Source organism: Bradyrhizobium sp. MOS002, assembly GCF_003020115.1.
GTDB lineage: Bacteria > Pseudomonadota > Alphaproteobacteria > Rhizobiales > Xanthobacteraceae > Bradyrhizobium.
This window is the reverse complement of record NZ_PYFX01000009.1, coordinates 1-55,163: the sequence shown is the minus strand read 5'-3', so window position 1 is coordinate 55,163 and position 55,163 is coordinate 1. Positions and strand designations below refer to the sequence as shown.

Below are 55,163 nucleotides of genomic sequence, written 5' to 3'. Positions count from 1 at the left end.
ACCTCGGCCGAGATCTTCTTGTTGAGCTTCACATAGCTCTCGAAGTCGGACACGACCGAGCGCGCCATCGCCTCGGCCTCGACCGACTTCGCATCGGTGTCGGCGAGCGCAATCGCGGTCGCTTCGTAGTAGTCGGCGCGATCGGTGTGCTTCTGCACGCGCGCCCGCTCGAGCCCTTCGACCAGCACCTTCACGGTGCCGTCGGGAAGCTTCAAGAGCTGGAGCACGCTGGCAAGCGTACCGGTCTCGTAAATGGAATCGGGTGCCGGATCATCGTCAGACGCGTTCTTCTGCGTCGCGAGCATGATCAGCGCGTCGTTCTTCATCACCTCTTCGAGCGCGCGGATCGACTTCTCGCGACCGACGAAGAGCGGAACGATCATGTGCGGGAAGACGACGATGTCGCGCAGGGGCAGCACGGGATAGGCGTGTGTCTCGCCATGGACGATGGTTGGCCTGGGTTTTGGATTGGTCATGGCCTTTTCCTTTTGCTTTGCCCCCTTGCACGCAGCCCGCCATGCTCATGCGCAACCGCCACAAGGTGCCGAGGTGATCCGCAAAACCGGCCGGTCCTTTTGAGGTTGGACCGGTTTGCCGAATCGGAACTGAGGCGAATCTTGAAGAGAATTTTTGCTCGCCGCCGACATTAGGTGGCTATCGACCCGGGGGGTGTCAAGTCATTGAAAGACGCGCGCCATCAGGCGCTTACGCACGCAAATAAGCGACGCAACACCGGCTGCGGAGATATTCTCCGCAGCCCTTACTTGAGGAGACGATTGGAGCGTTCCAGCGCCGCAGATCAGGCGCTGGCGTTCTCGACGGCGCGATCGGACCGATCGGCGTAGATGTAGAGCGGACGGGCCGTTCCTTCCACGACTTCGCGGGAAATCACGACTTCTTCCACACCTTCGAGGCCCGGCAGGTCGAACATGGTCTCGAGCAGGATTGCCTCGAGGATCGAACGCAGTCCGCGCGCACCGGTCTTGCGCTCGATGGCCCTGCGGGCAACCGCGCCAAGCGCCTCGTCGGCGAAGGTCAGCTCGATGTTCTCCATCTCGAACAGCCGCTGGTACTGCTTCACCAGCGCGTTCTTCGGCTCGACCAGGATCTTCTTGAGCGAAGCCTCGTCCAGATCCTCCAGCGTCGCCACGACGGGCAGACGGCCGACGAATTCCGGGATCAGGCCATACTTCAGGAGATCCTCCGGCTCGACGTGACGGAAGATTTCGCCGGTACGGCGGTCTTCCGGCGCGAGCACCTGGGCGGCGAAACCGATCGAGGTCGACCGTCCGCGTGCCGAGATGATCTTTTCGAGGCCCGAGAACGCACCACCGCAGATGAACAGGATGTTGGTGGTGTCCACCTGCAGGAATTCCTGCTGCGGATGCTTGCGGCCGCCCTGCGGCGGGACCGAAGCCACCGTGCCTTCCATGATCTTGAGCAGCGCCTGCTGCACGCCCTCACCCGACACGTCGCGCGTGATCGAGGGATTGTCGGACTTTCGGCTGATCTTGTCGATTTCGTCGATATAGACGATGCCGCGCTGGGCACGCTCGACATTGTAGTCGGCAGCCTGGAGCAGCTTCAGGATGATATTCTCGACGTCCTCGCCGACATAGCCGGCTTCGGTCAGCGTCGTCGCATCCGCCATCGTAAACGGCACGTCCAGGATGCGGGCGAGCGTCTGCGCGAGCAGCGTCTTGCCCGAGCCGGTCGGACCGATCAGCAGGATGTTCGACTTCGCAAGCTCGACGTCGTTGTGCTTGGTCTGGTGGTTGAGGCGCTTGTAGTGATTGTGCACCGCGACCGAGAGGACCTTCTTCGCATGGTTCTGGCCGATCACGTAATCGTCCAGCACCTTGCAGATTTCCTTCGGTGTCGGAATCCCGTCGCGCGACTTCACCAGCGAGGATTTGTTCTCCTCGCGAATGATGTCCATGCAGAGCTCGACGCATTCGTCGCAAATGAAGACCGTGGGACCCGCGATCAGTTTGCGAACTTCGTGCTGGCTCTTGCCGCAGAACGAGCAATACAGCGTGTTCTTGGAGTCGCTCGTGCCGACCTTACTCATTCATGTCTCCGTCCGCGGTTCGATCCCGTCCGCTCGATCGCCCTATTCCGGCACGACAGCCGGTACAGTCTTTCAAATAGAGCAAATTCCGTACCAAAAAAGACCCTACGCGTTACATGCCGTGCGAATCACGGTCACTCGATTCTCCGCGATCATAGCCGATCAGTCGTAGCGAACCATGCTGTCACCCGACTATCAAGAATTCGCTAATCGGGGGGCGCCGGCTACCCGTGACAATACCGTGATTTCCGGTCTTGGCACGGGCGAAGTGGTCGAAATCACCCCGGCGTTGCTGGATTGCCACGAAAAACAAGCACGAAAGCGGAACTTTCTGCCTGTCGCAGGGCGCAAAACTGCGTTTTGCGACGCGCGCACGTGTTCTTAACGTGAACGCTCCCTGATAGTGCCGGCGATCCCAGAGGGATTGCCGCCACAGTAGTGCTACGGGGTCTTCGCCGACGCGGCCTCTTCGGCACGCTTGTCGATGACCTTGTCGACCAGGCCGAACTCCTTGGCGTCGCTCGCGGTCAGGAACTTGTCGCGTTCCAGCGCGTCCTCGATCGCCTTGTAGGTCTGGCCGGTGTGCTTCACGTAGATCTCGTTGAGCCGCTTCTTCAGGTTCAGGATTTCCTGGGCGTGCAGCATGATGTCGGTGGCCTGGCCCTGGAAGCCGCCGGAGGGCTGATGCACCATGATGCGCGCGTTCGGCAGCGAGAAGCGCATGTCCTTCTCGCCGGCGCAGAGCAGCAGCGAACCCATCGAGGCGGCCTGGCCCGTGCACAGCGTCGAGACCGGCGGGCGAATGAACTGCATGGTGTCGTAGATCGCGAGGCCCGACGTCACCACGCCGCCGGGCGAGTTGATGTACATCGAGATCTCCTTCTTCGGATTTTCCGCCTCAAGGAACAACAGCTGTGCGACGATCAGCGTCGACATGCCGTCCTCGACCGGCCCGGTCAGGAAGATGATGCGTTCTTTCAGAAGGCGCGAGAAAATGTCGTAGGCGCGCTCGCCACGGTTGGTCTGCTCGACCACCATGGGCACGAGGTTCATGTAGGTTTCAACCGGATCGCGCATGAGTCACCTAGGGTTTTGAAGAGGCGGACATCGCCAGTCCCGGCTGCCAGTCGGGGCTGGATCTGCCGGAAGGCCGATGGACGTCCCGTGATGCAGGAACTTGGCAGAAGGACTTGATGGAAGCAGAAGGCGTAGCGACAGATATAGCCCAATTCGCGCCTGACAAGTGCGGAGCGAATTAAGGCTTAATCCGTAGGGCAGTTGAAGCTGATTCGTACAAAGAGGCCCAGCCGGCCACCTGGCTAGCTCGACCTCTTCGCTGATCATCCTTAATGCAAGGCTGTCCTAAAGGCCCTCCTGGGGCCCTCAGGCGGCGGTCTTTTCCGCCTCGTCGTCCTTGTAGAGATCGTCGCGCGAGACCTTCTTCTCGGTCACGTTGGCGAGCTCGAGGATGAAGTCGACGACCTTGTCCTCATAGATCGGTGCACGAAGCTGGGCCAACGCTTGGGCGTTGCTGCGGTAATAGTCCCAGACCTCCTTCTCGCGGCCCGGCATCGAGCGCGCCCGCTCGATCACGGCACGGCCGACCTCGTCGTCGGTGACGCTGATCTTGTTCTTCTCGCCGATCTCGGAGAGCACGAGGCCGAGCCGCACGCGGCGGTCGGCGATCTTGCGGTACTCTTCCTTGGCGACGTCTTCAGTGGTGTCTTCGTCGGCGAAGGTCTTGCCGGCGGAATCCATCTCGGCCTTCACCGAGTTCCACATCAGATTGAACTCCTCGTCGACCAGCGAGGGCGGAGCCTCGAAGCGATGAGCCTCGTCGAGGCGGTCGAGCAGCGCGCGCTTGACGCGCTGGCGCGTCGCGGTCGCGAACTCGGCAACCAGCCGCTCGCGCGCCGCTTCCTTGAGCTTGTCCAGCGATTCGAGGCCGAGCGTCTTGGCGAACTCGTCGTCGATCGCGATATCCTGCGGCGCCTCGATCAGCGTCGCGGTGGTCTCGAACTCGGCCGGCTGGCCGGCGAGCTTGTCGTTCATGTAGTTCTTGGGGAACGCCACCTTCAGCGTGCGGGTCTCGTTGGTGGCGATGCCGGTGAGCTGCTCTTCGAAGCCGGGGATGAAGGTGTTGGATCCGATCACGACCTGGATGCCCTCGCCGGCGCCGCCCTCGAAGGGTTCGCCGTTGATGGTACCCTTGAAGGCGACGGTGACGCGATCACCCGACTCGGCCTTGGCGCCCTCGCCCTTCGCGGCATAGCCGCGGTTCGAATCGGCGATGCGCTTGATCGCCTCGTCGACGTCGGCGTCAGTGACTTCGGCGACGGGCTTCTCGACCTCGAAGGTCTTGAAGTCGGCGAGCGCGATCGACGGCACCACTTCGATCGCAACCGTGTAGGTCAGATCGGATTTGCCGTTGAGCAGCTCCTCGACCTCGGCCTGCTCGGTCGGCATGGTGATCTTCGGTTCGGTCGCAAGGCGGAAGCCGCGCTCGGAGAACAGCTGCGTGTTGGTGTCGCGGATGGTCTGGTCGATGGTCTCGGCCATCACCGAGCGGCCATAGACCTTCTTGAGGTGCGTGACGGGCACCTTGCCGGGACGGAAGCCGTTGATGCGGACCTTGTCCTTGAGGTCGACGAGCTTGGCACCGGCCTTGGCGTCGAGATCAGACGCGGGAACGCTGATCTTGAACTCGCGCTTCAAACCTTCCGAGAGGGTTTCTGTGACCTGCATGGTGTCCAATCTTCTTCTCGTTCGGTCCCGGCGCGCATGCGTCGGGACGCTGTCATTAATCGATCCGGCGCGAGGCGAACGCCTCAACGCCGGTGGTTCATCGGACCGGCTTCCGGCGGACAAACATCCGCGCGGGAGCAGATCGCGTAATCCGTGCAAACGCTGAAAGCGCTTGGTGCGGGCGGAGGGACTCGAACCCCCACAACTTTCGTCACTGGAACCTAAATCCAGCGCGTCTACCAGTTCCGCCACGCCCGCGTAAATTTGCATCAAGACCGGCCGCGATGCCGCGGGCGGCGGGCTTATAGCATGTGCCCGCCTGTTCGCAGCAAAAAAATGGCCCGATAGAGGCAGGCTTCAACTAGGCACGACGGCTGGACTTATCCAGCACGGCGTGGTCCGGATCGGCCATGAAAACGATGATCTCCGACCCGACGAGGCGCGAGGTTTTGGCCGGACTCGGAGCCTCGGCAGCCGGGCTGATGGGGGGCGGCGCGGTCCCGCTCGTGACCGCCCAGCTCGCGCTTCAGGCGAGGCCAGCAGCGCTGGCTCTGAGGCCGGATCAGCCGCCTACACCCGTCTGGGAGCTGGCCGCCGTCAGCCATCTGGGGGATGTCCGTCTCAAGCGTGGCGACCGCTGTGAGGTGGTGTTCCGCAACGGCCTGCCTGTCCCGCTTGCACCAGTCTGGTACGGCCTTGGCGGCCCGGCCGCGGCCGACCCGCTTCGGGGACGCGCCCCGACTGCACCGGATGCGACGGAAACATCAATCATTTCAGTGCCAAACGCGGGAACCCTGCTCGCCGACTTCCGGCTCTTCGAGGACGGCCTGAAGCAGCCTGCGCGCCCGCTTCCGCTCATAGCCGCCGAGACCAACCCGGTCGCCGCCGATCGCGACGTGGTCATCTTGATCGAGGAATGGCGGCTGCGGCCGGATGGGACCGCGCTTGCCCCGGGCCGGGACCCGAAGGACACCTCCCCCCTCTATACAATCAACGGCAGGACTTCATTCGAACTCTCAGCCGCGGCCAATGAGCGGCTCCGGCTGCGCTTTATCAATGGCTCGCAACGTTCTGTTCTGGCGATCAAATTGGAAAGTCACGAGGTCCAGGTGATGGCCCTGGACGGACAGCCGGCCGAGCCGTTCCCGGCCCGCAACGGCGCGCTGGTGCTGGCCCCCGGCGGACGTGCCGACACGCTTGTGGATACGGCCACATCGGCCGCATTCCTGCTGCATGACGGCAAGGAGGCGCGCCAGGTCGGCCGCCTGACGGTCTCCGGCAAGCTTGAGCGGCGTGCGCCGCTGTTGCCACCACAGCCGCTCCCTTCGAATGACCTACCCGACCGCCTCGATCTGAGAGGCGCCCTGCGGTTCGATGTCGCGCTCGGGGCAGCCGACGCCGGGTGGATACGGCCCGCAAACTTCTCGACGTCCTCCGCCCCCGCCTTTCGCACCAAGGCCGGCCGCACGGTCGTGCTGGCGCTCAAGAACCCCGCACCCGTCGCCACCGCCTTCCACCTCCACGGCCACCATTTCCGCCTGCTCGACAAGCTCGACGACGGCTGGAAGCCCTATTGGCTCGACACACTCGCGGTTGAACCCGGCCAGACCCAGCGCATCGCATTCGCTGCGGCCTCTCCCGGACGATGGCTGATCGAATCCGTCGTAACCGATTGGGCCGCACCGCGGCTGGTGCGCTGGTACGCGGTGGAGTGAGGGCTCAGTAATCCACTCCGAGCGCATGATAGATCCGCCGGTGCACGGCTGGCAGCGTCTCGGTGAGATCCTCCGCGATGAGGCCCGGCCCCGCCTCGCTCCCCGCTTCGCCATGCATCCACACGGCGATGCTGGCGGCTTCGAATGCCGGCACACCTTGCGCCAGCAGCCCTGCGACGATGCCGGCCAGCACGTCGCCGGCGCCCGCGGTGGCGAGCCAGGGCGGTGCGTTGGCGGCGATGGTGGCGCGGCCGTCGGGCGCGGCGATCGTGGTGTCCGGGCCCTTCAGCAGCACGACGGCGCCGGAACGTTCGGCGGCGGCACGCACGCGTTCGATCTTCGAGCGTCCCGGATATTTATTGCTGAGGTCGGAGAACAGCCGTGGGAACTCGCCCTCGTGCGGCGTCAGCACCACCGCCTTGTCCTGCGACGTCTTGATCGATTCGAACAGGCGCTCGGGATTCGCGGCAAAGCTCGTCAGCGCATCCGCGTCGAGCACCAGATGCCGCTGCGCGTTGAGCGCCGTGTGGACGAGATCGCAGGTGCGCTCGCCGACGCCGGCGCCGGGGCCGATGATGCAGGTGTTGTAACGCTTGTCGCCGAGCAGCTCGCCGAACTCGATCGCGGTATCGACGGGGCGAACCATCACCGCGGTAAGCGCAGCCGCATTGATCGCGAGCGCATCACGCGGCGTGGCCAAAGTCACCAGGCCCGCGCCGGCGCGTAGTGCCCCGCGCGCGGCGAGCCGCGCCGCACCGGTCGCCGCCACATCGCCCGAGACCGCCAGCACATGGCCTCGCGCGTATTTGTGGCCGTCGATGTGCGGCACCGGAAAGGCCGCGCCCCAGAAGTCCGGATCGTTCTCAAAAATCCGCGGCGCGATCTCGTCCAGCACCTGCGCGTCGATGCCGATGTCGGCGACACGGACGTGGCCGCAATGCATGCGCCCCGGCAGCAGCAGATGCGCCGGCTTCTTGCGGAAGAAGGTGACGGTCTCGGTGGCGTTCACCGCCAAGCCCAGCACGGCCGCGCTGGTGCCGTTGATGCCGCTCGGCAGGTCGACCGCGAGTACTTGCGCACCGTTGGCGTTGATCGCCTCGATCATCTCACGCGCCTCGCCATCGACGGGACGGCTGAGGCCCGCGCCGAACAGCGCATCGATGATCAGCGCCGGCCGCCCGATCGCCTGCGGGTTGAAGGGAAGCAGCGGGTGCTTCCAGCCCCGCGCGGCCGAGGCCGCATCGCCCTGGAGCTGGTCGCGCTCGCACATCAGGATCACCGAGACCTCGCGGCCCTGGGCGGCGAGCTCGGCGGCTGCGACAAAACCGTCACCGCCATTGTTGCCCGGGCCGGCCACGATCAGGATCGGCCCCTCCTCCACCAGCGCGTTGGCGGCCTCCGCGACCGCCTGGCCGGCGCTGAGCATCAGCTTGAAGCCGGGGGTGCCTGCCGCAATGCTGAGCTGGTCGGCGCGCTGCATTTCGGCGTTGGTCAGAACTTCCATGCCACTTCCCTGTCCAAAAGCCTTTTCAAGAGGCACGTTCCGCACCGGGCCATCCGACGGAACAGTGATTTGCACAGATATTGAACCGTTTGCCTATTTCGTAGTCTGCGGTATTTTAGGCGGGTCGGCGCCACCTATCAGAGCTGCACGTTAAAAGGCTGATAACGCTCCAATAATCAGGGCATTTGCAACTTGGCATAGACCCTGCTTTCGCGGAAGCCGCTTCGGTTCGTCGTGCTCACTGGCATTTATCAGGGTGTGGCCGGCCGTTGTTGCCGGACAGGTCAGGGATCCCGGCATAGCGAAGACAAGATCGTGCGTTAAGAAAAGCGCATCCTGACGAAGACGTTGCTATTTGTTCGAAAGGCCGGGAGGCGCGCAGTGAAGAAAATCGAAGCCATCATCAAGCCATTCAAGCTCGACGAGGTGAAGGAAGCGCTTCAGGAAGTCGGCCTTCAGGGCATCACCGTCACCGAAGCCAAGGGCTTTGGCCGCCAGAAGGGTCACGCCGAGCTGTACCGCGGCGCAGAATACATCGTCGACTTCCTGCCCAAGGTGAAGATCGAGATCGTCATCGGCGACGATCTGGTCGAGCGCGCCATCGACGCAATCCGCCGCGCCGCGCAAACCGGGCGCATCGGCGACGGCAAGATCTTCGTCTCCAACATCGAAGAGGCGATCCGCATCCGAACCGGCGAATCCGGGCTGGACGCTATCTGAGCCGGGTGCTATCCCGCATTTTGCGACATTCTGACAAGAAATAGGCTGCTTCGGCGGCCTCATTTTGTTTGTGCCTCGCGCGCCTCAAGAAGCGTGAACACGGTCGCTTGAAGCTTGGAAACCGACCCGCAGAGCCAAAAGGGGTATGCATGAAGACCGCCAAAGACGTCCTGAAATCGATCAAGGACAACGACGTCAAATACGTCGACCTGCGCTTCACCGATCCGCGCGGCAAGTGGCAGCACGTCACCTTCGACATCAGCATGATCGATGAAGATATTTTCGCCGAAGGAACGATGTTCGACGGCTCCTCGATCGCCGGCTGGAAGGCGATCAACGAGTCCGACATGTGTCTGATGCCCGATCCGGTGACCGCGACGATCGATCCGTTCTTCGCCGAGACCACCATGGTCATCACCTGCGACGTGCTCGAGCCGACCACCGGCGAGCCCTACAACCGCGATCCCCGCGGCATCGCCAAGAAGGCCGAGGCGATGGTGAAGTCGATGGGCGTTGGCGACACCGTGTACGTCGGTCCCGAAGCCGAGTTCTTCGTGTTCGACGACGTGCGCTTCTCCGCCAACCCCTACAGCACCGGCTTCCGTCTCGACTCCTCGGAGCTACCGACCAACTCCGACACCGAATACGAAGGCGGCAATCTCGGCCATCGTGTCCGTACCAAGGGCGGCTACTTCCCGGTGCCGCCGCAGGACTCCGTGCAGGACATGCGCTCGGAGATGCTCGGCGCCATGGCCAAGATGGGCGTCAAGGTCGAGAAGCACCATCACGAAGTCGCCTCCGCCCAGCACGAGCTCGGCATGAAGTTCGACACGCTGACGCTGATGGCCGACCACATGCAGATCTACAAATACTGCATCCACCAGGTCGCCCACATCTACGGCAAGACCGCCACCTTCATGCCGAAGCCGGTGTTCGGCGACAACGGCTCGGGCATGCACGTGCACCAGTCGATCTGGAAGGACGGCAAGCCGGTGTTCGCCGGCAACAAATACGCCGACCTGTCGGAGACCTGCCTCCACTACATCGGCGGCATCATCAAGCACGCCAAGGCGATCAACGCCTTCACCAACCCGTCGACCAACTCCTACAAGCGTCTGGTCCCGGGCTATGAGGCGCCCGTGCTGCTCGCCTATTCCGCGCGCAACCGCTCGGCCTCCTGCCGCATCCCCTACACCGCTTCGCCGAAGGCCAAGCGTGTCGAGGTGCGCTTCCCCGATCCGCTCGCCAATCCCTATCTCGGCTTCGCCGCGATGCTGATGGCGGGCCTCGACGGCATCAAGAACAAGATCGATCCGGGTCCGGCGATGGACAAGGACCTCTACGATCTGCCGAAGGAAGAGCTGAAGCAGATTCCGACGGTGTGCGGCAGCTTGCGCGAGGCGCTGGAAAACCTCGACAAGGACCGCGGCTTCCTCAAGAACGGCGGCGTGTTCGACGACGACTTCATCGACGCTTATATCGAGCTGAAGATGACCGAAGTCGCCCGCTTCGAGATGACCCCGCACCCCGTCGAGTTCGAAATGTACTATTCGGGCTAAGCAGGCTCGAACTTAATGCGACAAGCAAAAGGCGCTTCCGAAAGGAGGCGCCTTTTCGTATTAGCAGGTCGTTCGATGCATCGGTTTTTCCGCGAACCCGCCCCCGCAGGCTAAGCGGCTTTCAGACGATACGGCTTGACCAGCAATTCGGCAGGCACTTTCCACGCCTCGCTGATCCGAAAGATCATTTCGACCGTCAGCGCGCGTCTTCTGTTCAAAATCTCGGAAGCACGCGAGCGCGATCCCAATAGCTCCGCGAGTTCTGCTTGAGTGTGTCCGCCCTCGTCGATCAGATAGTTCAGCATATCGATCGGGTCGAGACGCGACACATCGATCGGCCAATGTGAGGTCTCGTACTTCTCGACGAGCGTTGCAAGAATATCGAGCTTGTCGCCATCATCAGTCCCGGGCTCCGCCCCCCAGAGCCGTTCGATTTCAGCGACAGCAGCATCGTAGTCCGCCTCTGTCCGAATGGGATGGATCTCCATGGTTCTTCCCTCAGTACATCGCAACCGTCAACGCATCGATCTTGTCGTATTCTGCATGCGTACCGATGAATTTGATGAACGCAATCTGGTGCTTGAACGCGAAGGCCACGATCAGGCGAAAATTGCCGCCTGCGATTTCAAAACGCGCCCGCTCGCCGTTCAGAACGACCACACCTGGTACTGTCGTCTGGATCTCATTCATCGAAGCCCATCCGGCGGCCCTGACGAGCTTGACCCATCGGACGATCGCGGGCTTCGCTTTGGGGTTTGCCGCGGCGAATTTAGCCAGCGTGGATTGTTTGATGATCCTCACGAAATGATATTCCCATATTGGGAACATCGCGTCAAGACCGCGCCCGCGGCCGATGACGCGGCTAGCAAGACGAAGTCTATGCAGCTTTAAGACCCGCATGGACTTCGCCTCACCCTCTCGACTACGCCTTTGACGTCGCGATCCGCACCCCATCCGTCCCGATCGCGCCGAACGTGCCGGCTATGATCTCCGGCGTCGGCTGCATGCCGCCGAGCGACCAATGCGAGGGCTCCTGCTCCTCGATCCTGACCCAGACGTTGCGGCGGAATTCCGGGTTGCCCTGCCCTTCGACCTCGACCAGGAGGTCGGTGACGCGCTCGAGCAGTGCTTTTTTCTGCGCGACATCCAGGATGCCGCGAACGGTGGAAATGGTGACGTAAGGCATGTCTCTCTCCAATCAGGTCGTGTGACGACGGTTGAGAGATTGAACCGGACCTGCCGGAGACGGCAGTGGCGGATAAGACAGAGATCGGGCAATTTCCGCCATGGCGCCCGCGCGCCGATCGGCTAGGATCGCCGTGTCCTGTCTGGAGGTCCCATGAAGCTCGCAATATTGGCGATGGAAGGCTGCATGCATTCGGCGATCTCGGGCGTCGCCGACATCCTGTCGCTCGCCAACCACGTGATGCAGCAGAGCGGCGCCAAACCCGGCTTCGCCTGGCATACGCTTTCGCTCGATGGCAACGCCGTGCGCGCCGGCGGCGGCCAGATGGTCGCGGTCGACGGCGCCATTGGCAAACGCGGTCGCTTTGACGCGATCCTCGTCCCGGGCAATCTCGTCTATCACGTCACGGCCGAGCGTCTGCAGCCGCAATATGCCCGGGCCGGCGCCTGGCTGCGGCAGCAGCACGCGAACGGACGGCTGATCGGCGCGTTCTGCAGCGGCGTGTTCCTGCTGGCCGGCGCCGGCCTGCTCGACAACCGCCGCGCCACCATCACCTGGTGGCTGCAAAGCGAGCTGCGGCAGCGTCATCCCGCCATCGACCTCGCTGCCGACGCTGTCATCACCACCGCGGACCGCATCGTCTGCGCGGCCGGACCGATGTCGTGGGTCGACCTCCTGCTCAGGCTGATCGAGATGGTCGACGGCAAGGAGATCGCAAAACTATGCGCGGACTACGTCGTCATCGACACCGCGCAGCGCACCCAATCGATCTTCATGCCCGTCGGCTATCTGCTCTCGCAGGACCCGCTGCTGACCCAGGCGGACCTGCTGGTGCGACGCACCGGAAAGCGTCCGATGACGGTCAAGCGCCTCGCCGACGCGCTCGGCCTCAGCGAGCGCACGCTGAACCGGAAGTTTCAGGAGCTCACCCGCGAGCCGCCTCAGGCCTTCATCATGCGTCGCCGCGTCGAGCACGCCCGCACGCTGCTGGAGACGACGATGCAGCCGGTCAAGACCATTGCGCGCGCGGCCGGCTACGAGGACGAGAGCAGCTTTCGCAAGGCGTTCCGCAAGCTCACCCTGATGTCGCCGCAGGCCTATCGCGCGCGACGGATGGAGCGGGCGGCATAACGGGCTGGAACGCCGCTCTCGCCATTCCCCGCGGCTTCACTTGTCCGGAAAGTTCACCCCGATCTCCGTCACCACCGGCGCCCATTTCACCAGCGTCGCGTTGTCGGATGCCGCCTTCACGCCGTCACCCATCAGCGATTTGGGCGCACCGGCATTCTTGCCGAAGCGGATCGTGACGGTGCAGCCGCCTTGCAGTGGACGGCCGAGTGCGCCGCCCTTCCAGTCGGTGACGAAGCCGCCATAGTCCCATTCGAAGCCGCTGACCAGGAACGGCTTGCCATTGGCCTTCTGCACGTCGGCGAGGCTCGATCCGATCGTGACGCCATTGACGCTCCAGAGACTGGTCTTGCCGGCGTCGCGCAAAGTCAAACCGGAGGCGCGCATGGCCTTGTCGTCGGTGAAGGCGACCTCGATGCGGCGGTCCTTCGCCTTCGGGAACAGCACGAGGCCCCGGTATTTTTCGCCTTCGGCGCCCGGCAGGTCCTGCACCACGGCATCCTTGCCGAAGCGCTGTTTCAGGCTTCGCTCGGTATCATCAGGCGCAATCGGCGAAGCGCAGGTGATCGGGCCTTCCTGCGGCGGGGAAGATTGGGCGAATGCGGGGGACGCGAGCAGGATGAGGGTCGTGGTGGCGACGGTGCGTATCATCGGGATGCAGTTTCCAATTTCGAAAGCGAACTGGACGGTGCGGCGAGGGCGCGCCCTACGTCCTCTCACCTGCGCGGCCGCCTATGCCGCCGCCTTCTGCCGCGCGACCATCGCTTCACCAAAGGCCTCGAACAGTTTCCGGTTGATCGGATTGTGCTGCGGGTCGTATTCGGCGTGCCATTGCACCCCGAGCGCAAAGGCCTTGGCGTCGGCGATGCGGATCGCCTCGATGGTGCCGTCCTCGGCAATGCCCTCGATCAGCACGCGCTTGCCGGGATCGAGGATGCCCTGGCCGTGCAGCGAATTGACCCTGATCTTGTCACAGCCGAGCAATTCGGCGAACGCGCCGCCCGGCGTCAGATCGACGTCGTGACGATCGGCGAACACCACTGTCGGATCGGGATGGATCTCACCGTTCTCGAGCCTCGGCATGCGATGGTTCATGCGGCCCGGGATTTCGCGGATCTCGGGATGCAGCGAGCCGCCGAAGGCGACGTTCATCTCCTGGAGGCCCCGGCAGATGCCGAACAGCGGGATACCGCGGGCAACGCAGGCGACCGAGAGCGCCAGCGCGACCTCGTCGCGGTGGATGTCGTAGGGCTCGTGCCTTTCGCAGGGATCGACGTTGAAGCGAGTCGGATGCACGTTGGCGCGGGCGCCGGTGAGCACGATGCCGTCGACGGTATCGAGCAGCGCGCCGATATCGGTGATGTCGGGCGAGCCCGCGAACATCACCGGCAGGCCGCCGGAAACCTCGGCCACGGCGCGCAGATTACGTTCGCCGACCATCTGGACCTGAAATCGATTTTCAACGCGATGGGCGTTCCCGATCACGCCGACGACCGGCTTTCTCATCTCCCGTTCAGACCTCTCGCCGAAGAAGATTCTCCGAACATGCCCCTGGGATGGAACAAATTCAACAGAAGGGTACGCGGGACGGCAATGCTATTTTCGCGCAAATGCCTCCCGGGCCTCGATCGCGCCGCCGAGGGGCAGGCCGGCGGCCTTCAGCGCGGTCGCCGCCGCGTCGCCCGGCGCGGCCAGCCAGGGCAGTTTCGTCTCGATTCCGCGCGTCACGGACTCCCCGAGCACGCCACCGAAATCAATCGGCCAGAGCCCGTTGGGCACCATTTCGGCGGTAAGGCCACGGAGTGCATAGCCGTCGCCCAGGACCGCCTCCGCATGGTCGCCGGCGACAAGGCGCGCGGTCGCAGGGTCGCGGGCATCGCCAAAGCTCACGAGCACGGGCACTAGGTCCCCCTGCACCGCGACGACGCCGGTCTGCCGATTGAGCTCGTTGAACGAGACGCGGTTGCCGCGCGCGGCGCCATAAGCGCGGAGCGCGACATAGTTGATGTCGTCGAGATCGAGCTTCGCGCCCTGCTGATGCGCGAGCAATGCCACCACATTCTTTCCCCGGCCGAGGTCGACGAACACAGCCTCGCCGCGCATCGTGGTGCGGCCGCCCCGGCTGTAGCCGCGATCGGGCACGACGGACAGAATGCCCGACCTGGTCCTGATCCCGTCAGGCGTCGTCACCTCGACCGCGAGGCGATATTTGTGACCGGGCCGGTTGATCCGGATCTGGTCGCCTATCACGAGCACGGCCAGAAGGCCGAGCAGACCGGCCCACTTGCTGATGAAACTCAAGCGCCCACACCTTTCTTTCCTCATCGCTCTGCACCGTTCACGCGGCAGCGTCAAACCATCGCCTTGACGCGGTCTTGATCCGGATCGCGTTTGTCGAAAGAGTACGGCGCACCGCGCTGAAAAGGACCCGATGTGACCATTCCCGCAGATGAACGGCCCCGGACCCGCACCGATCTGGCCTGGGCGATCTCGGTCGGGGGCATTGGAATCGTGCTGTTCACGGCAATGCTGGTCTTCACCTGGTATTTTGCCGCCACCCTGCTCCTGATCTTCACCGGAATGCTGCTCGGCGTCGGTCTCAACGCGCTGACCAACGCGCTCGGCCGCCGCGTGCACCTGCCCCACGCGGTCCGGCTCGCGATCGTCTGTGCCGCGCTGGCCGTGATGCTTGCGGGCGTTGCCTATCTCGGCGGCGCCACCATTGCCGAGCAGGCCTCGCTGCTGAGCAAGACGATCAAATCGCAGATCACCAACGTCCGGTCCTTCCTCGAAAGCCATGGGATCGACACCAGCTTCTTCGATCTCGGCAACGCCGCACCCGCAGCCTCCACCGATGCGACGCCGGCGCCGGCGCCGAACTCGGGCTCGCACGGCGGATTGCCGGGCGCGGGCGCGTTGGCCTCGAGCGGCGGGGCGATCGTGAGCCAGACCTTCAAGCTGCTGCTAGGCACCATCAGCGCGGTCGGCAACATCTTCATCGTGCTGTTCCTGGGGCTCGCCTTCGCCGCCCAGCCCGCCGTCTATCATGACGGCCTGTTGTTTCTCGCGCCGGCCAGGCATCGCGCCCGCATCACCCTCATCATCGACGGCATCGGCGAGACGCTGGAGCGCTGGCTGATCGCGCAGATCGTCGTGATGCTTGCGGTCGGCGTGGTGACCTGGATCGGGCTCGTCGTGATCGGCATCCCCGGCTCGTTCATCCTGGGGATCCAGGCAGGCCTGCTCGCCTTCATCCCGACCGTCGGCGCCATCATCGCCGGCGTCGTGGTCGTGCTGGCGAGCCTCGCCTCGGGATGGATTCCGGCGCTGTCGGCCTTTCTCCTCTTCATGGGCGTGCACGCCATGGAGAGCTATGTGCTGACGCCGATCCTTCAGCGGCAGGCACTGGACATTCCGCCGGCCACGCTGTTCGCGTTCCAGATCCTGCTCGGCGTCGTGTTCGGAATCTGGGGCCTGGCGCTGGCGCTGCCGCTTGTCGCCATCGCCAAGGTCGTGATCGACCATTTCAAGACGTATGAAGCGCCGCCTCTGGCAGAGGCAGCCTGAGCCGCCTCAGGTGGTGAGCACGGTTTCGGTGTGCTCTACCTCGGGGGGTGCCGCAAAATACTGGCCGACGAGGCCGCGCCATTCGGTGAAATTCTCGGAGCCGCGGAAATCGACGGTATGGCTCTCGAGCGTCTCCCACTTCACCATCAGACGATAGCGCTGCGGCTTCTCGATCGACTTGTGCAGCTCGAAACCATGAAAGCCCTTGGAGCGGCCGAAAGCGGCCCTGGCCTTGGTGACGGCGGCCTCAAAGTCCTTCTCGCTGCCCGGCTTGACGTCGATTTGCGCGATCTCGGTGATCATCTGTTTCCACCCATTTTTGTTCGATCGGCGTGTCTACCGCAGCCCGCGACAAAGAAAAAGGCGCCGAAACGGCGCCCTGCCCGGTCCAAAAATGCAGATCACTCAGGCGAGCAGCAAAACGGTGCCCGCCACCATGAGCGCACAACCGGCGAATAGAGCGAGCGACCAGTAATTGCGGCCTTGCGTGTAGCGCCCCTGGGCACGGCGTTCGGTAATCAGCGCGCTCTCGTATTCGTCCGCGGTCGAGAACAGGCACGCGAAGCCGCCGCGTGCCGAAGTCGCCGCGGCTTCGAGCGACATCAAGGCGGTCTGCGGGTTCTGTCGACGGATCGATTCCATGCCCGCAATGGTAGGGATCGAATGGTAAACAGGGGATTACCGCGAGGCCTCCTTTGCCTAGGCGGTCGCCGTCTGCGCCTTGGACTGCGTGTTGGACCCGCCGATCCGCGCGGCGCTCTGGCGGCGCCAGTTCTCCAGCGACAGCGGCAGCTCCTCCGCCGCCTCGACGCGGTTACGGCCGCCGCGCTTGGCCTGGTAAAGCGCGGTGTCGGCCGAGGCGAGCAACACTTCGAGCTCGGTGCCGGCCGGACCGCCCGCGACGCCGATGCTGACGGTGGTGTCGACGGGCCCCTCATCGACGACGACGCCGGAGGTCTCGAAGGCCTCGCGCACGCGCTCGGCGACCAGCACGCCCTCCTCGAGCGAACACGGCAGGAGGGCCGCGAACTCCTCGCCGCCGATGCGACCCGACATGTCGCTGATGCGCAGATTGCTGACCACGACGGTCGAGAACAATTTCAGCATCTCGTCGCCGGCGGGATGGCCGAAGCGGTCGTTGATCGACTTGAAATGATCGATGTCGAAGATCATCACCGTCACGGGACGGCCGGCCTTGGCCTCGCGCTCGATCACGCGTCCGCAGGCTTCCGAGAAGCCGCGGCGGTTGAGCATGCCGGTCAGCGGATCGGTGGACGCGGCGGTCCGGTGCGCGGTGACGGTGCGCTCGGACACCAGCATGAAGATCACGAACACGGTGCCGACGGCATAAAGCACGAGCTCGACCGCGAACACGGTGACCCAGATGCTGGTGGAGAAGCCGGCATCGTTCGGGCGCAGGAAGCTGCCGAGCAGGATCGGCAGCATCAAGACGCAGCCGTGCATCACCGGGACAACGAAGGCCGGCCAGCGCCGTTGCAGGCTCTTGCGCCGCTCGACCCAGAGCTCGCTCGCGGTCAGCGCCGCATAGACCGAGACGATGCCGGCGCCGACGATCATGCGCAGCATGGACGCGGTGGGATCGAGCAGCGTCGCTGCAGCGGCCCAGGCGAGCGCGCCGACCAGGAGGCCCGGCCAGTTCGGCTTGCGGCCGTGGAAGACGCGCGCCGCATTCCACACCATGCCGCAGGCGACGAAGCCGACCGCGTTCAGCGCAAGGTAAAGATGCGGGCCCAGTCTGTCGCCGGCCGCCGTCCAGAGCGCCACCGACGCGGCGCCGAGCAGATAGGCGGTGCCCCACCATTTCAGCGCAGGGCTGTTCTCCTGCCTTCCGAAAAACACCATCATGGCGCCGAGCAGTGCGGCGACCATGGTGGCGACCAAATAGAGCGTGATGCTATCGAGCGACATCATGTCGGCCCCCTTCTAGACATAGCAGTTACGCGACCGGCTCAGCCGATTTGCGCGCCCTTCCAAATGCGACGCTATGTCTCGCGGGTTCCATTCAGGTTTTCATGCGGGCCCAAGTTTTCAGGAAACACGCCATCAATTTGCATACAAACGAACAGCAAAAAGGGCGCTGAAATCAGCGCCCTTTTGCATCTCATTGAAGCCGCTTTCGCGGCGAATGCGACCGAAGCGATTAACGCTTCGAGAACTGGAAGGACCGGCGGGCCTTGGCCTTGCCGTACTTCTTACGCTCGACCACGCGGGAGTCGCGGGTGAGGAAGCCACCCTTCTTGAGCACGGTGCGCAGCTCCGGCTCGAAATAGGTCAGCGCCTTGGAGATGCCGTGACGGACGGCACCGGCCTGGCCGGACAGACCGCCGCCGGCGACGGTGCAGATCACGTCATACTGGCCGGACCGCGCGGCCACGGAGAACGGCTGCTCGATCATCATGCGCAGCACGGGACGAGCGAAATAGACCTCGACCTCGCGCGCGTTGACCGTGACCTTGCCGGCGCCCGGCTTGATCCAGACGCGGGCGACCGCGTCCTTGCGCTTGCCGGTGGCGTAGGCGCGGTTGAACTTGTCGACCTTCTTCTCGTGCTTGGGCGCGTCGGGCGCGGCCGCCGTCTTGAGCTGCGAGAGCTGGTCGAGCGACTGGATGGATTCGGCCATGTTATGCGGCCCTCGTGTTCTTGCGGTTCAACTTGGCGATGTCGATCTTCTCGGGCGTCTGGGCCTCGTGCGGATGATCGGCGCCGCCGTAGACGCGGAGATTGCCCATCTGGACGCGACCGAGCGGACCACGCGGGATCATGCGCTCGACGGCCTTCTCGAGCACGCGCTCGGGATGCTTGCCCTCGAGAATCTGGCGCGCGGTGCGCTCCTTGATGTGGCCGACGTAACCGGTGTGCTTGTAATAGGTCTTCTGCTCGCGCTTGCGGCCGGTGAGAACCGCATACTGCGCGTTGATGATGATGATGTTGTCGCCGCAATCAACGTGCGGGGTGTAGGTCGGGAGGTGCTTGCCGCGCAGGCGCATGGCGACGATGGTGGCGAGACGGCCGACGACCAGACCCTTGGCGTCGATCAATACCCACTTCTTCGTCACCTCAGCCGGCTTTGCCGAAAAGGTTTTCATGTCAGAGTTTCCGTGGACGGGGAGCATCGGCGCGAACACCGCACCGGACTGGGCGGATTTCTAGAGAACAGGGGCGCCGCGGTCAATGCCCCAAGGCGCAATTTACATGTGCAATATCAATCGCTTACAAATATGGTATTAAAGTACCTGCAAAAAGCTCAAACGTTTGGAATGGAATAGGTCGAGGTGACATGCGCAATGGGATCGGGCGAGGTACCGGACAACAGTTTCACCTCACCGACCGCGAGGCGCTTGCCGAGCTTGAGCAGCCGCGCCTCCGCCAGCACGTCCTGCCCGGGCTGCCCCTTGCGCAGGAAGTTGATGTTGAGATTGGTGGTCACGGCGAGCCCGATCGGCCCGATCGCGGACAACAGCACCACGTACATCGCGAAATCGGCGAGCGCCATCAGCGTCGGGCCGGACACGGTTCCGCCCGGCCGCAGCATCTTTTCGCTATAGCGCTGACGCAAAAGGCAGGCCTGACCGTCGGCGCTCTCGATTGTGATGTCGTCGCCGCTGAAGGCCTGGGGAAACTCGTTGCGGAGGAACTGCTCGAGCTCCGCCACGCTCATTTTCGCTAACGCCATGCTACCCCTCACCCTCGCTTCACGTCCCCTGTTACATTAAGTTATCTGCGTCATCCAATCGCAATAATCCAACCGGAAACGCTTTGATGTCCGTCCAGGCCGCCCGCGCCCCCGCCCCGCAACCACCGATTCTGCTGCGCGAGACCGTGGGCCCCATCGCGGTCCTGACCCTCAACCGCCCGGCCGCACGCAACAGCCTGTCGGCGACGATGATCGCAAGCCTGCATGCTGAGCTCAACGAGATCCGCGACGACAAAGCTGTCCGCGGGGTCGTGATCGCGGCCAACGGTCCCGCCTTCTCCGCCGGCCACGATATGAAGGAGCTGACTGCGCGCCGCACTGACCCGGATCGCGGCCGGGCCTTCTTCGCCGAGATGATGACCGCCTGCAGCGCGATGATGCAGGCGATCGTGCACCTCCCCAAGCCCGTGGTCGCATCGGTCCAGGGCATCGCGACCGCCGCCGGCTGCCAGCTCGTGGCAAGCTGCGATCTCGCGATCGCCTCGGAAGCAGCACACTTCGCCACTCCCGGCGTCGACATCGGCCTGTTCTGCTCGACGCCGATGGTGGCGCTGTCGCGCAACGTGCCGCGCAAGCAGGCGATGGAGATGCTGCTGACGGGCGAGCCGATCCCGGCCGCACGCGCCCGCGAGATTGGGCTCGTCAATCGTGTCGTCGCCGCCGGCACCGAGCGGGATGCCGCGATCGCGCTCGCCGAACAGGTCGCGCTGAAATCCGCCTATACCGTCAAGCTCGGCAAGGAGGCGTTCTACCGCCAGGCCGAGATGAGCCTTGCAGAGGCCTATCGCTATGCGGCAGAGGTGATGACCGAGAACATGATGGCGCGAGACGCCGAGGAAGGCATCGGCGCCTTCATTGAGAAGCGCACGCCGACATGGCGGGACGAGTGATTCGTCATTGCGAGCGAAGCGAAGCAATCCAGAGATCTCTTCTCGGAGACAGACTGGATTGCTTCGTCGCTTCGCTCCTCGCAATGACAGCAAAAAGATGAGCCAATGAACCACGACGCCTATCCCGACAATTACATCCGGGGCATCCTCAACAACGTGAAGTCGATCGCGATGGTCGGCGCCTCGCCTGCCAACGTGCGGCCGAGCTATTTCGCGTTCAAATATCTGGCCCAGCGCGGCTACGACATGATTCCGGTCAATCCCGGCCATGTCGGCAAGGAGCTGCTCGGAAAACCCTTCGTCGCCTCGCTGTCCGACATCGGCCGTCCCGTCGACATGATCGACATTTTCCGCAACTCCAGCCACATCATGCCGGTGGTCGAGGAAGCCCTCACGCTCGATCCGCTGCCGATGGTGATCTGGATGCAGTTGGGTGCGCGCGACGATGCGGAGGCGCTGAAGGCGGAATCGGTCGGTATCAAGGTGGTGATGAACCGCTGCCCCAAGATCGAATATGGGCGTTTGTCGTCGGAGATCTCCTGGATGGGCGTCAATTCGCGCACGCTGAGCTCCAAGCGCGCCCCGGTGCCGACGCAGGGCATGCGGCTGTGCCTCAATCGGATGAGTGTCGGCGGCGGCGAAACCGCGGCATCGGACCGCGCCGCCAAGAACAAGACCGAGCAAAGCTGACGCAATTGCGAAGGTTTCATTTCGCGAACGCGACAATGCGTAGCACGATCGTTCCGATGTGAAGCCGCGCCTTGACGGCAGCCGCGGCGCCGATCAGCATGCCGCGCGATTTCAGACCACGAGAACAGGACGCCCTCAATGAGCGATCGCCTTCCGGGATTTTCGACCCTCGCCGTGCATGCCGGTGCACAGCCCGATCCCACCACCGGTGCGCGCGCGACTCCGATTTATCAAACGACGTCGTTCGTCTTCAACGACGCCGACCACGCCGCCTCTCTGTTCGGCCTGCAGGCGTTCGGCAACATCTATACCCGCATCGGCAATCCCACCAACGCCGTGCTGGAAGAGCGCGTCGCGGCACTCGAAGGCGGCACGGCCGCGCTTGCGGTGGCCTCGGGCCATGCCGCGCAGGTCGTGGTGCTGCAGCAATTGCTCCAGCCGGGCGACGAGTTCATCGCGGCGCGAAAGCTCTATGGCGGCTCGATCAACCAGTTCACGCATGCGTTCAAGAGCTTCGGCTGGAACGTAGTGTGGGCCGATCCCGACGACATCGCGAGCTTCGAACGTGCGGTCACGCCGCGCACGAAAGCGATCTTCATCGAGTCCATCGCCAATCCCGCCGGCAGCATCACCGACATCGAGGCGATCTCGACGGTGGCGCGCAAGGCGGGCGTACCGCTGATCGTCGACAACACGCTGGCCTCGCCCTATCTGATCCGTCCGATCGATCACGGCGCCGACATCGTCGTGCACTCGCTGACGAAGTTTCTCGGCGGCCACGGCAATTCGATCGGCGGCATCATCGTCGATGCCGGCACCTTCGACTGGTCGACCGGCGGCAAATATCCGATGCTCTCCGAGCCCCGGCCCGAATATCATGGCATCCGGCTCCAGGAGACGTTCGGCAATTTCGCCTTCGCGATCGCCTGCCGCGTGCTCGGCCTGCGCGACCTCGGACCGGCGCTGTCGCCGTTCAACGCCTTCATGATCCTCACCGGCATCGAGACATTGCCGCTGCGCATGCAGAAGCACTGCGACAATGCGAAAGCGGTCGCCGAATTCCTCGCCGGCCATCCGGCGGTGGCCGCGGTGAACTACGCAGGCCTTGCAAGCGACCCGTACCACCGGCTCGCACGCAAATACGCGCCGAAGGGTGCCGGCGCCGTGTTCACCTTCAGCCTGAAGGGCGGCTACGACGCCGGCGTCAGCCTGGTCTCGAAGTTGCAGCTGTTCTCGCATCTGGCCAATGTCGGCGACACCCGCTCGCTGGTCATCCATCCGGCCTCGACCACGCACAGCCAGCTCGACGACGCAGCCAAGGTCAAGTCCGGCGCCGGCCCCGACGTGGTGCGGCTCTCGATCGGCATCGAGGACAAGGAAGATCTGATCGCCGATCTGGAACAGGCGCTGAGCGCGTAGCATCAACTTCATTCCGGGGTGCGCGACAGCGCGAACCCGGAATATCGACATTGCATCATAAGCTCTAGATTCCGGGTTCGGTGCTTCGCACCGCCCCGGAACGACGGCAGCCGTTTTGGCCGCCGCCAGTTAACAGTCGTTAACCATATCTGCCGCATACATCGTCACTGGATCGCCCCTTTTGATTCGGAGCCGACGATGCTGCGCTGGATGGTGCCTGCCCTTGCGGCGATGCTGACGGTCTCAGCTGCGATTGCCGCCGATTTGCCGGCCACGCCGCGGCGGCGGGCCGCCGCTCCGCCACAGGAGCCGCCGCAGGTCTATGTCGAGACCGATCCTGATGCGCTGATCTCGCCGGCCTACGGCATCGGCAGCTACATCCGCAATTTGCCGGGTACGCCACTGCTGCCGGGCTCGCACACGCTGCCGGGCTATTACGGCCGCCCATGGGACTACGATTACCAGGGCTCGTATTACGGCGGGAAGCAGGTCGATTATTTCTGGCGCCTGCCCTACTCGTGCGGCATCTACGGCTATTGCTGATCAGCCGGGCTGATAGTGATCAGCCGGCCTGACCGACAGGAACCGCGCGCGGCTGCGCTTGGGTTGAGCTGCGCGTCGCGAGCCGCTCCGTCTGCATCACCGCAAGCGTCAGCACCACGATCGCGACCGCCTGATGCGCGAGCGCGAGATCAATCGGCACCTGGTTGAGCAGCGTTAGGATGCCGAGCAATGCTTGCAGGCTTATCGCCCCCAACAGCAAAAGCGCCCCGCTTGCCGCAGATCCCGCGCGTGAACGCACCGCATCGAACGCGTGCAACGCAGCCAGCGCGAACAGCGCATAGGCCGTCATGCGGTGCTCGAACTGCACCGTCAGCACGTTGTCGAACATGTTGCGCCACCACGGCGTCTCGAACCACAGGCGCTCCGCTGAGGGAATGAACGCGCCGTCGATTTGCGGCCAGGTGTTGTAGGCGCGGCCGGCGCGCAGGCCCGCGACCAGCGCACCGAAATAGATCTGGATAAAGGTCACGACGAGGAGCAAGGCGCTGGTGAAGCGCAGCCGTGACGAGGCTGCGATCTGCGGACGCTCGGCGAGCCGCCGCACCGTCCAGACGATGCCGGCGAAGATCACGAGCGCGAGGACGAGATGCGTCGCCAGCCGATATTGCGACACCTCGACGCGTTCAGACAGCCCCGAGGCCACCATCCACCAGCCGACCGCGCCCTGGAGCCCGCCGAGCGCGAACAGCAGCCACAGCCGCCGCTTCAACTCACCGGGCAGGCCACCGCGCCAGAGGAAGAACAGGAACGGCAAGAGATAGGCGACGCCGATGAAACGGCCGAGCAGCCGGTGGCTCCATTCCCACCAGAAGATCTCCTTGAACTCGGACAGGCTCATGCCGGCGTTGAGCTCGCGATATTGCGGGATCTTCTTGTAGGCCTCGAAGGCTGCCGTCCACTGCGCTTCCGAGAGTGGCGGCACGCTGCCCGTGACCGGCTTCCATTCGACGATCGAGAGCCCGGATTCCGTCAGCCGCGTCGCGCCGCCGACCAGCACCATCAGAGCGATCAGCGCCGCCACTGAGATCAGCCACCAGCGCACGGCGCGATACGGCTCGGACGGGGCGGAAATCGTCGTCATTCGAGGCAAAAACCAGAGCTTGAACCGGACTGCGTGCCCCTTATAGTCCCCCGCTCCCGCAGCGCAAGTTTACGCGAAAGCCGCGATATTCCGTCATGACGATCCGCACCCGCAAGTTCCTCGGCACCATCCTGCTCCTGGTGCTCGCCACCGTCTGGGCCCTGCTCGGCATGGCGCTGGCGCAGATGCCCTGGATCGCCGAGTCCGGCTGGCGGCAGGCCATCTATTACGTGGTGGTCGGCATGGGATGGGTGCTGCCGGCGATGCCGATCGTGAGCTGGATGCAGCGGCCCGACCGGGCCAAATCCAGTTCGTAGCGCTTCTAGGTCGCAGCGGTGCCGGTCGGCTTCACCGGCGCAAAAGAAACCCCCGACACCAGCACCCGCATGATGCGCAGCGAGCGCACCCGGCCATCCCAGGAAATGCGCGGCAGCGCGCGCAGATTGGTGCGTCCCTCCGCGTCCACGACGCCCGGGATCGTCGTCACCGCGCTGGCAAAGCCGGCCTCCTCCGCCATGATGACATGGCTGCGCCGGAACGAGGCGCGATCGCCGAACGGAAAGGCGAGATGCCGGATATCGCGATTGAAGGCCGCTTCCGCCACCGCCTTGCCCATCGTCATCTCGCGCAGCGCGGCCGTATCCTTCATGTTGGCGAGAACGGGATAGTTCACGGTCGCACTGCCGATCGTCACCATGGGATCGGCCGCGAGCCTCGCCAGATCCTCCCAATTCATCGATGCCTCGCGCGAGAGCGCGGCAAGGTCGATCCGGTAGCGCGTGCAGAGGTCTGCAATCGCAGCCGACACATCCGCCGGCGGCAGCGAGCGCAGCCAGGCCTCGAGGAACGAAAACAGCGCCTGCTTCTCGGCGTTGTCAGTCACCGTGAAGCGCTGCTCCTTCTCGCCCATCATCAGGCTGACGCGGCTCTCGCGCGCGATGACCTGTTCGAGTCCGAGCCACCAGGCCTCTCCGACGCCGTCGGGAAACGCCGTGGGCACATAGATCGTGAAGGGCACGGCGTGGCGCGCCAGCACAGGGTAGGCAAAGTCGATCAGATCCTTGCCGGCGCCGTCGAAAGTGAGGGCCACGAAGCGCCCGTGTTCGGACAGCGTCACCGCGCGCCGGCAGACCTCGTCCATGCCGAGAAAATCATACTTCCACCGCTTCAGCGCGCGAATGGCGCGATCGAGGAAATGCGGCGTGATCTCGTTCTCGCGCAGCGGCTGAAACCCGCCGCGCCGCCGCGGCCGCACATGCGCAAAGCGCAGGATGGCGCCGGCACCACGACTGCGCAGCGCGGCCTGGCCCGTGAGCCAGGTCAGCTCAAGGCGCAGCCGTTCCAGCCATCTGTCGTCGGATGCCAATATCCCACCTCGCGCCCGTCGGCGGCCGTTCCCTCTCCTATAGTCATTACCCTTTGTTGACATTTCTTTGCAAAGGTCGGCCACGGGCCGAATTACGCATATTTTTGATTTCTCGACAGGTTCGCGAATGACCATGGCTGCGGCGATGCAAAGCCGGAAGGCAGAATTGCCAGCGCGGTCGAAAGCGGGCCGCATCGCGCATGTCGACATCGTTTCCGATCTCGACGCGGCTGAGGCCGTCTGGCGCGCCTTCGAGCAGCCCGGGCACCTCTTCACGCCCTATCAGCGGTTCGATCTGCTCAGTCCCTGGCAGCGTCTGGTCGGCGAGCACGAACGCGCCCGTCCTTTCATCGTCGTTGCCCGCGACGCCGAGCATCAGCCGCTCCTGCTGCTGCCGCTCTCGCTGCGCCAGAACCACGGCGTGCGCACCGCCTGCTTCATGGGCGGCAAGCATACGACCTTCAACATGGGCCTGTGGAACGCCGAATTCGCGGCGCAGGTCGCCATCGGCGATCTCGACGCGCTGTTTGCGCCGCTCGGCGAACATGCCGACGTGCTCGCACTGACGCAGCAGCCGCTGCACTGGAACGACCAGCAGAACCCGTTCGCGCATTTGCCGCGCCAAAGCGCGATCAACGGCTGCCCGCTGCTCACGATGGAACCGGGAGGCCCGCCGGCATCGCGGATCAGCAACTCCTTCCGCCGCCGCCTCAAGAGCAAGGAGAAGAAGCTCCAGGCGCTCGTCGGCTATCGTTATCACCTGGCGACCACCGACGCGGACATCACCCGCCTGCTCGACTGGTTCTTCCGTGTCAAACCGGCGCGGATGGCCGAACAGAAGCTTCCCAACGTCTTCGCCGAGCCCGGCGTCGAGCAATTCGTCCGCAGCGCCTGCCTTGCGCCACGCGGTGACGGCCGCGTCATCGACATCCATGCGCTCGAATGCGACGACGAGGTGATCGCGATCTTCGCCGGCGTCGCCGACGGCCAGCGCTTCTCGATGATGTTCAACACCTACACGATGTCCGAGCACGCCCGCTACAGCCCCGGGCTGATCCTGATGCGCTACATCATCGATCGCTGCGCCGAGCGCGGCTACCGCTCGCTCGACCTCGGCATCGGCTCGGACGAGTACAAGCGGATGTTCTGCAAGGACGACCAGGAGATCTTCGACAGTTTTGTTCCGCTAACGTCACGCGGAAAGCTCGCGGCAATGGCGATGTCCTCGCTGAGCCACGGCAAGCGGCTGGTGAAACAGAACCAGATGTTGTTCGACCTGGCGCAGCGGCTGCGGCGGGCGTTCGGGTAAGAAATTCCCCGGTTGGGAAACGCTACCCCTGCGGCGCATCCTTCGAGACGCCCGCCTCTGGCGGGCCCTCAGGATGAGGACAGAATTCGCGGCAGCAGCTTCAACGGATTCCGATCCAGCCCAGCCTCATCCTGAGGAGACCGCGAAGCGGTCGTCTCGAAGGACGAGGCGCTCGCTCGGGCCCCACGGACAGGGCAAGGACATCACGCCGCAACGACGCGCGGCGCGTCCCTCGCATCCGACGGCTGCACGGGCCTGTTCAGCATCGTCACTTCGCTGAAGCCGACGGCGCTGAGCTGCTCGCACATCAGCGCGCGCGCATCCGGCGCTATCGACACCTCGGGCACCACGACGGCGCGGGCATTCGCCGTCAGGAGCTCGGCCGGAAGATCGGAGGCACTGCCGGCATCGAGCAGCACGTGGTCGTAGGCCCGCAGCAGCGCGTCGATCGCGAGCGTCACGCGCGGCGACTGCAACAGGCTGCGATCGAAGCCGGGACGGCCGGCCATGACGAGATGCAGCCGCGAGAGCTTGTCCCGCGTGATGATCTGCGCGAACGACGCCTCGCCCTGCATCAGTTCGGCAAGGCCGGGGGCCGAGGCATCGACGGACACGGCGGCCATGGTCGGCGAGGACGCGGCGAGATCGACCACGACGACCCGCGCGTCGCGCGCCAGGTGCCGGGCCAATGTCAGCGTCGACAGCGTGATGGCTTCGCCGCTCGCGGTGCCGAGCACCGTGACTTTCTTCGCCATGGTCCCGGCGGCGCGCAGGCGATCGGCCAGACGTTCGATCTCCGCGAATTCGGTGACATCGGCATCGGCCGTCATCTCCGGCTGCAGCGGCGCGGGTTCTGCCATGACTGGATCGACGACCGGATCGACGAAGGGCTCGACGACCACCGGTTGGACGATCTGTTCCTGGCGAGCCGACGCCCGCGTGAGCGCCGGCGTGAACACCGCCACCGCACGGGGCGCGGTCTGGCGCAGCAGCTCTCCGGTGACGACGACGCCGGACGAGAGCAGCAGTGTCGCGATCGTCGCGATCAGTACGATCGGCAGCTTCTTCGGATAGGCCGGTGTGTTCGAGACGACGGCGCGCGAGATGATGCGGCCATCCGTCGGCGCGGTGTCGATGGTCTCGCGGGTGTTGGCTTCGCGGTACTTCGCGAGATAGGTTTCGAGCAGGTCGCGCTGCGCCTTGGCCTCACGCTCGAGGGCGCGGAGCTGTACGTCCTGGCCGTTGGTGGCCGTCGCCTGCTTCTTGAGCTGCTCGAGGCTCGCCGACAATTCCTGAACGCGCCCGCTGGCGGCGCGCGCATCGTTTTCAAGCGTGCGGGCGAGCTTGGCGGCCTCGTCGCGGATCTGGGTGTCGAGGTCGGCGAGCTGCGCCTTCAATTCCTTGATGCGCGGATGGTTGCCAAGCAACGTCGACGATTGCTCGGCCAGCTGCGCCCGCAACGCCACGCGCTGCTGGGAAGGCGTGCGCATCGATTCCGAGTTCAAAATTTCCGACGACTCGATCGGCTTGCCGCTCTGGATCATCTCGCGGATCAGGCGCGCCTTGGACTCGGCATCGGCCTTGAGCGCGCGCGCATTGTTGAGCTGGGTATTGACCTCGCCCATCTGCTGGTTCGACAGCGTCGTGTTGTTGGTGCCGACGAACAGGCTCGACTTGGAGCGGAAGTCCTCGGCCTTCGCTTCGGCCTCGGAGACGTTCCGTCGCAGCTCGTCGATCCTGCCGGCATACCACTGGCTGGCATTTCGGGCCTGGTCCTGCCGCGCATCCTGCTGCAGCACGAGATAGCCGTCGGCGATCGAATTGGCGACGCGCACGGCGAGATCGGGATCGGCAGACTGGAATTCGATCACGATGACGCGCGACTTATCCACGGCGTAGGCCTGGAGGCGCTCGTAATAGGCGTCGAGCACGCGCTCTTCCGGCGTCATCGAGAACGGATCGCGGCCGATGCCGACCAGCGCCGCAAGCGACTTCAGCGGCGAAATGCCTTGCAGCACCGGATCGAACTCGGGCCGTTCCGCAAGCTTGTTCTTCTTGATGATCTCGCGCGCGAGATCGCGCGACAGCACGAGCTGCACCTGGCTGGTGACAGCTTCGGCGTCGAGCGCCTGCCGTTCCTCGGCGCGATCGCTGTTGGGGCGCAGAAACACATTCTCGCGGCCGTCGATCAGGATACGGGATTCGGATTTGTAGCGCGGCGTGACGAGATTGACGATCGCGATGGACGCGACGAGAGCCAGCACCGTCGGCACGATGATCCAGCCGCGCTTGCGCGCCAATGCCGCGCCGAGCGCGTGCAGGTCGATGTCGCCGGATTCGACTGGCGCCGGCCTCGGAGCGACGGGTGCAGGCTTTGCTTCAACCTGGGGCTCGAGTTCGGCCCGCTTGGCTCCGGCCTTCGAGACAGCCCGCTCGACCACCGCCTTGTCCTTGCTGGCACGCCAGAACGCTAAACGCATCGAACACTCCCGCAGGCGCAACGCCACGAACCTACCTCAACCGGGGCGATTACACTCCATTAAGGTTGCCGCTGAGTTAATCGCGGCGTGCGGCAGCTCGCACAGGCACGTCCGTCACCGTTTGTTAACCACGAGGGCTCTTAATCCGTCTCGATATTTCGTGAGATTGTTCGAGCATTCGCCGTCGAGCGCTGGTTTTGATCATGCCCCCCTCTCCCGACCAGCCGCTTCGCATCCTGCACGCCGTGCGCGCTCCGGTCGGCGGCATCTTCCGCCACATCCTCGACGTCGCCAACGGCCAGGTCGATCGAGGCCATCATGTCGGCATCCTCGCCGACAGTCTCACCGGCGGTGAACGCGCCGACAAGGCCCTTGCCGAGCTCGCACCGCGGCTGAAACTCGGCGTGCACCGGATGGCGATCCGCCGCGAACCGTCGCCTGACGATGTCCTGGTCTGGCTTCGCTTGCGGCGCCTGATCGCCACCCTCAAGCCCGACGTCATGCACGGCCACGGCGCCAAGGCTGGCGCTTTCATCCGCATGCGGCGGCGATCCGACGACACCATCCGCATCTACACCCCGCATGGCGGCTCGTTGCATTATCCCCTTAACACCCTCAAGGGCGAGTTTTACGCGCGGCTCGAGCGTACGCTGATGGACGCGACCGACCTGTTCCTGTTCGAAAGCGCGTTTGCGCGCGACACCTATCAGCGCATCGTCGGCAAGCCGAAGGGCGTGGTGCATTGCGTCTTCAACGGCGTGACGCCGGAGGAATTCGAACCCGTCGTCATGGCCGACGACGCCACCGACCTCGCTTATGTCGGTGAGTTCAGGCACATCAAGGGCGCCGATCTGCTGGTCGACGCGGTGGCGCGCCTGCACGAGGGCGGCAAGAAGGTCACACTGACGCTCGGCGGCGACGGCGAGGAGACCGCGGCGCTGAAAGCCCAGGTCGAGAGGCTCGGCCTCTCCAGCGCCATCCGCTTCATCGGTCACGTCAAGGCACGCTACGGCTTCTCCAAGGGGCGTCTGCTTGTCGTTCCCTCGCGTGGCGATTCCATGCCCTATGTCGTGATCGAGGCCGGTGCCGCCGGCATTCCGATGATTGCGTCCAAGATCGGCGGCATTCCCGAGATTTTCGGCGCGGAGAACCCGGCGCTGTTTGCGCCGAGCAACGCGGACGCCATGGCGGAGGCGATTGCGGCCGCGCTCGACAATCCGCTGGGAACAGCGCAGCGCGCCTCGTCCCTCCGCGAGCGCATCTCCGCGCATTTCTCCCAGCAGGCGATGGTCGACGGCGTGCTCGCGGGCTATCGCGACGCATTTGCCAATCATTAACCATCCTCAAGGCCGCTTTAGAGAATCTTCCGATTTGTCCGTTAGTCCAAGGGCCAGGGGATGCTCGCCTGGGGCGCAAGGACGCGACCCGCGGGTTTTTTGGAATGGACGTGGACGCCCGTGGAACCGCTCAACGCACGCTCGATGCTCGATGCCGCGACCAGCGCCGCGGCGAAGCCGGCTGACCAGCCCTTTGTGGAGCGCCGCCAGCGGCTCTCGCCCGCCGCGCTCGACGTCGTCAACCAGAAGGTCGCCCGCGCCTATTCGCCGATCGTGATCACCGGCTTCGTACGCCTCGCCGATTTCGCGCTGCTGAGCCTCGTCGGCATCGTCCTCTATCTCGGCTACGTGATGCCCCACGCCGGGTCCTTCAGCTGGATCTATCCCGCGCAGGTCATCGCCGTTGCGGTTTCCGCCGTGGTCTGCTTCCAGGCCGCCGACATCTACCAGGTGCAGCTGTTCCGCGGTCAGCTCCGGCAGATGACGCGGATGATCTCGTCCTGGTCGTTCGTCTTCCTGTTGTTCATCGGCATCTCCTTCTTCGCCAAGTTCGGCAGTGAAATATCGCGGCTGTGGCTTGCCGCCTTCTACGTCCTCGGGCTCGCCGCGCTCCTCTGCGAGCGTCTGGTGCTGCGCTCGCTGGTGCGCGCCTGGGGGCGCGAGGGCCGGCTCGACCGCCGCACCATCATCGTCGGCTCCGACCGCAACGGCGAACAATTGGTCGAGGCGCTGAAGGAGCAGGAGGATTCCGACATCCACGTCCTCGGCGTATTCGACGACCGCAACGACAGCCGCGCGCTCGACACCTGTGCCGGTGCGCGCAAGCTCGGCAAGGTCGACGACATCGTCGAGTTCGCCCGCCGCACCCGCGTCGATCTGGTGCTGTTCGCGCTGCCGATCTCCGCCGAGACACGCATCCTGGAGATGCTGAAGAAGCTCTGGGTGCTGCCGGTGGACATCCGCCTCTCCGCGCATACCAACAAGTTGCGCTTTCGCCCCCGCTCCTATTCCTATATCGGCGAAGTGCCGACGCTGGACGTGTTCGAGGCGCCGATCACCGACTGGGACCTGGTGATGAAATGGCTGTTCGACCGCGTGGTCGGCACCCTCGCGCTGCTCGTGGCCTTGCCGGTGATGGGATTGGTGGCGCTGGCCGTGAAGCTCGACAGTCCCGGCCCCGTGCTGTTCCGCCAAAAGCGCTTCGGTTTCAACAACGAGCGCATCGACGTCTACAAGTTTCGCTCGATGTACCATCATCAGGCTGATCCGACGGCCTCGAAGGTCGTGACCAAGAACGACTCGCGCGTCACCCGCGTCGGCCGCTTCATCCGCAAGACCAGCCTCGACGAACTGCCGCAGCTCTTCAACGTGGTATTCTCGGGCGATCTCTCTTTGGTCGGCCCGCGTCCACATGCGGTGCAGGGCAAGCTGCAGAGCCGCCTGTTCGACGAAGCCGTCGACGGCTATTTCGCCCGGCACCGGGTCAAACCCGGCATCACCGGCTGGGCCCAGATCAACGGCTGGCGCGGCGAGATCGACAATCAAGAGAAGATCCAGAAACGCGTCGAGTTCGACCTCTATTACATCGAGAACTGGTCGGTGCTGTTCGATCTCGTCATTCTGCTGAAGACGCCGATCTCGCTGCTGACGAAGAACGAGAACGCGTATTGAGTTTCCGTCATGCCCCGGCTTGACCGGGGCATCCAGTACGCCGCAGCGCCAGCCGTTTCCTGCAATGCGCGCCGCGGAATACTGGATCGCCCGGTCAAGCCGGGCGATGACAGCTGTGTATGTGGCCTACCAGTTGCGTAAACGTGTGAGCATGTGATGGCATATGCGGCAACAGCCGGGGAGATGAATGCAGCGGTTCGCGCTGCGCCCGGCGTGTTGGCCCTCCAGCGCGCGCTGGTCTGGCTGGTCGGCGCCTCCGGCGCGATCGTCTTCATCGAGCCGAGCCCCTACGAGATCGTGACGCTGCTGGCCACCGTCACATTCTTTGCCACCGGCCTGCGTCTGCGGCTCGCTTTGATGCCGCTGGTGCTGATGCTGGTCCTGCTCAATATCGGCTACACGATCAGCGCGATCCCGCTGTTCGAGCAGTCCGAGGTGGTCAGCTGGATTGCGACCTCCTGGTACATGGCGGTGACGGTCGTGTTCTTCGCCATGGTCACGTCGGAGGACACCGCGGCCCGGCTCGACATGCTCCGCCGCGGGCTCGTGGTCGGCGCGATGGTCGCCTCGCTATTGGCGGTCGCCGGCTACTTCCACCTGGTTCCCGGCGGCGACGACCTCCTCACCCTGTACGGACGCGCGCGCGGCACCTTCAAGGACCCGAACGTGCTCGGCGCCTTCCTGATCCTGCCGGCGCTGTTCTCGCTGCAGAGCGTCGTCTCCGACAAGTTCGGCAAGGCGTTTCGCAACGTCATTGCCTTCGGCATCATGTCGCTGGCGATCCTGCTCGCGTTCTCCCGCGCCGCCTGGGGCGGGCTGGTGCTGACATCCGCCTTCATGCTGGCGCTGATGGTGCTGACCAGCCGCACCAACGCGCAGCGCTCGCGCATCATCGTCATGGCGATACTGGCCGCGGTGCTGGGCCTCGCGCTGATCGCGGTGTTGATGTCGTTCGATTCCACCGCCGAGATGTTCAAGCAACGCGCGAGCTTCGACCAGAGCTATGACGAAGGCCGCTTCGGCCGCTTCGGCCGGCATATCCTGGGTGCGGAGATGGCGCTCGACCTGCCGTTCGGCATCGGCCCTCTGCAATTCCACCGCTTCTTCCCCGAGGACACCCACAACTCCTATCTCAACGCCTTCATGTCCGGCGGCTGGCTGTCCGGCATCTGCTATCCCGCGCTGGTCTTCACGACCGTCATCATGGGTGTCAGGCACATCTTCGTGCCTGTGCCCTGGCAGCGCGCCTATCTCGCGGTGTTCTCCGCCTTCGTCGGCACCGTCGGCGAAAGTTTCGTGATCGACACCGATCACTGGCGGCATTTCTGGATGATGCTGGGCGCGATGTGGGGCATGATCGCGGCCGCGCAGATCTACAAGGCTAGGGCTCGCGACGAAGCTTCTTCAGCTTGAGAGTGGGACGCTTTTCCGGCGGCGTGTCGAGCAGGCCCTTCAGCGCCGCAGTTGCCGCGAGCACACCCTTGTAGCCCTCGGTCGCAAAACGCAGCAGCAGGCGTAGCTCCTCGTCGGAATAGGCGTTGAACACCTTCTCCATTGCCCGTTGCATCGGCACATAGAACTGGCCGATCTTCATCGCTGCTTCCGGCACGACAGCAATGAAAACCTTGCGCCGGTCGTTTTCATCCCGCTCGCGGCGCACCAGCCCCGCCTTTTCGAGCCGATCGACCACGCCGGTGATGGCCCCCGTCGTCAGGCCCGTGACTTCGGCGAGCCGGCCGGCGGTGACGCGGCCTTCGAGATACAGGATGTCCATGCATTCGAGGTCGGAATTGGCAATTCCGGCAACGTTCGCAACGGTCTGGCCATAGAGCACGCCCTGCGCGGAGGACCTCCGCATCGCCTCCTCGAGCTCCTGCAGCAGCGCAGCGCGCGCCTTCGTCCTTGACAAGGCCCACCTCATCTCTTAGTCGATATATATCTTAGTCACTAAGATATTTAGCGACCATAATTCTCCTAGCACCACGGAAACGTCGGGAGCAAGCCATGTCCTATCGTCCTCGCAGGGCCCTGATCATCGGCGCCGGCATCGCCGGGCCCGTCGCGGCGGTCCTGCTGCGCCGCGCCGGCATCGAGTCCGCGATTTACGAGGCCTGGCCCTATTCGAAAGGCATCGGCGGCGGCCTTCAGATCGCGCCGAACGGCATGCAGATCATGGACGAGATCGGCCTTTCGAACGAGCTGATCAGCCGCGGCTCGATCGCGGAATCCTTCGACTTCTATTCGCAAGGCGGAGAGAGGCTCGGCTCGATCAATCGCGACATGGCGCGACGCTTCGGCCAGCCCGCGGTCAATGTCTGCCGCGCCACGCTGAACGAGATGTTGATCGACAAGGCCTGGTGCGCGTGCGTTTCACTCTATTTCGAAAAGCGCCTGATCAAGATCGAGGATCGCGGCGACCAGCCGATCATCGCCTACTTCGCCGACGGCACCACGGCCGAAGGCGATTTCCTGATCGGCGCCGACGGTGTGCACTCGGTGACGCGGCGCCAGGTCGTGCCCGACGGGCCGCAACCGTTCGACACTGGACTGATCGGCTTCGGCGGCTTCGTGCCGCACGCCGTCCTCGACGGCCGGCCGATCGACCGGAACGTCGAGACCACGTTCGGGCAGAGCGGCTTCTTCGGCTACGGCTATTGCAGCCCCGATCCGAACGACGGCGTGATGTGGTGGAGCACGCAGCCCGCGCACGGCATGGACGCGGCGATGTTTCGCGCGCTCGACCATGCAACGCTGAAGCAGCACCTGCGCGGCTTCCACCGCGGCTGGCACGATCCGATCCCTGGCATCATCGAGGCAGCCGAGAACATCGTGGTCACCGACACGCTCGATGTCGCCACCCTGCCGACCTGGTCGCGGAAGCGCTCGCTGCTGATCGGCGATGCCGCGCATGCGACCAGCCCGCATGCGGGTCAGGGCGCCTCGCTCGCGCTGGAGGATGCGATGCGCCTCGCCCGGCTGATGCAGCAAGGCCAGGAGCTCGGCGCCACCTTCCAGGCCTTCGAGGCCGAACGGCGCCCGCGCGCGGAAAAGGTCGTCGCCATGGCGCGCCGCAACGGCAACAGCAAGCGCGAATTCAGCGCCACTGGCGCGTGGATCCGCAATCAGATGATGAAGTGGCTGCTGCCGCTGGGCGCGAAAAGCATGGAGTTCATGTACGCCTACGACGCGCGGGCCGTGTAACGGCACGAACGCTGTCGTGCCCCACCTTGTGCGCGCTTGCCCACTGGGGCAGGCATCCAGCACGCCGCGGCCTCTCGATTCAATCAGTGCCGTCTCTGGAATACTGGATCGTCCGGTCAAGCCGGACGATGACACCGTGATGGTGGCAGGTGCCGCCTCTACTTCTCCACCTCAAACGTCAGCCCGGCGTGATCGACCAGCCGCTTGATCAGCTTGTGCTGCATCGCCGCGCCCGGCGTCCAGAAGCCGGCTGCGACGTCGGTCGTGTCACGCAGCATGCAGATGGCGCATTCGGAGATCATCTTCGAGGTCGAGCCGTAGCCGGGATCGCGGTCCCCGGTGACGCCGGCGCGAACCGTGCGGCCATCGGGCGCGATCGCCACATAGAGTAGATCGAACAGACCGTTTTCGCGCTCTTCCTTCGACGGCCCCTCGCCCGGCTTCGGTGCGTCGGGGCCGGTCTTGCCCGCATTGGCAGCCATCACGAGCTTGGCGTTGGCCTCGCCCTTTTCGCCGGGACCGGTCAGGACCATCTCGTCGTAGACGAAGTCCTGGCCGTATGGGAATCCCATCAGCATGTTGGAGCGATGAACGTTGCGCGTGTTGATCAGCGCCATCATGAACGGCGCGGTCCAGGATTGCAGATCCTCCTCGAAGGCCGCCCTGTTGCCTTTCGGCTGCTTCGGGCCGGTGAAGCCGGGCGTCAGCGCAAAATGATCGTTGAGAATGGCGACAAGGCTGAGATCCTTGGCCACGGCATCGAAGGTCGCCTTCGCGCTCGCGGCGGTGCCGCCCGAGAGCGTGCCGCGCATGTCGCGGACACGCCCTTTCACCCGCGGGGCCGGCGCGCCGAAGACACGTTTGGCCTCCTCCTGGACGAAGAACGTACCGAGCTCGAACGGGACGGAATCGTAGCCGCACGAAAACACGATCCGCGCGCCGCTCTCTTTTGCAGCCGCCTCGTACTTGTCGATCATCTGGCGCATCCAGATCGGCTCGCCGCAGAGATCGAAATAATCCGTGCCGGTGGCGACGCAGGCGGCGAGCAGTTCTTCACCATAGAGCTGATACGGGCCGACGGTGGTGATCACCGACATCGTCTGCTCCGCCATCGCCTTCAGCGAAGCAGCATCCGATGCATCCGCGACGATCAGCGCCGTATTCCCGGGCGCGCCGATCGCATCGCGCACCGATTTCAGCTTGCCGAGGCTGCGGCCTGCCATCGCCCATTTGAGCGAATGGTCGCTCTTGTAATGCTGGGTCAGGTATTCGGCGACGAGCTGGCCGGTAAAACCGGTCGCGCCATAGACGACGATGTCGAATTTCGCAGAGCTCATGGTCGGCCTTTACTTCACTTCTTCGCGTAGCTCACGCCCATGCCGGCACGGACGTCGCTTTGAATACCATAGGGCGGGATCGGATAACGCAGGCCGTTCTTCGCCAGCGCCTTCATGCCCACAACCGCCTTGGCGAGATGTTCCGGCTTCAGGGCCATCAGCATCTCCTCGTCCGGCACGCCGCCATAGCGCCGTTCGGCATAGCATGGCAAGGAGAGGCTGGGCTCACCACTTTTAAGCGCCCTGCCCCAGGAATCGGCGCAAGCCGTCTCGCCGACCACGCCCCATTCGAACTTCTTGTAGCCGGTATATTGCAGCCCGTTGATCAGGATGATCATCTGCCCGGGGGTCGCATAGACGAGACAGATGTCTGGCGGATCGAGCCGCCCGCTCGCCAGCGGACTGACCGCGAGCGCCTGATAGTGTCCGAACGGAACCACATCCAGCGCCTCCTGGCGCTTGCGTGCGTCCTCCGCCGTACCGTGCCAGACACCGACATAGTTTTCGCCAGCGAGCCATTTCTCGTCCTGCGGTGCGAGGCCGATCACCGCGCGGCACTGCGCGCCGACGAGATCGTCGGCGGTGATGCCGACGGTCCAGCCCAGACGCGCCGCCATGCTGACGATCTGGTCGGTGGTGTGGACCGCGTTCGGCCGCCGGATTTTCGGGATTGCCTCCATGTCCGCGGTGCGCGCGAACAGCTTCATGCCGATCACCGTGGTCTTCAGCCGCAGCAGGGTGTTGAGATCGGCGACGAGGCCGGCAAGATCGATGCTGTCTGCACTCTGCTGTTGCATGGCGTCCTCCCGGCCAGCAGTCGCGCGCCGGCGTTGTTATTGTTTCTTGAACTGTTCTAGTCCTTCGCCGGTCCCGGGAGCAACTCGCCAGTCCGGCCCATCAGGCGGTAGGCGACGAGCCCGATCCATTCGCGCACGGCGACCTCGGTTCGGCCGAGCCCGTCCGCGCCGACATTGGTGAAAGAGAGGAGATCGTCTCGCCCGCCCATTCGCCAGTCCACCGGATAGGCCTCGACGTCAAATCCCGCCTTGCGAAAGATCCCCATCGAACGCGGCATGTGAAAGGCCGACGTGACCAGGAGCCAGCGCTCGCCCGGTTTGGGCGCCACCAATTGTTTGGTGAAGATGGCATTCTCGTAGGTGTTGCGAGAGTCACGCTCGAGGATCAGGCGCTGCTTCGCGATGCCCAGATTCTCCAGGATCGGCGCAGAGTAATCGGCCTCCCGGGCGTCCGTCGAAACCAGGTTCGCGGTGCCCCCGGTGAACACAACGCGCGTGTTCGGATAGCGGCGCGCGAGCTCGGCCGGCGCGAACAGGCGATCGGCCGCGTGCGCCACGACCGGTGTACGGTGCGCCGCCGACAGATCGGTGTCGACCGAGCCGCCGAGCACGATGATGCCGTCGGGCGTGCCGCGCGATGGATCCCACGGCGGGAAACGCGACTCCAGCGGATAGAGCAAAAGGTTGCCGAGCGGCGAAAACGCGGCGAGCGCCAGCATGATCAGCGCGGCCGCGGCGAGCTTGCGGCCGAATGCGGCAAAGCGCGTCGCCATCAGGACGACCGAGACGATTCCGAGCTCGATCATCAAGTTGATCGGCAGCACCGCGGTGCCGAGGGTCTTGGACAGGACAAAAAGCAGGGGAGCCTCGCTGGAATGATCGTGCCTGGTGCGCACGGGCTTGACCCGCCCGTCGATCTTCAGAAAGCTTCTTGGAAGAGGATCGATTGCCTGGTCAAGCCCGGCCGTCGCTCATGGGAAGCTCAGAGACAACCGACCAGAGGCGGCCAATGACCCATCACCACCTGCATTCCAGCCCCGAGACCTGTCATTGGGGCTTCTTCGAAGCCGCGCTCAAGCCCGTCCTCACCATCGCAAGCGGCGACGAGGTCACGATCGACACAATCAGCGGCGGTCCGGACCTGCTGCCCGACCCCAGCAAGTTTCACATTCCGCCCGAGATGCACGAGGTTCACGCCAGGAACGAGCGGATGCTGCCGGGCCATATCCTCACCGGCCCGATCGCGGTCGAGGGGGCCCTGCCCGGTGACGTGCTCGCGGTCGAGATCCTCGACGTCCAGCTCCGGCAGGATTGGGGCTGGAACATGATCAAACCGCTGTCCGGCACCCTGCCCGACGATTTCCACGAGACGCGCATCCTGAACATCCCGCTCGATCGGTCGCGGATGGTCGCCCGCATGCCGTGGGGGCTCGACCTGCCGCTCAAGCCGTTCTTTGGCGTGATGGGCGTTTCGCCGCCTCCCGCCTGGGGCCGCATCTCCTCACTCGTTCCCCGCGCCATGGGCGGCAATCTCGACAACAAGGAGCTTGGCGCCGGTGCGACGCTGTACCTGCCGGTGTTCGTCCCGGGCGCGCTGTTCTCCTGCGGCGACGGCCATGGCGTGCAGGGTGACGGCGAGGTCTGCGTCACCGCGATCGAGACCGCACTCCAGGGCCGCTTTCGGCTGACGCTGCGCAAGGACCTCAGGCTCGATTATCCCCGCGGCGAGACGGCGACGCATTACATGACCATGGCGATGGACCCCGATCTCGACCAGTGCGTGGTGCGGGCGCTGCGCGACATGATCGTGCTGGTCGGCGAGAGGCGCAATTTGTCGCGGGAGGACGCCTATACGCTGTGCAGCCTGGCGGCCGATCTCCGGGTGACCCAGACCGTGAACGGCTCCAAGGGCATCCATTGCATGATCGACAAGGCGATCGTGCACGGCTGAGCCCGCCCGCCCTCGCCTGACCTGTCGAGGCCACGCCGCCGCCGGCCTGTTCGCGCGGCGTGCCCAGTCATGCCGATTTTTCTCGCGATTCCAATGGGCTGAACAAGCGTCCTAGGCTGCATTTGACTTCTGCCTCCAAACCTAAATAGAGTCTTAATCGTAACTTTTATGTACCCGCGTAAGAGGCTAGCGTTTAGGCATGGCCACCGAAAAAGCCGAGACTGACCGCATTCCCGTAACCTTGGCGCTCTCGACCATCACCTATCTGGAGAAGCTGGTGAGACAGGGCACCCACGGCACCAGCGTTCCCGGCGTCGCACGTACCTTGATCGAGGAAGGCATCCGTCTCGCCATCAAGGACGGGCTTTTGTCGATTCGCGACAATGGCAGGACGTGAGCGCGCGCCGAACGTGAGGCGGACCGATCTCGAGAGGCGGATGGCCGACATCTGCAACCTGGGACCGTTACACATGCCTGTTCTCTCACCCACCTCTTCACAAACTTGGACCGACGAACGCATCGAACTGCTGAAGCAGCACTTCGAGGCCGGCCTCTCCTGCCGCGAGATCGCCGCCGACATCGGCGTCAGCCGCAATGCCGTGATCGGCAAGCTGTCCCGCCTCAATCTGACGCGCGGCCGGACCATCGACGAGCGCAAGGTTCAGGACAGAGGCTCCGCGCCTTCGCGCACGTCGCGGACCGTGCCGCGCCTGCAATACGAAATGCTCGTCACGATCTACGGCGAGACCGGTGCGCCGATGGCCGCCGGTCCGATCGACGACGCCAATCGCTGCTCGCTGCTCGAGCTTGCCGAGAAGCGCTGCCGCTGGCCGATCTCGACACCCGGCGCAGACGATTTCTGCTTCTGCGGCAACTCCGCACCCGACGGCCAGTCCTATTGCGCCGGCCACAGCCGCCTCGCCTACCGGCCGAACTCCGCGCGCGTCATGCGCGGCTAGAGCCGTGTCCCGAAACGAAAAACCTCCGGCAGGGCATTGCCGGAGGTTTCTGGAGGTTTAGCATCAAGTTGGAGCCGCAACTTTCGTCATCGGCTGGGAGTTATATAGCTTAGTAACTCAGGTAAGTAAATAAATTTGGGCCGATCGAATCGCATGGCTCGTCTTCGCCGCCCGCACGGGCTGCCGGATTTCCGAACGCCATCTTTCGTAAAAAAAAGCCCCGGCGGTGTCCCGCCGGGGCTGCGTCATATCCGAAAACTCAAGTCTGAAGACCCAAGTCTGAAGACCCAAGTAAGAAGACCTAAGGCTTACCAATTGCGCTGGGCGCGAACCAGCAGGCTGTAGGTGTCCTGGTCCTTCAGCTCATAGGCCGCCGCAGGCTTGGCAACGCTCGTGAGCGCCGGCGTCGTGATCACGCCCGAGTACTTCTGGTCAAGGTGGCTGTAGGTGAAGTCAGCCGAGAAGGTCAGGTTCTTGACCGGGGTCCAGCGGGTGATGACACCGATCTGGCCGATGTTGAAGTCCGGGTTGCAGGTGCCGGTCAGGGTCGCGAACGCGGCGCTGCCGCAGATCATGCCCTTGGCCGTGCCGCTGTAGTTGACGGCAGCCCACGCACCATAGAGCGCCGAATTCCAGTACGGGCTCCAGTTGTGGGTGTAGGCACCACGGAAGCCGTAGGTCTTGGTCAGCTCGAGGCCGCTGCCGGGTGCGAACACCGCGTCAGACACGCCGGCAAAGCCGATGCTCTGATACGCGCCGCCCGAACCGCCGAACATCGAGTAGCTGGTCGCTGCCAACTCCTGGAAGTTGTAGCGGCTCGCGCCGTCGGTGTAGACGCCCGAGATGTTGATCACGTCGCCGGCACCGGTCGGGATGTTCTTGATCGACAGAGCCAGCTGGACGGCCCAGCCCCATTTGTCTTCAGGATGGCCGGTGGCTTCGCTCGCGCCGTAATAGCCGACGTGGTTGTCGTGCGCAGCGACCGAGGCCTGGAACAGGCCCCAGGCCTGGTCGACGCGAAGCGTGCCGACGAGATCGGGGGCGCGGGTGCCGCCGAGATCGTTGGAGCCGTAGGCGCCGCCGAGGACGCCGGTGGTGGACATGCCGGCCGTATTCCAGAGGGCGGTCTGGAACACCTGCGTCTGGTCCTGCGCCGAGACGATCGCCGTTATGCCCTGGCCGAGATCGGCGGTGTAGGTGAACTGGGCAACACCGTTGGTGCTGCCGCTGCCGCCGACGAGCTGGTCGAAGTTGTTGCCGGGATAGTTGATCCAGGGCGCGTCGAACTGCGACACGGCCTTACCCATGGTGAAGCCGGCGAACTGGATGAAGGCGTAGTAGACGCCGAGCGAGCCGCCCGAGGTCGTGCCGTCGGTCCCGTTCACTGCGCCGCCGCTGGACCCGATCAGGCCCGTGCCTGCGGCGTTGAGGCCGAGCGTGCCGCTGTACTGGGTGGCACCCGTTCCCGAGCCGGCGCCGACATAGTTGCCGGTCGTCCAGGTGAAGACCGCATCGAAATAGGTGCGGACAACGCCGTACTCGGTCGCGGTGCGCGTGTCGATGTTGAGATCTTCACGAGCGCGCATCGAGTAATAGTTCGTCAGGCGGTTGTTCGCCGCGAAGACATTGTTGTACTGGGCGCTGTAGTTGCCGCCGGCGTTGAGCGCCACTTCGGCACGCAGATAGCCGCCCAGCTTGATGCAGGTGTCGCTGCCCGGGATGTAGTAGAAACCCGCGCCGTAGAGCGAGCAGACCTTCACGTATTCGACCGCCTTGGCCTTGACCGGAAGATCAGCCGCCTGAGCTCCACCGACGGCGATCAGACCCGCCGCAGTGCCGAGCAAAAGGCTCTTCACCACTTTCATTGTAAAACCTCCAAGTTGCTCATTTTGCGAAGACCGGACCGTGAGGCCCCCCAGATCCCCGCCTTTCAAATCCGCTCGGCCGCTTTGCGCACACACCCGCTTCGACGCGAGGGACGTGGGCGAACCAGCTGCAACGGGACGATCGAGTACCCCCCACCGTCACGACGCAATATGCCTGCGCCGTTCACTAATCAAAATACCTTATTTGGTAAGCTTTGTGGTTTCACTAAACCTGTGCCCCGTTCGCAACACCATTGCGAAGCGATTCCGTGAGCTGATCATCTTTGTAGTTTTAGTGACGAAATTACCCTGCTCTGCACTTGCGTCAGAGCAGGCTTGCGTGGACTATGGCTTGCACGACACCGGCCGCATACAAATCAGACCACAGGAGTGACGCTGTGTCAGCGACGAGGAAAGAAGGGGCGCGCCTCCGCTCCGTCGGCAATCTGGATATCATCAGGCGCTTCACCTGGGAGATATCGTCGATCAACATGTATCTGGAGGAGCTGCGTCAGTTCTGGGCGAGAACGCTTGGCATCAGCGGCCCGCAATGGCTGATCCTGATGGCGATCTCCGACCTCGACAAGGACGACGGCATTCCGGTCAACGTCGTCTCGAAACTCCTCCACGTCGACCCGTCGTTCGTCACCACCCAGTCCAAGCTGCTCGAGAAGAAGGCCCTGTTGCGCCGTCGCCCCTCGCCGACCGACGCGAGGGTGGTGCGGCTGTCCTTGACCGAGAAGACGCAGAAGCACCTGGCGAGCCTCAACGAGCAGTACAAGACGATCAGGGAATTCGTCTTCCAGGAGTTTGACGAGAAAGAGCTGACGGAATTCACCACCAAGCTCGCGATGTTGAAGACCCGTCTCGAAAAGGCCTGCGTCCGCCTGACCCTCGACTTCTGAGGCGACGCCCTTAGATGCGCCCCGCGGCGCCGAGCCGCGACTCGAGCCAATCGAAGATGTATTCATTGGCGAGGCTCGGATTGTCCGCATGGCCCTGCGCCGCGCCGGTTTCGGCCGCGGTGAACACCTTCAACATGACATCCGAACTGCCGAGCCGGGACGTCTGGACGATCTGACGCGCCCGATCAGCCTTGAGCCAGCCGTCCTCGCCGAGCGTGATCAGCACCGGACAGTCGGCGCTGGAGGCCATCAGCGGCGCGTGCGGCACCGGAACGATGCTGACGTCGCTCATCGCGAATCGGCTTGCAAAGAAGGCCCGCTCGTGCAGATCCCACAGGCCGCCATCGCAGACGGCGGCGGCAAGCCGCGGCTCCTGCAACACCGCGCGCGCCACGAAGGAAGAGCCCCAGCCGTCGGCGACGATCGCGACGCGTTCGAAATCGACCTCGCTGCACGTCTCCAGATAGTCCATGACGCACGGAATCGCGCTCTCGAGGTCCCGGCGCCGCAACAGCACCTCGAGATAATCGTCGCGCTGGTCGCCGAACAGGTCCAGCGCCAGCAGCGAGAAGCCGCGCTCGCGCGCGTGCGGCGCGAGCTTGAACAGAAACTCTTCCTTGCGATGGCCGGGCTCGCCGATGCAGATCACGGTCGGTGCTCGCACGCGTCCCGATGGCGCGTGCGCGGGCAGGAAATAGCCTTGCAACGAATGGCCGTCGAGCCAGGGTATCGTCATGACCTCCCCGGCCGGATCGCGCGCGGCGAGGAAGCGGCGGGCGCAATCCTGCATCGCGAGCACCGCGACCCAGCGGCGCTCGTCCGCCTGATCGAGCGGCATCGCGGCCGCGCTGTAGTAATTCATGGCGCGGAGCCAGTTGCGCTGCGCGGTCGCCCTGTGGCCTTCAGCGAACGCGGCCTCGGCACGAAGCCGATTGGCTTGCGCCAGATTCTTCCACTCGCGGTGCCAGGACTGGTCTTCGCCGCGCTTCAGCTGCCGCGCGATCATCAGGCATTCGGCGATCGTGGCGCCGCCCTCCTGGGCCGCGGTCAGGAGCCTCGTGAACTCAGCGGAGATATCCTCTCGCTCCGGGCAAAGGATCCAGTCGTCGGAGAGGCATGCGGGTATCATCGGGAGCTACGCTCTGGTCATCGCCTTACACATGATTGCGTAAACTATTTTGGTTCCCTGACCAAGCTGCCGTGCGCCGAATGAGAGCCGTTCGGGATCACCATCGCTTGAACGCATGGACGTCTCGCATGCGTGACATTCCAATTCGTCATAAGTGACCGAAAACGCGAGAAACGCTGGCCGCAAACTGGCAAGAGGTGGCACGTGAAATTGCCTGCGCGCCTCTTGCCATGATGAACATCATACCTATTTTGGCGCGCTCGCCGCGTGGCCCCGACAAGCGGCTTCAACCAAGCCGCCAGCCGACTTCCTGCGTAAAGCTTTCGTAGAAGGATCTTTCGTAGGCCTGCTCCGGCGTAGCACGAACGCGCTCATCGAGGCGCTTTGCGTCCTCGCCCACGAGAATGCGCCATTGCTCCGCCTTGACCCCGTCGAGGATGATCCTGGCGGCCTGCGCCGCCGTCGTCGGCGCGTCCTCGAGGAAGCTGCGGGCGCGCTCGGCGAATGCCGCCTGGATGTCCTCGTCCGACATCTTGTCGGCATCCGGCACGCCGGCCGCGACCATGCGCTTGCGGGTGAGCGCGACCTCGTCGGCATTGAGCCGCTCCGAGCCGTCGGCGCTCTGCACCTTGCGCGAATTGGAGACGATCGAGGTGCCGATATGGCCAGGCATCACCACCGAGCATTTCACGTGCGGCGCGTGCAGGCGGAGGTCGTTGATCAGCGCTTCGGTGAATCCCTTCACGGCGAACTTCGCCGAGCTGTAGGCGGTATGTGACTGGTTCATGCCGATCGAGGCCCAGAAGCCGTTGACGCTCGCGGTGTTGACGATGTGGGCCTCGTCGGCCGCGACCAGCATCGGCAGGAAGGTGCGGACGCCGAGATAGACGCCGCCCCAGCAGATGTTGAAGGTGCGCTCCCACTGCTCGCGCGTGTTGGTGAACAGGCTGCCGCCGCCACCGATGCCGGCGTTGTTGAACAGAAGGTGGATCCGATCGGTCTTCTGCTGCTCCGCGAGCTCGTCGCGGAATCGCTTGAGATGATCCTCGATCGAGACATCGGCGACGTGGGTCGTGACGCGCAGGCCCTGCGGCAGCTTCTCGACCTCGCACAGCCGCTTGGTCTCGGCCATCGCGGCTTCCGAGACGTCGCACATCGCGACATTGCAGCCCTCGGCGACGAGCTGCCGCGCGAGCTCGCGTCCCATTCCCGTGCCGCCGCCGGTGATGACGGCGATCTTTCCTGCAAAATCCTTCATGGGACTTTCGGCCCCTCCCCTTGTCGGTATGTTTCTTCACAGCTCGCGCCGCGCGCATCGGAGCGCGCACAAAATGTAGCAGCGCCGCATCCGCAGGTAAAAGCGGATCGGCGCTGCCATGCTCATTAGTTATTTCGGCGCGCGGACTATTCGGCCGCCTCGACGCGCGGCCCGTTCAACGCGCCGAGCCCGTCCAGCGCCTTGCGGATCGCCGCCTGCTGCGCGCTTGAGGCCTCCGGCATCGGCGCGCGCGGATAAGTCCTGGGCAGGCCCTGCAGCGTCTGCGCATAGCGCGTGCAGGCCGGCAGATTGTCGGCGATCACTGCGTTCCACAGCGTCAGCAGCTTCTTGTGCAGGTCGAGCGCGCGCGGATGGTCACCCGCCTTCACCGCGTCCCACAGCGCGACGGAGGCATGCGGCGCCGCGGTCAGGATCGCGGCGATCGAGCCATGAGCTCCCAATGTGTAGGACGGATACATCAGCGCATCGACCGCGCTGTAGATCAGCTTGTCAGGCGCCATCATCATGAGGTCCGCGAACAGTTTCAGGTCCCCCGCGCTCTGCTTGACGCCGACCACCAGCGGCACCTCCGTCATGATCCGCGTCAGCAACGCCGGCGACAGATACGACCACGGCACCACGTTGTAGATGATGATGGGCATGCCGGTCTCATCCGCCATGGCGCGGAAATGCGCCACCATCGCCTCGTCGTCCGGCTTGAACAGATAATGCACCGGCGTGACCTGGAGCGCGGCGACATTCATGTCGCGCACGAGCTTGCCGCGGCGGATCGCATCGCGCGTGGAATCGACGATGATGCCGGCGATCACGGGAATGCGTCCCTTCACCGCGGCAACCGTCGCTTCCATCAGGTCGCGATATTCCTCGTGATCGAGCGTGTGCCCCTCGCCGGTCGAGCCGCCGGCCGCGACGCCGTGCGCGCCGGCGCCGATCATCCAGTCGACCTGGGGCGCCACGAGGGAGTAGTCGATCTCGCCATCCTTCCGGAACGGCGTCGTCATCGGCGGAATCACGCCGGTCGGTCGTGCCTTCATGGTCTGCCCTCGCGTTTCCATATCCCTTGTGGCGGTCCCGCTCTTTTGGCGGGTGCCCACGGTCCTTCCGAGCCTACCGGCTGCGCGCAGCCTGTGAAGCGCCACCGGCGCGGCGCTGCCCCCACAATCCATCATCCCTGCGACTTACCCCTGCCGTTCCCCCGTATTTGCCCGGCTTCGGTTTATGGGCAATTTTTTTACAATCCGAATCGTCAAATGGAGTCCGGACGCTGGGTCGAGTCGGCCAGGCCAGCGTGTTGTTTGCGTCACAGGCTCTGGCACTCCGCTTGCATCCTCTTCGTGGTCAGAAACTACCGATGAGGTGACTGGAATGTTCGTGACCGTCGTTGCCGTGCTCTGCCGGCTGAGTGCAGCCAGCTCAGGCAGTTGCATCGAGGAAATCGTGACCGACAGCAACATGACGCCCGAGATGTCGATGATGCAGTGTGCGATCGGCGCACAGGCCCCCCTGGCGAAATGGATGGGCGAACATCCGATCTACCACGCCAATTGGCGGCTCGATCGCTACAAATGCGTTCCGGGTCGCTACGAGATCAAGGGCCACGCCTAAGGCCCGCAAAACTACTGACACCAAGACGACGGACCAAGACTAAAAACGAGGAAACGCCCCGGGGGCCGCATGGTCTTTCCGCGCGGGCATCGACAGCGCCAGACCCGATTGCGGCGGCGCTCTTTGTGACAATCACACCTTCCCCTTAAGCCACTGCTCGCAAGATGATCGCACGCGCACGCCGCCCATCCGGCGTCGCCGCGCGAAGGCGAATAGCGGTTGCCCGACGCCGGGGCCGAAGCCATACTTGACGCCTCGATAGTCGTCGATTGCGAGCCCGGTGTCGAAGCGCCCTGTTCTTCCCCCCAGCCGCGGACCTCATCAAACCGATTTGCGCGAGCGTGCCACGCTCGCGCTGCGGATGCAGAATTTCGCCGAGGCGGAGCGGCTTGCAGCCGAAGTCTTGAAGACGAACCGGAACGATATCGTCGCGACATGGGTTCTTGGCCGCGCCTTGCTCGCTCAGAACCGCGCAGCGGAGGCCATACTGCCCTTGGACAAGGCGGCGCGCCGCACGAGTGATCCGGGCATTGAAACTCTGCTTGGCGCGGCCTTGGGCGAATCCGGACGTCGCACGGAAGCCGTCGAGCAATTGCGCCGTACCGCAGCGCGTCGCCCGCCTTTCCTGCCGGCGTTCCAGGAACTCGCCGGCCAGCTTGCCAAGGATCGGCGCATCGATGAGGCCATCGCGGTGATCGGCAACGCTCTCGCGCTCGCACCGGAAAGCATCGACCTACAACTGGATCTTGCGCGGCTGCATCTCGAGCGCAATACGCGCGCTGAGGCGCGACGGATTCTCGTCAAGGCCCACGACGCCGCGCCTGGGCGTCCCGATATCTCGACCCTACTTGCACGCGTGCTGCGCCAGGATGGTGACTATGCCGAAGCCGCGAAGATGTACCGGCTCGCGCTGGCGCTGCGCCCTGACGATGCCATGGCGCGGGCCAACCTCGCGGCCTGCCTGTTCGAGTTGGGTGAGCGCGAAGCGGGTGAGGCGAGCCTTCGTTCGGCCTTACACGGCCGCCCTCGAATGCTGGCACAAGCCGCCTACACGCTCGTCCATTCATCGCACGGGCGCTTCTTCTTCCGCCCGAGCGCGCTCAAGAAGTTTCTGCAAGGCGAGGTGCCGTGATACGGCTCACGCACGGAACTGCCGTCGATAGGCGCCAGGCTCTTGCGCGACCGACTTCGTCACCTCGAACACCCGCCGCATCTCCTCTGCAGTCAGTGGCGCGGTCTGAGCGACCCAGGTTTCCCGCTTCACCGCCACACATTGCGCAATCGGCGTCCCCTTCGGGAGCACGCCGTTGAAATTCACGTCGTGCCAATGCACCGGGAAATGGATCCAACTGTCACGATATCGATCGCAATCGACGAGGCCCGTCAGCGTAGTGAAGGGCAGATCGAACCGATTGATCGGATGCATGAACAGAACCGAATAGCCTTCCGGCGCTTCGATCAGCCATGGATTACGAAACTTGATGAGAAGCCGGTCCGGCTCGAACAACGGCGAGCCCGTGACCTGACTCGAGTCGTGAAATCCAACGGGCGAGCGTGGGAAATCGAGTTCACCACCGACTGGCAGGTCATTGTCCCAGGAAATTTCCCCGTTCTCGAACCTGACATCGCACATCAATGGGATCAGGAAGCCGCTCGTCATGGCATCGACGACCGGAGGACACCGCTTGACCGTATCCTCGTCGCGCTGATTGATCGCGTTGAAGGCCTGCGTCGGCATCGCCTTCAACCAGGCAGGCAAGCCCAAACTGGCAGGGACCGGAGGCGGCAATTTGTCTTCAAGGCCCGGCGGACAGCGGAACTTGAGGGTCATCGGCTCGTCGGGCACTTCTGATGCTCTCATTGTCGCCGGGCGCGCGGCGGGAGCCTTGTCGCGGACATACAAAGCGCCACTGCTTTTCGCGCGCGTGCTCAGCCAAGTCTACGAACAAATGGTCGGAGCGAGAGGATTTGAACCTCCGACCCCTAGTCTCCCAGCATTGTAGGCTTGGCGGATCATTCTTTCGTACCTTCAGAGGGTTAGCTGGCCTTGCGGGTCTGTTTTCGGGATTTACTTCGGGACTTCTGGAACTGGTCGATGCCGGCCACGAGATCGTCGTCGACAACGTGGGCGTACTTGGTCGTGGTCTTGATGTTGGCGTGGTTGAGGGCTCGCTGAACCAGCTTCAGGTTCTTGGTCTCGCGGAGAAGCTTGGTTGCGAAGTCGTGCCGGAAGTCGTGGAACCGGAAGCTGGTCACGCCGGACGCCATCCTGATGCGCTTCCATGCAGACTTGAGACCGGAATAGGTGACCGGGTAGCGTTCGCCCTTGACCAGGTTCTGGCCCTTGCGGGTGCGCTTGGCGATGTAGGTGAACACCATCGTGTCGTGATGTCCCCGCAGCGGCCACAAGATTTCGCGGATTGCCGCCGTGATCGGGAAGGTGACGCGCCGTCCCCCTTTACCTTTCTTTTCGATCTTCCGAGCGTCCCAGTTCACCTCCGACCAGCGCAACAAGCACTCGTTCATGCGCATTCCAGATGCAGATGTGAACTCGAAGATGGGACGATAATCGTCGCGCGTCGCGTCCTCGATCTGGCTTGCCTCAGTGCTATGAAGCTCCCTTGGAATTTCTTCCGGCTCAGGCAAAAAATGCCTCTTCCACTCCGGCTCGTCATCGAACTTGAATTTCCATGCTTTAGCGCGGGTGAATAGCTTCTTCAGCATCTCCGTGGCGCTGCGATTGACGGTCGCAGGCGCGATCAGCGGAGCGAGTTCTTGGCGCTTTTTACCCTTGCCATGCCGGGTAACGCGATGTCCGCGGCGCCATGCAACAAGCTCGGCTACCTCGTTGTCGGTGATCTCGGTCAACAACTTCGAAGGTCCGAAGTACTGCACGAGGCGGTCAATGTCCCGGAACGTGGTGTCTGCGCCAGCGTGGTGCTGACCGATCTCCGTCCAGTACCTACCGCCGACATATTCCAGATCACATGAAAGCCGCTGCGCCGGCCTTACTTGCCGCTTTGCTTCGTCCCGCCGGGCGCGTTCAAATGCTTTGGCTTCACGCTCATTCTTTGCTCCCGTAGAGCCGTGAAACCGATCACCCTTGAGTTGGAAGTCGTAGTGGTAGAACGGGCTGTCTTTGTGCTTGTAGACTGACATTGTCCGTCTCGCTGGCGGCGACGCTCGACTAGGCCGTCGAGGTCAAGATCAGTGAACATGCGCCTGCGCTTTTTCGTGCCGCGGCCCATGTTGATGTAATGCAGTTCCCCGGTCTTCACATATTCGAGAAGCGTCTTCGTCGAGACTCCTAGGAGCGCAGCGGCTTGCCTTGGCGTGAGAAGCGGATCGGTCATCTACGCCTCGGCCCTGGTCATCACCGGTGCGGCGACTGACTTCGGCACGACAACAATTTTCCCTGACTTCTCGATCTCTACGCGATCGATCACCAAGCCGCCCTTCACCGCCGCGCGGATCGCTCGTGCCAAGTCCGTCTCTTTGAACGCATGCGCACCACGGGACATTTGACCTCAAGTCTGGTTGCGGCACCCGATTTAAAAACAACGATTTAGCCTATGCTCCCGGAGGGAGACTCAAGCAACTGAAAGCAGCCGTCTCGGCAAATGTTATGAACAGAATTTCTCAGGAGCGTCTATAAAATCAATTGTTTTCAGATGCTTATGGTTTTGTATTCGGAAAACCGGAGATTGACAAAACGCCGCGTTTTCAGGGTGAAAGCCTGTTGATAGGCGCGATCTGGAGTTGACCATCGGCGCGCGTCCATGATTGGAGAGCGAATCCGGCGGCGGTTCAGTATCACCGCCGCCAGACGAGGCTCGGCTCGGCGACAACTGACTGAGTTGCGTGTCGTTCGCCATTAAAACTTGGATTATCCCCACTATGCGGTCGATCGAAACGCCCGCGTTGACATTAGAGTCTTCAGGCGAGCGCGTCGCGAATCTGGCGACGGTTTGACTTAGACCGTCGCCAGATCGTCTGCCTCAAGCCGGTTCTACTTGGCCGCGATCGTTAGAGAGACCCGACTCTGGCGCTTCTGCCGCTTCCCAAAGCTCGCGCAGCTTCAGCACATCGCCCTTCATTTCGAAGAACGCGAAGTCCGCGGTCTCGATGAGCTCTGGCAAAATCCCCATGCTCATCCGCCCTTGCTCCCGTCTCAGCAAGCACTGCTGCTCTCGCAGAAGGCTATCGATCACCACGGAGGCGACGCGGACTGCGTTGATGCATCGCAGGATGTGATCTTCCAATTCTCGCTCTGCCGCGGTCATGCCATCACCCCCTCATCGTTGCATTCCTCTTCGACGTCGAGACCGGCAACGCGGCTCCAGCTGGGCAAGTAGCTAACCGCGCCGGCCTCCCGGATCTCATGGGAGCCCAAGCTAGGCTCCTCATCGGCGCCGTCCTCGTCGTCCTCGTTGGGATTGGGTGCCGTCCGGATAAGGCCCTCCCGCCAAGCCGCATCGCGCTCGTCCCCGTCCTCCTCCAACTCGGTGCTGACGTAGGTGTCGGTTTGATCCAGGAAGTAGATCAGCCGCTCGATTTCCGCAGATGCCTCGCGGCGGAGTCTGGCGACGGTCAGGAGCGCCGTTTGCCGCTCCTGGGTTTGCAGGGCGAGCCCACATTGATTTGGCGCGCCAGCGGGGCGCGCTGGCCGTTCTAGGGTGGTGATGTTCATGGTGATGCTCTGGGTTTGGACTGTTCAAGGTCCGCACAGCGGGGGATGGCCCGCTGCAGCCAGGACTTGAACACGAGCCAGAGCGACTCGCCGGACGATTTTACCGGTTTCCCGGCTGGACATGGCGCCCGATCCTGGCCTACAAAGAGGCCGTTCGGACCCGCAGCGCCAACTGCGTCCGTCATCACTGTAAGAACAGTGACATTCAGCCGTCACCCCCGACGCCAATCGGGAGCATCCTGACCAAGGATCGCGGCTATAGCTCTGGTCCGGCTGTTCAAGGCCACGGACACCCTATCTGATTTGCGGTTAAAAAACACCCCCTCTTGGGGCGCCTCGGCGCGCCCGGGGTATACTGGCGCGAATCAGCCGGAGCAGCCTGCGCCAATGGCAAAATTGGTCTACGACCATGTCTTTGTGATCGAGATCCTGGGCGAGCACACAGCTCATCCGATCCGATATTCCCGGTGCAAGATTTGCGGCGGTGTGCCGGAGAAAAACATGGGCAATGATATGAGGATGGAAAAATCGCTGGCTACCCACTGCCCGGGTCAGCAAATGACACGCGAGCAGATATTGGGAATCGGAGATACCCTCGACTTCAAGGATGGCGAGTGGATTACGCTCAAGCCAGCAACACGCTGAATTCGTCGGCCTAACTAGGCCTCAGCTTCAAAGATCATCAGCAACGTCTGAAGGAATGCCATAGTGGCCGTGAGTAGAAATTGGGTGTGTCCTCACTGCGATCGACCGCAAACGATCATCGACCAACAACTTTCGGTCAAGCATCACAGGCTCATCATCCTCGAAAGCAAGTACACCAATCCAGGCATTACCGCTATTGCGATGGCGTGCTCTAATCTAAGTTGCAGAGAACTGACACTCAAAGTCAGTTTTGGGGAGGGAGAGTGGAGGAGCGGCGGCGAGTTCGTCGTACCAAAGGCCATTCATAAGTTTGATCTGATGCCGGCGTTTTCATTCAGAGCCCAACCAGCCTATATTCCTGCCGCGCTCCGAGAGGATTATGAGGAAGCTTGCAAAATTCGCGATCTCAGCCCGAAGGCGAGCGCGACGTTGGCGAGACGCTGCCTTCAAGGAATGATCCGCGATTTCTGTGGGATCGCGAAAGCCACCTTAGATCAAGAAATCAAGGAACTCCGAAAGAAGCTGGACGATCGAACGGCGCCAAGTGGCGTGACTCACGAAAGCTTAGACGCGATCGATGCCGTTCGGAAGGTTGGCAATATCGGCGCGCACATGGAGAAAGACGTCGACTTGATTGTCGGCATCGAGCCCGGAGAAGCTCAAATGCTCATCGGCTTGATCGAGATGCTATTTCGAGAATGGTACGTTGAGCGGCATGACCGAACCAATCGCCTCGCGACGATCACTGCACTTGCAGAAGAGAAAAAGAAAACGATCGAAGAGCTGAAGGCGGGCCTCTAAAACGCCCGCAGAGTCCCCTTCTTAGGCTTCAGCCGCTCACGACAAGGCAGCTGATGTTAGTTTGCCGCCTGCTTCACCCCGCAGGCGGCAAATTCATTTTAGACCGCGCGCAGCGTGCCTTTGCGGGCCTTCTTTTCCATCCGTTCGCGCTCGTAAATCGATCGGCTACTAGTAGACCCCGTAAAGGGTGACGCCCATGATCTGGCTGGCGAGAATACTCTGCGCGCGGGCTGCGATGCGGGTACCGGCCGGAATCTGAATTGGGAAATGAGCACTTGGGCTGCCGGTGATGCTTGCTGCAGCCCCGTTCGTTGAGAGCTTAGGACGGCCGATCGGATAATTCGGCAGAATGACCTGCTCAGATCCCGCGCCTCCAATTGCGATGTCGAAGAGAAGGGAGTCGATGCCGGTGTAGGACGCCGTGGAGTTCTGATTATCCACTCGCAGGACAAAGCCTTTATAATCCTTCGTTGAGGATGCCGTCAGCTGCGCATACGAGCCTTTGGTGTTTGCCGCGCCGGTAGTCACCGCCGTTCCCTGGCCCGATGCCCAACCGATGCTATCGACGCCAGCGCAGCCCTCCGCGTTGGTGAAGGAGCCATCGAAGAGGGTCACGTTCGCATACACGGTGTCAGTGGCCCCAGAACAGTATCCGGCGGCGCTCAGCCGGGTCCCCGCGCTGATCTGAATGGGGAAAAAGTAGTTCGCAACATCGTAGGCGGCCCACAGGGAAGGTATGATCAGGTCGGGGATCAGCACCTGTTCCGATCCTGACCCACCGATCGCCAGGCGAACGCTGTTCTGCACCGCCGTATTCACGCCCGCATTGCTTTGCAACGACACCAACACAGCGCAAGTGTCGTAAGGCGTAGAAGCAACCAGTTGCGCGTAGGAGCCGTAACTCCCATTGCCGCCGGTCACAGCAGTCCCGCGCGTCGACGCCGTGACGGTGCCCTGGTCGTTCGCATTGCACATGTCCATCGATATTCCGGGAAGTCCGCCGGGCATTCATTTTCTCCTCTTTGAATTCATTCTGCTCAAGATGCTGCCGGCCTAGCGGCAAAATTCGTTTAGACGGCGCGCAGCGTGCCCTTGCGGGCCTTTTTCTCACGCGGGCGCGCTGGAGCCGGCTATACGGAGCCGACGACAGGCATAGCTGTTGCTGTGCCGCTGTCAGCTCACCCATTCCATGCCGTGAAGCCGGTCGGGATCGTGTCGGCAAACGACGTGCTCCCGACATTAAGAGTCGCGCTGGCTGCTACTGCGCCGGAGATGCAGAAGC

The 55,163-nt window shown here is 63.6% G+C and carries 57 protein-coding genes, 1 tRNA gene and 1 pseudogene (1 of these 59 running past the window's edge); 23 read left to right on the top strand and 36 right to left on the bottom strand.

Annotated elements, in window-relative coordinates; genetic code table 11:
• The 5 genes from lon to C7G41_RS24480 form a co-directional block, all read right to left on the bottom strand.
• A protein-coding gene (gene lon, locus C7G41_RS24500) for an endopeptidase La (RefSeq protein WP_106944931.1) crosses the window boundary here: on the bottom strand, positions 1 to 476 show its beginning. 1,948 nt of this gene lie to the left of the window's left edge; the window shows 476 of its 2,424 coding nt (coding positions 1-476); the start codon lies at positions 474 to 476; its stop codon lies off the left edge, out of view.
• 323 nt (positions 477 to 799) lie between these two features.
• On the bottom strand, positions 800 to 2,071 hold the full coding sequence (clpX, locus tag C7G41_RS24495; RefSeq protein WP_007603503.1) for an ATP-dependent Clp protease ATP-binding subunit ClpX: 1,272 nt from the start codon (positions 2,069 to 2,071) through the stop codon (positions 800 to 802).
• A 441-nt stretch (positions 2,072 to 2,512) separates the two neighbouring features.
• Complete coding sequence (locus C7G41_RS24490) at positions 2,513 to 3,148, bottom strand: ATP-dependent Clp protease proteolytic subunit (RefSeq protein WP_106944930.1); 636 nt, start codon at positions 3,146 to 3,148, stop codon at positions 2,513 to 2,515.
• A gap of 306 nt (positions 3,149 to 3,454) precedes the next feature.
• Complete coding sequence (gene tig / locus C7G41_RS24485; RefSeq protein ID WP_106944929.1) at positions 3,455 to 4,816, bottom strand: trigger factor; 1,362 nt, start codon at positions 4,814 to 4,816, stop codon at positions 3,455 to 3,457.
• 173 nt (positions 4,817 to 4,989) lie between these two features.
• Positions 4,990 to 5,074, bottom strand: a tRNA-Leu gene (locus tag C7G41_RS24480).
• Between the two features lie 152 nt (positions 5,075 to 5,226).
• Here C7G41_RS24480 and C7G41_RS24475 point away from each other — a divergent pair.
• The gene (locus C7G41_RS24475) at positions 5,227 to 6,531 is read left to right on the top strand and encodes a multicopper oxidase family protein (RefSeq protein ID WP_106944928.1); all 1,305 of its coding nucleotides are present in this window, start codon (positions 5,227 to 5,229) and stop codon (positions 6,529 to 6,531) included.
• A 4-nt stretch (positions 6,532 to 6,535) separates the two neighbouring features.
• On the opposite strand, the gene C7G41_RS24470 is transcribed toward C7G41_RS24475, so the two are convergent.
• A complete protein-coding gene (locus C7G41_RS24470) occupies positions 6,536 to 8,035 on the bottom strand; it encodes an NAD(P)H-hydrate dehydratase (RefSeq protein WP_199198580.1) in 1,500 nt (499 codons plus the stop codon).
• Between the two features lie 381 nt (positions 8,036 to 8,416).
• Between C7G41_RS24470 and C7G41_RS24465 the strand changes: the two genes are divergently transcribed.
• Complete coding sequence (locus C7G41_RS24465; protein WP_007603495.1) at positions 8,417 to 8,755, top strand: P-II family nitrogen regulator; 339 nt, start codon at positions 8,417 to 8,419, stop codon at positions 8,753 to 8,755.
• Positions 8,756 to 8,904: 149 nt separating this feature from the next.
• Positions 8,905 to 10,314, top strand: coding sequence for a type I glutamate--ammonia ligase (gene glnA / locus C7G41_RS24460; RefSeq protein WP_106944927.1), 1,410 nt, complete (start codon positions 8,905 to 8,907; stop codon positions 10,312 to 10,314).
• Positions 10,315 to 10,424: 110 nt separating this feature from the next.
• Here glnA and C7G41_RS24455 read toward each other — a convergent pair whose 3' ends face one another.
• From C7G41_RS24455 to C7G41_RS24445, 3 genes are read right to left on the bottom strand one after another with little or no spacing between them, the layout of a single operon-like run.
• Entirely contained in the window at positions 10,425 to 10,802 is a 378-nt protein-coding gene (locus C7G41_RS24455) for a type II toxin-antitoxin system HigA family antitoxin (RefSeq protein WP_106944926.1), read from the bottom strand.
• A gap of 10 nt (positions 10,803 to 10,812) precedes the next feature.
• Complete coding sequence (locus C7G41_RS24450) at positions 10,813 to 11,214, bottom strand: type II toxin-antitoxin system HigB family toxin (RefSeq protein ID WP_245446672.1); 402 nt, start codon at positions 11,212 to 11,214, stop codon at positions 10,813 to 10,815.
• Positions 11,215 to 11,236: 22 nt separating this feature from the next.
• On the bottom strand, positions 11,237 to 11,500 hold the full coding sequence (locus C7G41_RS24445; RefSeq protein WP_106944924.1) for a tautomerase family protein: 264 nt from the start codon (positions 11,498 to 11,500) through the stop codon (positions 11,237 to 11,239).
• 153 nt (positions 11,501 to 11,653) lie between these two features.
• On the opposite strand from C7G41_RS24445, the gene C7G41_RS24440 reads away from it, so the two are divergent.
• The gene (locus C7G41_RS24440) at positions 11,654 to 12,631 is read left to right on the top strand and encodes a GlxA family transcriptional regulator (protein ID WP_106944923.1); all 978 of its coding nucleotides are present in this window, start codon (positions 11,654 to 11,656) and stop codon (positions 12,629 to 12,631) included.
• Positions 12,632 to 12,667: 36 nt separating this feature from the next.
• Here C7G41_RS24440 and C7G41_RS24435 read toward each other — a convergent pair whose 3' ends face one another.
• The 3 genes from C7G41_RS24435 to C7G41_RS24425 form a co-directional block, all read right to left on the bottom strand.
• Positions 12,668 to 13,279: a hypothetical protein gene (locus C7G41_RS24435; RefSeq protein ID WP_106944922.1), complete on the bottom strand. Its 612-nt coding sequence runs from the start codon at positions 13,277 to 13,279 to the stop codon at positions 12,668 to 12,670.
• 81 nt (positions 13,280 to 13,360) lie between these two features.
• Positions 13,361 to 14,134, bottom strand: a complete 774-nt coding sequence (locus C7G41_RS24430; protein WP_106944921.1) for a gamma-glutamyl-gamma-aminobutyrate hydrolase family protein — start codon at positions 14,132 to 14,134, stop codon at positions 13,361 to 13,363.
• Between the two features lie 90 nt (positions 14,135 to 14,224).
• Entirely contained in the window at positions 14,225 to 14,929 is a 705-nt protein-coding gene (locus C7G41_RS24425; RefSeq protein ID WP_106944920.1) for a hypothetical protein, read from the bottom strand.
• A 132-nt stretch (positions 14,930 to 15,061) separates the two neighbouring features.
• Here C7G41_RS24425 and C7G41_RS24420 point away from each other — a divergent pair, with 132 nt between their 5' ends.
• The gene (locus C7G41_RS24420; RefSeq protein WP_106944919.1) at positions 15,062 to 16,195 is read left to right on the top strand and encodes an AI-2E family transporter; all 1,134 of its coding nucleotides are present in this window, start codon (positions 15,062 to 15,064) and stop codon (positions 16,193 to 16,195) included.
• A 6-nt stretch (positions 16,196 to 16,201) separates the two neighbouring features.
• Here C7G41_RS24420 and C7G41_RS24415 read toward each other — a convergent pair whose 3' ends face one another.
• From C7G41_RS24415 to C7G41_RS24390, 6 genes are all read right to left on the bottom strand, one after another.
• A complete protein-coding gene (locus C7G41_RS24415) occupies positions 16,202 to 16,498 on the bottom strand; it encodes an antibiotic biosynthesis monooxygenase (protein ID WP_106944918.1) in 297 nt (98 codons plus the stop codon).
• Between the two features lie 102 nt (positions 16,499 to 16,600).
• The gene (locus C7G41_RS24410; protein WP_106944917.1) at positions 16,601 to 16,837 is read right to left on the bottom strand and encodes a hypothetical protein; all 237 of its coding nucleotides are present in this window, start codon (positions 16,835 to 16,837) and stop codon (positions 16,601 to 16,603) included.
• Between the two features lie 57 nt (positions 16,838 to 16,894).
• On the bottom strand, positions 16,895 to 18,127 hold the full coding sequence (locus tag C7G41_RS24405) for a diguanylate cyclase (protein WP_106944916.1): 1,233 nt from the start codon (positions 18,125 to 18,127) through the stop codon (positions 16,895 to 16,897).
• A gap of 229 nt (positions 18,128 to 18,356) precedes the next feature.
• Positions 18,357 to 18,836 (bottom strand): 30S ribosomal protein S9, encoded by a 480-nt coding sequence (gene rpsI, locus C7G41_RS24400; RefSeq protein ID WP_007603485.1) that lies wholly within the window; start codon positions 18,834 to 18,836, stop codon positions 18,357 to 18,359.
• 1 nt (position 18,837) lies between these two features.
• Positions 18,838 to 19,302 carry a 50S ribosomal protein L13 gene (gene rplM / locus C7G41_RS24395; RefSeq protein WP_007603484.1) on the bottom strand — a complete coding sequence of 155 codons (465 nt, stop codon included), beginning with the start codon at positions 19,300 to 19,302 and terminating at the stop codon, positions 18,838 to 18,840.
• A 158-nt stretch (positions 19,303 to 19,460) separates the two neighbouring features.
• A complete protein-coding gene (locus C7G41_RS24390) occupies positions 19,461 to 19,889 on the bottom strand; it encodes a PaaI family thioesterase (RefSeq protein ID WP_007603483.1) in 429 nt (142 codons plus the stop codon).
• Between the two features lie 86 nt (positions 19,890 to 19,975).
• Here C7G41_RS24390 and C7G41_RS24385 point away from each other — a divergent pair, with 86 nt between their 5' ends.
• The 4 genes from C7G41_RS24385 (at position 19,976) to C7G41_RS24370 (ending at position 23,452) form a co-directional block, all read left to right on the top strand.
• Positions 19,976 to 20,800, top strand: a complete 825-nt coding sequence (locus tag C7G41_RS24385; RefSeq protein WP_106944915.1) for an enoyl-CoA hydratase — start codon at positions 19,976 to 19,978, stop codon at positions 20,798 to 20,800.
• 105 nt (positions 20,801 to 20,905) lie between these two features.
• A complete protein-coding gene (locus C7G41_RS24380) occupies positions 20,906 to 21,490 on the top strand; it encodes a CoA-binding protein (protein ID WP_106944914.1) in 585 nt (194 codons plus the stop codon).
• A gap of 138 nt (positions 21,491 to 21,628) precedes the next feature.
• Entirely contained in the window at positions 21,629 to 22,909 is a 1,281-nt protein-coding gene (locus tag C7G41_RS24375) for an O-acetylhomoserine aminocarboxypropyltransferase (RefSeq protein WP_106944913.1), read from the top strand.
• A 198-nt stretch (positions 22,910 to 23,107) separates the two neighbouring features.
• Entirely contained in the window at positions 23,108 to 23,452 is a 345-nt protein-coding gene (locus C7G41_RS24370) for a hypothetical protein (protein ID WP_007603479.1), read from the top strand.
• Positions 23,453 to 23,471: 19 nt separating this feature from the next.
• On the opposite strand, the gene C7G41_RS24365 is transcribed toward C7G41_RS24370, so the two are convergent.
• Positions 23,472 to 24,554, bottom strand: coding sequence for a COX15/CtaA family protein (locus C7G41_RS24365; protein WP_106944912.1), 1,083 nt, complete (start codon positions 24,552 to 24,554; stop codon positions 23,472 to 23,474).
• A 95-nt stretch (positions 24,555 to 24,649) separates the two neighbouring features.
• Here C7G41_RS24365 and C7G41_RS24360 point away from each other — a divergent pair, with 95 nt between their 5' ends.
• On the top strand, positions 24,650 to 24,871 hold the full coding sequence (locus C7G41_RS24360; protein ID WP_007603477.1) for a DUF2842 domain-containing protein: 222 nt from the start codon (positions 24,650 to 24,652) through the stop codon (positions 24,869 to 24,871).
• A gap of 5 nt (positions 24,872 to 24,876) precedes the next feature.
• Here the strand turns inward: C7G41_RS24360 and C7G41_RS24355 are convergent, their stop codons facing one another.
• The gene (locus tag C7G41_RS24355; RefSeq protein WP_106944911.1) at positions 24,877 to 25,920 is read right to left on the bottom strand and encodes a polysaccharide deacetylase family protein; all 1,044 of its coding nucleotides are present in this window, start codon (positions 25,918 to 25,920) and stop codon (positions 24,877 to 24,879) included.
• Between the two features lie 127 nt (positions 25,921 to 26,047).
• Here C7G41_RS24355 and C7G41_RS24350 point away from each other — a divergent pair, with 127 nt between their 5' ends.
• Entirely contained in the window at positions 26,048 to 27,229 is a 1,182-nt protein-coding gene (locus C7G41_RS24350; protein ID WP_106944910.1) for a GNAT family N-acetyltransferase, read from the top strand.
• 203 nt (positions 27,230 to 27,432) lie between these two features.
• Here the strand turns inward: C7G41_RS24350 and C7G41_RS24345 are convergent, their stop codons facing one another.
• Entirely contained in the window at positions 27,433 to 29,709 is a 2,277-nt protein-coding gene (locus C7G41_RS24345) for an exopolysaccharide transport family protein (protein ID WP_106944909.1), read from the bottom strand.
• A gap of 203 nt (positions 29,710 to 29,912) precedes the next feature.
• Here C7G41_RS24345 and C7G41_RS24340 point away from each other — a divergent pair, with 203 nt between their 5' ends.
• The 3 genes from C7G41_RS24340 (at position 29,913) to C7G41_RS24330 (ending at position 34,130) form a co-directional block, all read left to right on the top strand.
• Positions 29,913 to 31,046 (top strand): glycosyltransferase family 4 protein, encoded by a 1,134-nt coding sequence (locus tag C7G41_RS24340; protein ID WP_106945046.1) that lies wholly within the window; start codon positions 29,913 to 29,915, stop codon positions 31,044 to 31,046.
• Between the two features lie 120 nt (positions 31,047 to 31,166).
• Positions 31,167 to 32,717: an undecaprenyl-phosphate glucose phosphotransferase gene (locus tag C7G41_RS24335; protein WP_199198579.1), complete on the top strand. Its 1,551-nt coding sequence runs from the start codon at positions 31,167 to 31,169 to the stop codon at positions 32,715 to 32,717.
• A gap of 156 nt (positions 32,718 to 32,873) precedes the next feature.
• Positions 32,874 to 34,130, top strand: coding sequence for an O-antigen ligase (locus C7G41_RS24330; RefSeq protein ID WP_199198578.1), 1,257 nt, complete (start codon positions 32,874 to 32,876; stop codon positions 34,128 to 34,130).
• On the opposite strand, the gene C7G41_RS24325 is transcribed toward C7G41_RS24330, so the two are convergent.
• The gene (locus C7G41_RS24325; protein ID WP_199198597.1) at positions 34,099 to 34,575 is read right to left on the bottom strand and encodes a MarR family winged helix-turn-helix transcriptional regulator; all 477 of its coding nucleotides are present in this window, start codon (positions 34,573 to 34,575) and stop codon (positions 34,099 to 34,101) included. The two genes, C7G41_RS24330 and C7G41_RS24325, sit on opposite strands and share 32 nt — an antisense overlap.
• Before the next feature lie 146 nt (positions 34,576 to 34,721).
• Here C7G41_RS24325 and C7G41_RS24320 point away from each other — a divergent pair, with 146 nt between their 5' ends.
• Positions 34,722 to 35,918 carry an FAD-dependent monooxygenase gene (locus C7G41_RS24320; protein WP_106944905.1) on the top strand — a complete coding sequence of 399 codons (1,197 nt, stop codon included), beginning with the start codon at positions 34,722 to 34,724 and terminating at the stop codon, positions 35,916 to 35,918.
• A 158-nt stretch (positions 35,919 to 36,076) separates the two neighbouring features.
• On the opposite strand, the gene C7G41_RS24315 is transcribed toward C7G41_RS24320, so the two are convergent.
• Genes C7G41_RS24315 through C7G41_RS24305 form a run of 3 tightly spaced genes read right to left on the bottom strand, consistent with a single transcriptional unit; the run spans position 36,077 to position 38,858 of the window.
• On the bottom strand, positions 36,077 to 37,255 hold the full coding sequence (locus tag C7G41_RS24315) for a trans-acting enoyl reductase family protein (RefSeq protein WP_106944904.1): 1,179 nt from the start codon (positions 37,253 to 37,255) through the stop codon (positions 36,077 to 36,079).
• A gap of 14 nt (positions 37,256 to 37,269) precedes the next feature.
• Positions 37,270 to 38,052: a DUF169 domain-containing protein gene (locus C7G41_RS24310; RefSeq protein WP_106944903.1), complete on the bottom strand. Its 783-nt coding sequence runs from the start codon at positions 38,050 to 38,052 to the stop codon at positions 37,270 to 37,272.
• Between the two features lie 56 nt (positions 38,053 to 38,108).
• Entirely contained in the window at positions 38,109 to 38,858 is a 750-nt protein-coding gene (locus tag C7G41_RS24305) for a YdcF family protein (protein ID WP_199198596.1), read from the bottom strand.
• Between the two features lie 203 nt (positions 38,859 to 39,061).
• Here C7G41_RS24305 and C7G41_RS24300 point away from each other — a divergent pair, with 203 nt between their 5' ends.
• From C7G41_RS24300 to C7G41_RS24290, 3 genes are all read left to right on the top strand, one after another.
• Positions 39,062 to 40,003 (top strand): acetamidase/formamidase family protein, encoded by a 942-nt coding sequence (locus C7G41_RS24300; RefSeq protein WP_106944901.1) that lies wholly within the window; start codon positions 39,062 to 39,064, stop codon positions 40,001 to 40,003.
• A 199-nt stretch (positions 40,004 to 40,202) separates the two neighbouring features.
• A complete protein-coding gene (locus C7G41_RS24295) occupies positions 40,203 to 40,400 on the top strand; it encodes a hypothetical protein (protein ID WP_007603456.1) in 198 nt (65 codons plus the stop codon).
• 73 nt (positions 40,401 to 40,473) lie between these two features.
• The gene (locus C7G41_RS24290; protein ID WP_199198577.1) at positions 40,474 to 40,962 is read left to right on the top strand and encodes a GcrA family cell cycle regulator; all 489 of its coding nucleotides are present in this window, start codon (positions 40,474 to 40,476) and stop codon (positions 40,960 to 40,962) included.
• Between the two features lie 308 nt (positions 40,963 to 41,270).
• On the opposite strand, the gene C7G41_RS24285 is transcribed toward C7G41_RS24290, so the two are convergent.
• Positions 41,271 to 42,827 (bottom strand): porin, encoded by a 1,557-nt coding sequence (locus C7G41_RS24285; protein ID WP_106944899.1) that lies wholly within the window; start codon positions 42,825 to 42,827, stop codon positions 41,271 to 41,273.
• A 398-nt stretch (positions 42,828 to 43,225) separates the two neighbouring features.
• On the opposite strand from C7G41_RS24285, the gene C7G41_RS24280 reads away from it, so the two are divergent.
• Positions 43,226 to 43,732 (top strand): MarR family winged helix-turn-helix transcriptional regulator, encoded by a 507-nt coding sequence (locus tag C7G41_RS24280; RefSeq protein ID WP_199198576.1) that lies wholly within the window; start codon positions 43,226 to 43,228, stop codon positions 43,730 to 43,732.
• 10 nt (positions 43,733 to 43,742) lie between these two features.
• On the opposite strand, the gene C7G41_RS24275 is transcribed toward C7G41_RS24280, so the two are convergent.
• The 3 genes from C7G41_RS24275 to C7G41_RS24265 form a co-directional block, all read right to left on the bottom strand.
• On the bottom strand, positions 43,743 to 44,861 hold the full coding sequence (locus tag C7G41_RS24275) for a S9 family peptidase (RefSeq protein WP_106944897.1): 1,119 nt from the start codon (positions 44,859 to 44,861) through the stop codon (positions 43,743 to 43,745).
• 286 nt (positions 44,862 to 45,147) lie between these two features.
• Complete coding sequence (locus C7G41_RS24270) at positions 45,148 to 46,119, bottom strand: SDR family oxidoreductase (RefSeq protein ID WP_106944896.1); 972 nt, start codon at positions 46,117 to 46,119, stop codon at positions 45,148 to 45,150.
• Positions 46,120 to 46,265: 146 nt separating this feature from the next.
• Positions 46,266 to 47,174, bottom strand: a complete 909-nt coding sequence (locus C7G41_RS24265; protein WP_106944895.1) for a dihydrodipicolinate synthase family protein — start codon at positions 47,172 to 47,174, stop codon at positions 46,266 to 46,268.
• Positions 47,175 to 47,505: 331 nt separating this feature from the next.
• Between C7G41_RS24265 and C7G41_RS37940 the strand changes: the two genes are divergently transcribed.
• Both C7G41_RS37940 and C7G41_RS24255 read left to right on the top strand, forming a co-directional pair.
• A complete protein-coding gene (locus C7G41_RS37940) occupies positions 47,506 to 47,745 on the top strand; it encodes a hypothetical protein (protein ID WP_007603449.1) in 240 nt (79 codons plus the stop codon).
• A gap of 331 nt (positions 47,746 to 48,076) precedes the next feature.
• Positions 48,077 to 48,877, top strand: a complete 801-nt coding sequence (locus C7G41_RS24255) for a tetratricopeptide repeat protein (protein WP_306768051.1) — start codon at positions 48,077 to 48,079, stop codon at positions 48,875 to 48,877.
• A gap of 6 nt (positions 48,878 to 48,883) precedes the next feature.
• Here C7G41_RS24255 and C7G41_RS24250 read toward each other — a convergent pair whose 3' ends face one another.
• The 6 genes and pseudogenes from C7G41_RS24250 to C7G41_RS24230 form a co-directional block, all read right to left on the bottom strand.
• Positions 48,884 to 49,576 carry a hypothetical protein gene (locus tag C7G41_RS24250; RefSeq protein WP_106945045.1) on the bottom strand — a complete coding sequence of 231 codons (693 nt, stop codon included), beginning with the start codon at positions 49,574 to 49,576 and terminating at the stop codon, positions 48,884 to 48,886.
• Positions 49,577 to 49,782: 206 nt separating this feature from the next.
• On the bottom strand, positions 49,783 to 50,904 hold the full coding sequence (locus tag C7G41_RS24245) for a site-specific integrase (RefSeq protein ID WP_106944892.1): 1,122 nt from the start codon (positions 50,902 to 50,904) through the stop codon (positions 49,783 to 49,785).
• Positions 50,905 to 50,930: 26 nt separating this feature from the next.
• Positions 50,931 to 51,098: pseudogene (locus tag C7G41_RS39035) on the bottom strand (helix-turn-helix domain-containing protein); the annotation flags it as partial.
• Positions 51,099 to 51,230, bottom strand: coding sequence for a hypothetical protein (locus C7G41_RS38805; RefSeq protein WP_306768050.1), 132 nt, complete (start codon positions 51,228 to 51,230; stop codon positions 51,099 to 51,101).
• Positions 51,231 to 51,743: 513 nt separating this feature from the next.
• Positions 51,744 to 52,028, bottom strand: a complete 285-nt coding sequence (locus C7G41_RS24235) for a hypothetical protein (protein ID WP_106944890.1) — start codon at positions 52,026 to 52,028, stop codon at positions 51,744 to 51,746.
• Complete coding sequence (locus C7G41_RS24230) at positions 52,025 to 52,435, bottom strand: hypothetical protein (RefSeq protein WP_106944889.1); 411 nt, start codon at positions 52,433 to 52,435, stop codon at positions 52,025 to 52,027. The genes C7G41_RS24235 and C7G41_RS24230 overlap by 4 nt, the downstream gene beginning before the upstream one ends.
• 387 nt (positions 52,436 to 52,822) lie before the next feature.
• On the opposite strand from C7G41_RS24230, the gene C7G41_RS24225 reads away from it, so the two are divergent.
• Together C7G41_RS24225 and C7G41_RS24220 are read left to right on the top strand one after the other, a co-directional pair.
• Complete coding sequence (locus tag C7G41_RS24225; RefSeq protein ID WP_106944888.1) at positions 52,823 to 53,080, top strand: hypothetical protein; 258 nt, start codon at positions 52,823 to 52,825, stop codon at positions 53,078 to 53,080.
• A 63-nt stretch (positions 53,081 to 53,143) separates the two neighbouring features.
• On the top strand, positions 53,144 to 53,881 hold the full coding sequence (locus C7G41_RS24220; RefSeq protein ID WP_245446670.1) for a DUF4145 domain-containing protein: 738 nt from the start codon (positions 53,144 to 53,146) through the stop codon (positions 53,879 to 53,881).
• Positions 53,882 to 54,049: 168 nt separating this feature from the next.
• Here C7G41_RS24220 and C7G41_RS24215 read toward each other — a convergent pair whose 3' ends face one another.
• Positions 54,050 to 54,889 (bottom strand): hypothetical protein, encoded by an 840-nt coding sequence (locus tag C7G41_RS24215; RefSeq protein ID WP_146159798.1) that lies wholly within the window; start codon positions 54,887 to 54,889, stop codon positions 54,050 to 54,052.
• Positions 54,890 to 55,163: the final 274 nt, after the last annotated feature.

Bases quoted from the DNA above. Each gene is read 5' to 3' on its own strand.
- clpX (WP_007603503.1), bottom strand. From the start codon at position 2,071: ATGAGTAAGGTCGGCACGAGCGACTCCAAGAACACGCTGTATTGCTCG.
- C7G41_RS24490 (WP_106944930.1), bottom strand. From the start codon at position 3,148: ATGCGCGATCCGGTTGAAACCTACATGAACCTCGTGCCCATGGTGGTC.
- tig (WP_106944929.1), bottom strand. From the start codon at position 4,816: ATGCAGGTCACAGAAACCCTCTCGGAAGGTTTGAAGCGCGAGTTCAAG.
- C7G41_RS24475 (WP_106944928.1), top strand. From the start codon at position 5,227: ATGAAAACGATGATCTCCGACCCGACGAGGCGCGAGGTTTTGGCCGGA.
- C7G41_RS24470 (WP_199198580.1), bottom strand. From the start codon at position 8,035: ATGGAAGTTCTGACCAACGCCGAAATGCAGCGCGCCGACCAGCTCAGC.
- glnA (WP_106944927.1), top strand. From the start codon at position 8,905: ATGAAGACCGCCAAAGACGTCCTGAAATCGATCAAGGACAACGACGTC.
- C7G41_RS24455 (WP_106944926.1), bottom strand. From the start codon at position 10,802: ATGGAGATCCATCCCATTCGGACAGAGGCGGACTACGATGCTGCTGTC.
- C7G41_RS24450 (WP_245446672.1), bottom strand. From the start codon at position 11,214: ATGCGGGTCTTAAAGCTGCATAGACTTCGTCTTGCTAGCCGCGTCATC.
- C7G41_RS24445 (WP_106944924.1), bottom strand. From the start codon at position 11,500: ATGCCTTACGTCACCATTTCCACCGTTCGCGGCATCCTGGATGTCGCG.
- C7G41_RS24440 (WP_106944923.1), top strand. From the start codon at position 11,654: ATGAAGCTCGCAATATTGGCGATGGAAGGCTGCATGCATTCGGCGATC.
- C7G41_RS24435 (WP_106944922.1), bottom strand. From the start codon at position 13,279: ATGATACGCACCGTCGCCACCACGACCCTCATCCTGCTCGCGTCCCCC.
- C7G41_RS24430 (WP_106944921.1), bottom strand. From the start codon at position 14,134: ATGAGAAAGCCGGTCGTCGGCGTGATCGGGAACGCCCATCGCGTTGAA.
- C7G41_RS24415 (WP_106944918.1), bottom strand. From the start codon at position 16,498: ATGATCACCGAGATCGCGCAAATCGACGTCAAGCCGGGCAGCGAGAAG.
- C7G41_RS24410 (WP_106944917.1), bottom strand. From the start codon at position 16,837: ATGGAATCGATCCGTCGACAGAACCCGCAGACCGCCTTGATGTCGCTC.
- C7G41_RS24405 (WP_106944916.1), bottom strand. From the start codon at position 18,127: ATGATGTCGCTCGATAGCATCACGCTCTATTTGGTCGCCACCATGGTC.
- rpsI (WP_007603485.1), bottom strand. From the start codon at position 18,836: ATGGCCGAATCCATCCAGTCGCTCGACCAGCTCTCGCAGCTCAAGACG.
- rplM (WP_007603484.1), bottom strand. From the start codon at position 19,302: ATGAAAACCTTTTCGGCAAAGCCGGCTGAGGTGACGAAGAAGTGGGTA.
- C7G41_RS24390 (WP_007603483.1), bottom strand. From the start codon at position 19,889: ATGGCGTTAGCGAAAATGAGCGTGGCGGAGCTCGAGCAGTTCCTCCGC.
- C7G41_RS24385 (WP_106944915.1), top strand. From the start codon at position 19,976: ATGTCCGTCCAGGCCGCCCGCGCCCCCGCCCCGCAACCACCGATTCTG.
- C7G41_RS24380 (WP_106944914.1), top strand. From the start codon at position 20,906: ATGAACCACGACGCCTATCCCGACAATTACATCCGGGGCATCCTCAAC.
- C7G41_RS24375 (WP_106944913.1), top strand. From the start codon at position 21,629: ATGAGCGATCGCCTTCCGGGATTTTCGACCCTCGCCGTGCATGCCGGT.
- C7G41_RS24370 (WP_007603479.1), top strand. From the start codon at position 23,108: ATGCTGCGCTGGATGGTGCCTGCCCTTGCGGCGATGCTGACGGTCTCA.
- C7G41_RS24365 (WP_106944912.1), bottom strand. From the start codon at position 24,554: ATGACGACGATTTCCGCCCCGTCCGAGCCGTATCGCGCCGTGCGCTGG.
- C7G41_RS24360 (WP_007603477.1), top strand. From the start codon at position 24,650: ATGACGATCCGCACCCGCAAGTTCCTCGGCACCATCCTGCTCCTGGTG.
- C7G41_RS24350 (WP_106944910.1), top strand. From the start codon at position 26,048: ATGACCATGGCTGCGGCGATGCAAAGCCGGAAGGCAGAATTGCCAGCG.
- C7G41_RS24345 (WP_106944909.1), bottom strand. From the start codon at position 29,709: ATGCGTTTAGCGTTCTGGCGTGCCAGCAAGGACAAGGCGGTGGTCGAG.
- C7G41_RS24340 (WP_106945046.1), top strand. From the start codon at position 29,913: ATGCCCCCCTCTCCCGACCAGCCGCTTCGCATCCTGCACGCCGTGCGC.
- C7G41_RS24330 (WP_199198578.1), top strand. From the start codon at position 32,874: ATGGCATATGCGGCAACAGCCGGGGAGATGAATGCAGCGGTTCGCGCT.
- C7G41_RS24325 (WP_199198597.1), bottom strand. From the start codon at position 34,575: ATGCGGAGGTCCTCCGCGCAGGGCGTGCTCTATGGCCAGACCGTTGCG.
- C7G41_RS24320 (WP_106944905.1), top strand. From the start codon at position 34,722: ATGTCCTATCGTCCTCGCAGGGCCCTGATCATCGGCGCCGGCATCGCC.
- C7G41_RS24315 (WP_106944904.1), bottom strand. From the start codon at position 37,255: ATGAGCTCTGCGAAATTCGACATCGTCGTCTATGGCGCGACCGGTTTT.
- C7G41_RS24310 (WP_106944903.1), bottom strand. From the start codon at position 38,052: ATGCAACAGCAGAGTGCAGACAGCATCGATCTTGCCGGCCTCGTCGCC.
- C7G41_RS24305 (WP_199198596.1), bottom strand. From the start codon at position 38,858: ATGATCGAGCTCGGAATCGTCTCGGTCGTCCTGATGGCGACGCGCTTT.
- C7G41_RS24300 (WP_106944901.1), top strand. From the start codon at position 39,062: ATGACCCATCACCACCTGCATTCCAGCCCCGAGACCTGTCATTGGGGC.
- C7G41_RS24295 (WP_007603456.1), top strand. From the start codon at position 40,203: ATGGCCACCGAAAAAGCCGAGACTGACCGCATTCCCGTAACCTTGGCG.
- C7G41_RS24290 (WP_199198577.1), top strand. From the start codon at position 40,474: ATGCCTGTTCTCTCACCCACCTCTTCACAAACTTGGACCGACGAACGC.
- C7G41_RS24285 (WP_106944899.1), bottom strand. From the start codon at position 42,827: ATGAAAGTGGTGAAGAGCCTTTTGCTCGGCACTGCGGCGGGTCTGATC.
- C7G41_RS24275 (WP_106944897.1), bottom strand. From the start codon at position 44,861: ATGATACCCGCATGCCTCTCCGACGACTGGATCCTTTGCCCGGAGCGA.
- C7G41_RS24270 (WP_106944896.1), bottom strand. From the start codon at position 46,119: ATGAAGGATTTTGCAGGAAAGATCGCCGTCATCACCGGCGGCGGCACG.
- C7G41_RS24265 (WP_106944895.1), bottom strand. From the start codon at position 47,174: ATGAAGGCACGACCGACCGGCGTGATTCCGCCGATGACGACGCCGTTC.
- C7G41_RS37940 (WP_007603449.1), top strand. From the start codon at position 47,506: ATGTTCGTGACCGTCGTTGCCGTGCTCTGCCGGCTGAGTGCAGCCAGC.
- C7G41_RS24250 (WP_106945045.1), bottom strand. From the start codon at position 49,576: ATGACCCTCAAGTTCCGCTGTCCGCCGGGCCTTGAAGACAAATTGCCG.
- C7G41_RS24245 (WP_106944892.1), bottom strand. From the start codon at position 50,904: ATGTCAGTCTACAAGCACAAAGACAGCCCGTTCTACCACTACGACTTC.
- C7G41_RS24235 (WP_106944890.1), bottom strand. From the start codon at position 52,028: ATGACCGCGGCAGAGCGAGAATTGGAAGATCACATCCTGCGATGCATC.
- C7G41_RS24230 (WP_106944889.1), bottom strand. From the start codon at position 52,435: ATGAACATCACCACCCTAGAACGGCCAGCGCGCCCCGCTGGCGCGCCA.
- C7G41_RS24225 (WP_106944888.1), top strand. From the start codon at position 52,823: ATGGCAAAATTGGTCTACGACCATGTCTTTGTGATCGAGATCCTGGGC.
- C7G41_RS24215 (WP_146159798.1), bottom strand. From the start codon at position 54,889: ATGCCCGGCGGACTTCCCGGAATATCGATGGACATGTGCAATGCGAAC.